The 54001-nt window shown below is 67.7% G+C and carries 58 protein-coding genes (1 of these 58 cut by a window edge); 34 read left to right on the forward strand and 24 right to left on the reverse strand.

All coding sequences use genetic code 11. The annotated features are described in order from the left end of the window. From VF194_RS10695 to meaB, 3 genes are all read right to left on the reverse strand, one after another. Window positions 1-496 carry the 5' portion of a fatty acid desaturase gene (locus VF194_RS10695; RefSeq protein ID WP_330890804.1) on the reverse strand. 419 nt of this gene lie to the left of the window's left edge, so only the first 496 of its 915 coding nucleotides appear in the window; it begins with the start codon at window positions 494-496; the stop codon falls past the left edge of the window. Window positions 497-577: 81 nt separating this feature from the next. Then, the gene (locus tag VF194_RS10700) at window positions 578-2536 is read right to left on the reverse strand and encodes a sensor histidine kinase (RefSeq protein WP_330890806.1); all 1959 of its coding nucleotides are present in this window, start codon (window positions 2534-2536) and stop codon (window positions 578-580) included. Between the two features lie 227 nt (window positions 2537-2763). Continuing rightward, window positions 2764-3777, reverse strand: coding sequence for a methylmalonyl Co-A mutase-associated GTPase MeaB (meaB, locus tag VF194_RS10705; protein WP_330890808.1), 1014 nt, complete (start codon window positions 3775-3777; stop codon window positions 2764-2766). Window positions 3778-3891: 114 nt separating this feature from the next. Here meaB and VF194_RS10710 point away from each other — a divergent pair, with 114 nt between their 5' ends. Both VF194_RS10710 and VF194_RS10715 read left to right on the forward strand, forming a co-directional pair. Continuing rightward, a complete protein-coding gene (locus VF194_RS10710; protein ID WP_330890810.1) occupies window positions 3892-4446 on the forward strand; it encodes a hypothetical protein in 555 nt (184 codons plus the stop codon). Window positions 4447-4530: 84 nt separating this feature from the next. Then, window positions 4531-5532, forward strand: coding sequence for a DUF3108 domain-containing protein (locus VF194_RS10715; RefSeq protein WP_330890812.1), 1002 nt, complete (start codon window positions 4531-4533; stop codon window positions 5530-5532). 41 nt (window positions 5533-5573) lie between these two features. On the opposite strand, the gene VF194_RS10720 is transcribed toward VF194_RS10715, so the two are convergent. Both VF194_RS10720 and VF194_RS10725 read right to left on the reverse strand, forming a co-directional pair. Continuing rightward, window positions 5574-6536: an FUSC family protein gene (locus VF194_RS10720; RefSeq protein WP_330890814.1), complete on the reverse strand. Its 963-nt coding sequence runs from the start codon at window positions 6534-6536 to the stop codon at window positions 5574-5576. Further along, window positions 6533-6970, reverse strand: a complete 438-nt coding sequence (locus tag VF194_RS10725; protein ID WP_330890816.1) for a MarR family winged helix-turn-helix transcriptional regulator — start codon at window positions 6968-6970, stop codon at window positions 6533-6535. The genes VF194_RS10720 and VF194_RS10725 overlap by 4 nt, the downstream gene beginning before the upstream one ends. Window positions 6971-7234: 264 nt before the next feature. Between VF194_RS10725 and ffh the strand changes: the two genes are divergently transcribed. The 5 genes from ffh to rplS are packed head-to-tail and all read left to right on the forward strand — an operon-like array spanning window position 7235 to window position 10773. Then, window positions 7235-8614, forward strand: a complete 1380-nt coding sequence (ffh, locus tag VF194_RS10730; RefSeq protein ID WP_330890818.1) for a signal recognition particle protein — start codon at window positions 7235-7237, stop codon at window positions 8612-8614. Window positions 8615-8651: 37 nt separating this feature from the next. After that, on the forward strand, window positions 8652-9023 hold the full coding sequence (rpsP, locus tag VF194_RS10735; RefSeq protein WP_330890820.1) for a 30S ribosomal protein S16: 372 nt from the start codon (window positions 8652-8654) through the stop codon (window positions 9021-9023). A gap of 6 nt (window positions 9024-9029) precedes the next feature. Continuing rightward, window positions 9030-9581, forward strand: a complete 552-nt coding sequence (gene rimM / locus VF194_RS10740) for a ribosome maturation factor RimM (RefSeq protein ID WP_330890822.1) — start codon at window positions 9030-9032, stop codon at window positions 9579-9581. Then, the gene (gene trmD, locus VF194_RS10745) at window positions 9578-10348 is read left to right on the forward strand and encodes a tRNA (guanosine(37)-N1)-methyltransferase TrmD (protein WP_330890823.1); all 771 of its coding nucleotides are present in this window, start codon (window positions 9578-9580) and stop codon (window positions 10346-10348) included. Before rimM ends, trmD begins: the two co-directional genes overlap by 4 nt. 41 nt (window positions 10349-10389) lie before the next feature. Then, window positions 10390-10773 (forward strand): 50S ribosomal protein L19, encoded by a 384-nt coding sequence (gene rplS / locus VF194_RS10750; RefSeq protein WP_330890825.1) that lies wholly within the window; start codon window positions 10390-10392, stop codon window positions 10771-10773. Between the two features lie 84 nt (window positions 10774-10857). Here the strand turns inward: rplS and VF194_RS10755 are convergent, their stop codons facing one another. The 3 genes from VF194_RS10755 to VF194_RS10765 all read right to left on the reverse strand — a co-directional run bounded on the left by VF194_RS10755 (window position 10858) and on the right by VF194_RS10765 (window position 13506). Next, window positions 10858-11541 carry a hemerythrin domain-containing protein gene (locus tag VF194_RS10755; RefSeq protein WP_330890827.1) on the reverse strand — a complete coding sequence of 228 codons (684 nt, stop codon included), beginning with the start codon at window positions 11539-11541 and terminating at the stop codon, window positions 10858-10860. 10 nt (window positions 11542-11551) lie between these two features. Beyond that, a complete protein-coding gene (locus tag VF194_RS10760) occupies window positions 11552-12811 on the reverse strand; it encodes a hypothetical protein (RefSeq protein ID WP_330890829.1) in 1260 nt (419 codons plus the stop codon). A gap of 203 nt (window positions 12812-13014) precedes the next feature. Further along, entirely contained in the window at window positions 13015-13506 is a 492-nt protein-coding gene (locus VF194_RS10765) for a helix-turn-helix domain-containing protein (protein WP_330890831.1), read from the reverse strand. Window positions 13507-13673: 167 nt separating this feature from the next. Here VF194_RS10765 and VF194_RS10770 point away from each other — a divergent pair, with 167 nt between their 5' ends. The 4 genes from VF194_RS10770 (at window position 13674) to VF194_RS10785 (ending at window position 16170) form a co-directional block, all read left to right on the forward strand. Further along, window positions 13674-14324, forward strand: coding sequence for a glutathione S-transferase family protein (locus tag VF194_RS10770; RefSeq protein ID WP_330890833.1), 651 nt, complete (start codon window positions 13674-13676; stop codon window positions 14322-14324). Window positions 14325-14412: 88 nt separating this feature from the next. Beyond that, the gene (locus VF194_RS10775; protein ID WP_330890835.1) at window positions 14413-14820 is read left to right on the forward strand and encodes a DoxX family protein; all 408 of its coding nucleotides are present in this window, start codon (window positions 14413-14415) and stop codon (window positions 14818-14820) included. A 153-nt stretch (window positions 14821-14973) separates the two neighbouring features. After that, window positions 14974-15480: a DoxX family protein gene (locus VF194_RS10780; protein ID WP_330890837.1), complete on the forward strand. Its 507-nt coding sequence runs from the start codon at window positions 14974-14976 to the stop codon at window positions 15478-15480. Window positions 15481-15705: 225 nt separating this feature from the next. Continuing rightward, a complete protein-coding gene (locus VF194_RS10785) occupies window positions 15706-16170 on the forward strand; it encodes a DoxX family protein (RefSeq protein WP_330890839.1) in 465 nt (154 codons plus the stop codon). Here the strand turns inward: VF194_RS10785 and gcvA are convergent. Beyond that, a complete protein-coding gene (gcvA, locus tag VF194_RS10790) occupies window positions 16167-17078 on the reverse strand; it encodes a transcriptional regulator GcvA (protein ID WP_330890841.1) in 912 nt (303 codons plus the stop codon). The genes VF194_RS10785 and gcvA overlap by 4 nt on opposite strands. Before the next feature lie 137 nt (window positions 17079-17215). Here gcvA and leuC point away from each other — a divergent pair, with 137 nt between their 5' ends. The 4 genes from leuC to VF194_RS10810 all read left to right on the forward strand — a co-directional run bounded on the left by leuC (window position 17216) and on the right by VF194_RS10810 (window position 21340). After that, entirely contained in the window at window positions 17216-18628 is a 1413-nt protein-coding gene (leuC, locus tag VF194_RS10795) for a 3-isopropylmalate dehydratase large subunit (protein WP_330890843.1), read from the forward strand. A gap of 18 nt (window positions 18629-18646) precedes the next feature. Beyond that, window positions 18647-19276 (forward strand): 3-isopropylmalate dehydratase small subunit, encoded by a 630-nt coding sequence (leuD, locus tag VF194_RS10800; RefSeq protein ID WP_330890844.1) that lies wholly within the window; start codon window positions 18647-18649, stop codon window positions 19274-19276. 139 nt (window positions 19277-19415) lie between these two features. Beyond that, window positions 19416-20528 carry a 3-isopropylmalate dehydrogenase gene (gene leuB / locus VF194_RS10805; protein ID WP_330890846.1) on the forward strand — a complete coding sequence of 371 codons (1113 nt, stop codon included), beginning with the start codon at window positions 19416-19418 and terminating at the stop codon, window positions 20526-20528. A 179-nt stretch (window positions 20529-20707) separates the two neighbouring features. Next, window positions 20708-21340: a glutathione S-transferase family protein gene (locus VF194_RS10810; protein ID WP_330890848.1), complete on the forward strand. Its 633-nt coding sequence runs from the start codon at window positions 20708-20710 to the stop codon at window positions 21338-21340. Here VF194_RS10810 and VF194_RS10815 read toward each other — a convergent pair whose 3' ends face one another. Continuing rightward, window positions 21341-21841, reverse strand: coding sequence for a 2'-5' RNA ligase family protein (locus tag VF194_RS10815; protein WP_330890849.1), 501 nt, complete (start codon window positions 21839-21841; stop codon window positions 21341-21343). It abuts the gene before it with no gap. Between the two features lie 53 nt (window positions 21842-21894). Between VF194_RS10815 and VF194_RS10820 the strand changes: the two genes are divergently transcribed. Then, window positions 21895-22533 carry a LysE family translocator gene (locus VF194_RS10820; RefSeq protein WP_330890851.1) on the forward strand — a complete coding sequence of 213 codons (639 nt, stop codon included), beginning with the start codon at window positions 21895-21897 and terminating at the stop codon, window positions 22531-22533. Here the strand turns inward: VF194_RS10820 and VF194_RS10825 are convergent. Together VF194_RS10825 and VF194_RS10830 are read right to left on the reverse strand one after the other, a co-directional pair. Then, window positions 22530-23135, reverse strand: a complete 606-nt coding sequence (locus VF194_RS10825) for a 2-hydroxychromene-2-carboxylate isomerase (protein ID WP_330890853.1) — start codon at window positions 23133-23135, stop codon at window positions 22530-22532. The genes VF194_RS10820 and VF194_RS10825 overlap by 4 nt on opposite strands. A gap of 11 nt (window positions 23136-23146) precedes the next feature. Then, window positions 23147-24067 carry a glutathione S-transferase family protein gene (locus VF194_RS10830; RefSeq protein WP_330890855.1) on the reverse strand — a complete coding sequence of 307 codons (921 nt, stop codon included), beginning with the start codon at window positions 24065-24067 and terminating at the stop codon, window positions 23147-23149. A 582-nt stretch (window positions 24068-24649) separates the two neighbouring features. On the opposite strand from VF194_RS10830, the gene VF194_RS10835 reads away from it, so the two are divergent. The 3 genes from VF194_RS10835 (at window position 24650) to VF194_RS10845 (ending at window position 26810) form a co-directional block, all read left to right on the forward strand. Then, a complete protein-coding gene (locus VF194_RS10835) occupies window positions 24650-25675 on the forward strand; it encodes an aspartate-semialdehyde dehydrogenase (RefSeq protein WP_330890857.1) in 1026 nt (341 codons plus the stop codon). Between the two features lie 107 nt (window positions 25676-25782). After that, window positions 25783-26298, forward strand: a complete 516-nt coding sequence (locus VF194_RS10840) for a hypothetical protein (protein WP_330890859.1) — start codon at window positions 25783-25785, stop codon at window positions 26296-26298. After that, window positions 26295-26810, forward strand: a complete 516-nt coding sequence (locus VF194_RS10845; RefSeq protein WP_330890861.1) for a PAS domain-containing protein — start codon at window positions 26295-26297, stop codon at window positions 26808-26810. The genes VF194_RS10840 and VF194_RS10845 overlap by 4 nt, the downstream gene beginning before the upstream one ends. A gap of 68 nt (window positions 26811-26878) precedes the next feature. Here VF194_RS10845 and pdxY read toward each other — a convergent pair whose 3' ends face one another. Next, window positions 26879-27733 (reverse strand): pyridoxal kinase, encoded by an 855-nt coding sequence (gene pdxY, locus VF194_RS10850; RefSeq protein WP_330890863.1) that lies wholly within the window; start codon window positions 27731-27733, stop codon window positions 26879-26881. A 145-nt stretch (window positions 27734-27878) separates the two neighbouring features. Here pdxY and VF194_RS10855 point away from each other — a divergent pair, with 145 nt between their 5' ends. The 8 genes from VF194_RS10855 to VF194_RS10890 all read left to right on the forward strand — a co-directional run bounded on the left by VF194_RS10855 (window position 27879) and on the right by VF194_RS10890 (window position 36628). Continuing rightward, window positions 27879-28772 carry a CoA ester lyase gene (locus tag VF194_RS10855; protein ID WP_330890865.1) on the forward strand — a complete coding sequence of 298 codons (894 nt, stop codon included), beginning with the start codon at window positions 27879-27881 and terminating at the stop codon, window positions 28770-28772. 129 nt (window positions 28773-28901) lie between these two features. Next, on the forward strand, window positions 28902-29957 hold the full coding sequence (locus tag VF194_RS10860) for a MaoC family dehydratase (RefSeq protein WP_330890867.1): 1056 nt from the start codon (window positions 28902-28904) through the stop codon (window positions 29955-29957). A gap of 238 nt (window positions 29958-30195) precedes the next feature. Further along, window positions 30196-31521 (forward strand): ammonium transporter, encoded by a 1326-nt coding sequence (locus VF194_RS10865; RefSeq protein ID WP_330890869.1) that lies wholly within the window; start codon window positions 30196-30198, stop codon window positions 31519-31521. Window positions 31522-31763: 242 nt separating this feature from the next. After that, window positions 31764-32150: a succinate dehydrogenase, cytochrome b556 subunit gene (gene sdhC, locus VF194_RS10870; protein ID WP_330890871.1), complete on the forward strand. Its 387-nt coding sequence runs from the start codon at window positions 31764-31766 to the stop codon at window positions 32148-32150. 10 nt (window positions 32151-32160) lie between these two features. Further along, a complete protein-coding gene (gene sdhD, locus VF194_RS10875) occupies window positions 32161-32556 on the forward strand; it encodes a succinate dehydrogenase, hydrophobic membrane anchor protein (protein WP_330890873.1) in 396 nt (131 codons plus the stop codon). Between the two features lie 4 nt (window positions 32557-32560). Further along, window positions 32561-34348: a succinate dehydrogenase flavoprotein subunit gene (sdhA, locus tag VF194_RS10880; protein WP_330890875.1), complete on the forward strand. Its 1788-nt coding sequence runs from the start codon at window positions 32561-32563 to the stop codon at window positions 34346-34348. Between the two features lie 27 nt (window positions 34349-34375). Next, on the forward strand, window positions 34376-35167 hold the full coding sequence (locus VF194_RS10885) for a succinate dehydrogenase iron-sulfur subunit (protein WP_330890877.1): 792 nt from the start codon (window positions 34376-34378) through the stop codon (window positions 35165-35167). 111 nt (window positions 35168-35278) lie between these two features. Next, window positions 35279-36628: a pentapeptide repeat-containing protein gene (locus VF194_RS10890; RefSeq protein ID WP_330890879.1), complete on the forward strand. Its 1350-nt coding sequence runs from the start codon at window positions 35279-35281 to the stop codon at window positions 36626-36628. 84 nt (window positions 36629-36712) lie between these two features. On the opposite strand, the gene zapE is transcribed toward VF194_RS10890, so the two are convergent. From zapE to VF194_RS10910, 4 genes are all read right to left on the reverse strand, one after another. Further along, entirely contained in the window at window positions 36713-37840 is a 1128-nt protein-coding gene (zapE, locus tag VF194_RS10895) for a cell division protein ZapE (protein ID WP_330890881.1), read from the reverse strand. 71 nt (window positions 37841-37911) lie between these two features. Continuing rightward, window positions 37912-39411 carry a CoA-acylating methylmalonate-semialdehyde dehydrogenase gene (locus VF194_RS10900; protein WP_330890883.1) on the reverse strand — a complete coding sequence of 500 codons (1500 nt, stop codon included), beginning with the start codon at window positions 39409-39411 and terminating at the stop codon, window positions 37912-37914. Window positions 39412-39557: 146 nt separating this feature from the next. Next, the gene (locus VF194_RS10905) at window positions 39558-39704 is read right to left on the reverse strand and encodes a hypothetical protein (protein ID WP_330890885.1); all 147 of its coding nucleotides are present in this window, start codon (window positions 39702-39704) and stop codon (window positions 39558-39560) included. Continuing rightward, complete coding sequence (locus VF194_RS10910; RefSeq protein ID WP_330890887.1) at window positions 39701-40666, reverse strand: nitronate monooxygenase; 966 nt, start codon at window positions 40664-40666, stop codon at window positions 39701-39703. The genes VF194_RS10905 and VF194_RS10910 overlap by 4 nt, the downstream gene beginning before the upstream one ends. 102 nt (window positions 40667-40768) lie before the next feature. Between VF194_RS10910 and VF194_RS10915 the strand changes: the two genes are divergently transcribed. Next, complete coding sequence (locus tag VF194_RS10915; RefSeq protein ID WP_330890889.1) at window positions 40769-41641, forward strand: LysR family transcriptional regulator; 873 nt, start codon at window positions 40769-40771, stop codon at window positions 41639-41641. A 99-nt stretch (window positions 41642-41740) separates the two neighbouring features. Here the strand turns inward: VF194_RS10915 and VF194_RS10920 are convergent, their stop codons facing one another. After that, window positions 41741-41929, reverse strand: coding sequence for a hypothetical protein (locus tag VF194_RS10920; RefSeq protein WP_330890890.1), 189 nt, complete (start codon window positions 41927-41929; stop codon window positions 41741-41743). Further along, a complete protein-coding gene (locus VF194_RS10925) occupies window positions 41926-42873 on the reverse strand; it encodes a hypothetical protein (protein WP_330890893.1) in 948 nt (315 codons plus the stop codon). Before VF194_RS10925 ends, VF194_RS10920 begins: the two co-directional genes overlap by 4 nt. Before the next feature lie 325 nt (window positions 42874-43198). Here VF194_RS10925 and VF194_RS10930 point away from each other — a divergent pair, with 325 nt between their 5' ends. From VF194_RS10930 to VF194_RS10940, 3 genes are all read left to right on the forward strand, one after another. Beyond that, a complete protein-coding gene (locus tag VF194_RS10930) occupies window positions 43199-44200 on the forward strand; it encodes a GlxA family transcriptional regulator (RefSeq protein WP_330890895.1) in 1002 nt (333 codons plus the stop codon). A 25-nt stretch (window positions 44201-44225) separates the two neighbouring features. Continuing rightward, window positions 44226-44924, forward strand: a complete 699-nt coding sequence (locus VF194_RS10935; protein WP_330890897.1) for a DJ-1/PfpI family protein — start codon at window positions 44226-44228, stop codon at window positions 44922-44924. A 140-nt stretch (window positions 44925-45064) separates the two neighbouring features. Beyond that, window positions 45065-45640, forward strand: coding sequence for a DUF4142 domain-containing protein (locus VF194_RS10940; protein WP_330890899.1), 576 nt, complete (start codon window positions 45065-45067; stop codon window positions 45638-45640). Window positions 45641-45727: 87 nt separating this feature from the next. On the opposite strand, the gene VF194_RS10945 is transcribed toward VF194_RS10940, so the two are convergent. The 5 genes from VF194_RS10945 to VF194_RS10965 form a co-directional block, all read right to left on the reverse strand. Beyond that, the gene (locus VF194_RS10945) at window positions 45728-47107 is read right to left on the reverse strand and encodes an NAD(P)H-dependent oxidoreductase (protein ID WP_330890901.1); all 1380 of its coding nucleotides are present in this window, start codon (window positions 47105-47107) and stop codon (window positions 45728-45730) included. Next, the gene (locus VF194_RS10950; protein ID WP_330890904.1) at window positions 47104-47904 is read right to left on the reverse strand and encodes a phytanoyl-CoA dioxygenase family protein; all 801 of its coding nucleotides are present in this window, start codon (window positions 47902-47904) and stop codon (window positions 47104-47106) included. The genes VF194_RS10945 and VF194_RS10950 overlap by 4 nt, the downstream gene beginning before the upstream one ends. Then, window positions 47867-48613, reverse strand: coding sequence for a GntR family transcriptional regulator (locus tag VF194_RS10955; RefSeq protein ID WP_330890905.1), 747 nt, complete (start codon window positions 48611-48613; stop codon window positions 47867-47869). Before VF194_RS10955 ends, VF194_RS10950 begins: the two co-directional genes overlap by 38 nt. Window positions 48614-48705: 92 nt before the next feature. Next, window positions 48706-49413, reverse strand: a complete 708-nt coding sequence (locus tag VF194_RS10960) for a CBS domain-containing protein (RefSeq protein WP_330890907.1) — start codon at window positions 49411-49413, stop codon at window positions 48706-48708. A gap of 70 nt (window positions 49414-49483) precedes the next feature. Then, window positions 49484-50317, reverse strand: a complete 834-nt coding sequence (locus tag VF194_RS10965) for a helix-turn-helix transcriptional regulator (RefSeq protein ID WP_330890909.1) — start codon at window positions 50315-50317, stop codon at window positions 49484-49486. 200 nt (window positions 50318-50517) lie between these two features. Between VF194_RS10965 and cysG the strand changes: the two genes are divergently transcribed. The 3 genes from cysG to VF194_RS10980 all read left to right on the forward strand — a co-directional run. After that, entirely contained in the window at window positions 50518-51933 is a 1416-nt protein-coding gene (cysG, locus tag VF194_RS10970) for a siroheme synthase CysG (protein ID WP_330890911.1), read from the forward strand. 23 nt (window positions 51934-51956) lie between these two features. Next, the gene (locus tag VF194_RS10975; protein WP_330890913.1) at window positions 51957-52346 is read left to right on the forward strand and encodes a DUF2849 domain-containing protein; all 390 of its coding nucleotides are present in this window, start codon (window positions 51957-51959) and stop codon (window positions 52344-52346) included. A gap of 16 nt (window positions 52347-52362) precedes the next feature. Then, window positions 52363-54001: nitrite/sulfite reductase (locus VF194_RS10980; protein WP_330890914.1), on the forward strand; the 1639-nt coding region annotated here is incomplete at its 3' end.

Genomic DNA, 54001 nt, shown 5'->3' on the forward strand with positions numbered 1-54001 from the left:
CGATATAGGGATAGGCCGAAAGATCGCCGCGCCAGGCATCGGCAATCACCTTGCAGCGGGCGCGCCAGTAATTGACCGCCAGCACGCGCAGGACGTAGCCGCGCGCATCCCGCGGCGCCGGCGGCGTCAGCTCGGGATCGCGCGCCGGATCCTGCGTGTGGCTGTGATGCGCCAGATGGAAGGCCGCGTAGAAATGCCAGTTCATCAGCGAGGGACAGCCGGCCAGCCAGCCGACGATCGCATTGGCGCGGCGGCTGGCGAAGGCGGTGGCGTGCATCGTTTCGTGCAGGGGCGCGAACAGCGCCGCCTGCACCAGGCCGAGCAGCAGCATGGCGGGCCAAAGCTGCCAGGGCGTCGCGGCAACCGCGACCAGGGCGCCGGCGAAGATGAGCAGGGCCAGATGGATGCCGATCCGCAGGGCGCCGCGCCAGTCGGAACGCTGCGAGAGCTGGCGCAGATCGGTGCCGGACAGAATGCGGGGCGAGGCGAGCGCCATGATCAGGACCTCCCGATCGCCTACTATCGGACGGATCGCCCGGCCATGCACGCCAAAATTCGGGCCGGTCGGGAAACGCGGTTACGCCACCCTGCCGATCTGGCTGCCGCGCAAGGCGGCAACGGCGCCGCTGCCCTCGCCCGGTCCGCCGGTGCCGTCGGCATCGCCGGCCGGCAGCGTCACCGTCACCGTGGTGCCGCGCCCCCGTTCGCTTTCGATGGCGACCGTGCCGCCATGCAGCTCGACGAGCTGGCGCACCAGGCTCAGGCCCAGCCCGACGCCGTCCTGGCGCCGCACCAGCGCGCCTTCGGCCTGCCAGAAGGGATCGAAGACGCTGGCAAGCTGCTCGCGGTCCATGCCGATGCCGGTATCCGACACCCGCAGCCGCAAGCCGCCATCGGCCAGCCGCTCGGCCTGCAGCGACACCGTGCCGCCCTCGACGCTGAACTTGATCGCATTGGACAGCAGGTTGACCACCACCTGCTTGAGCGTCTTGGCATCGACCAGCACGTCGTCGAGCTCGTCCGCCAGCGACAGATCGAGCCTGACCGGCTTGGCTTCGAGGCGGCTGCGCGCCTGGCGCACGGCGGAATCGATCACCACGCCGGCATCGATCGATTCGATGCGCAGCGCATAGCGGCCCGACTGCATGCGGGCCATGTCGAGAATGTCGTTGATCAGGTTGAGCAGGTGCCGGCCGCTGACCTGGATGTCGTTGGCGTATTCGACATAGCGCGACGCCAGCGGGCCATGCATCTGGGCGGTCAGGATATCGGCGAAGCCGATGATCGCATTGAGCGGCGTGCGCAGTTCGTGGCTCATGCTGGCGAGAAAGCCGGATTTCGCCCGGTTCGCCGCATTGGCGCGTTCGCTGGCGCGCTTGTATTCCTCGGTCAGCAGTTCGAGCTGCTTGGCATATTGCGCGATATCCTCCTGCGCCCGGCGGATTTCCATTTCCTTCTGCTTCAGCTCGGTGATGTCGAAGGTGACCACCAGCAGATGGTCCGGCTTGGCCCCGCCTTCCAGCCGGAGCGGCGTTTTCGACACCCACCATTGATGCGGCACGCCATCGGCCAGCGCCCGCGTGATCTCGGTGAACGGCATGACGCGGTCTTCCGCCAGCAGCAGCCGCTCCTTCGCTTCGCTCTCGTCGATGCCGCGGCCCGGCACCAGATCGGACAGCAGCCGCCCGCGCACATCCTGGTCGGGATAGCCGAATGCGTTGCGGGCGAAGCGGTTGACCATGACCAGGCGCAGGTCGCGGTCCTTGACATGGATGATGCAGGGTACCGCGTCGATCACCGTCTGCAGCAGATGGGTGAGCTTGGCGGCGGCGAGCTCGGCGCGCTTGCGGTCCTCGATCTCCTGCAGGATGCCGAGCACGCGGATGACCTTGCCGTCGACATCGCGCTGCGGCACGCCGGCCAGGGCATACCAGCGCCATACCCCGGCGGCGTCGCGGGTGCGCACCTCGATGCTGAAATGGCGCTTTTCGGCCAGCGCCGCGCGGAAAGCCTCGGCATAGACCGGATGATCGTCGGGATGCAGCCAGGGCAGCGCGTCGTCATAGGTCAGCGGCGTGGGATAGCCGACGCCGAGCGCCTCCTCGGCATTGCCCCACCAGGTGATCCGGCGGCTGACCGGATCGGAGAACCAGAAGGCGATGCGGCCGATGCGCTGGCATTCCAGCATGAACAGCCGCTGCGCCTCGACTTCGGCCTCGAGCTGGGTGCGGCGTTCGACATCGGCGTTCAGCGCCGCCACCGAGCCGACCCATTGCACGATGCCGATGCCGGCCAGGGCGAGGCCGCCGAGATCGAGCAGGCGCTGCAGCAGCGTCCATTGCGACGCATGGCCGGCCATGAGGCCGTGGCCGACCAGCCCCTCGATGACGCCGGCGGCGACCACCATCACCAGGCCGGACAGCAAGCGGCGGAAGCCCTGCCGGCTGGCGGGAATCCCGCGCCGCTGCCGCGCCAACAGCACCACGATCGCGCCCAGCACCAGGGCACGCAGCATGAAGAACCAGATTTCCCCCACGGGCAGCCAGACCTCCCGAAACCGGGCAGCACTATGGTGGGCGGATAGCGGTCCTGTCTACTCGCGACGCGGTTGCGGCTTAGCGGCAAACCCGAAGGTGAGCGAAAAATAACCGCCGCGATCGGCCCGACAACGCTCAGCGGTAGTGCGCCGGCGCGGCTGCAAACACTATGTGGGTAGCTGGCGCCTCGCTGCGAAGGGATCGCAGGTTGCGATGCCGAGCGCCATCACGCCGGGGGCGAGCGCCGCAGCAGGCCGAGCAGCTTGCCGGCGGCGGCGGTGGGGGTGATCCGGCCGGCGCCGACCGCCTGCTGCAGCCGTGGCAATGCCTCGGCAATTTCCGGGTCCTGGCGCAGCCAGTTCAGCAGGCCGTCCTGCAATTCGTGCATCAGCCAGCCTTCGGCCTGGGCGCGGCGCTGCGCCTGGAAGGCGCCGCTTTTCTCCAGGGCCGCGCGATAGCTTTCGATCGCCTGCCAGACGGCGTCGATGCCCTCGTTCAGCATCGCCGAGGCAAGCAGCACCCGCGGCTTCCATTCGGCATGCCGGGGCCGCATCAGCTGCAGGGCGGCGCGGTAATCGGCCTGGGCCAGCCTGGCCGGCTTGAGCAGGTCGCCATCGGCCTTGTTGATGACGACGAGATCGGCAAGCTCCATGATGCCGCGCTTGATGCCCTGCAGATCGTCGCCGCCGCCCGGCGCCAGCAGCAGCAGGAAGATGTCGACCATGCCGGCCACGGTGGTTTCGGACTGGCCGACGCCGACGGTTTCCACCAGCACCACATCGAAGCCGGCCGCCTCGACCAGCAGCATGGCCTCGCGCGTGCGCCGCGCCACGCCGCCCAGCGAGCCGCCCGAGGGCGTCGGCCGGATGAAGGCGTTCGGATCGCGCGCCAGCTTTTCCATGCGCGTCTTGTCGCCGAGGATCGAACCGCCCGACAGCGACGAGGACGGATCGACCGCCAGCACGGCGACCTTATGGCCCCGGGCGGTCAGCAGGCCGCCGAACCGCTCGATGAAGCTCGACTTGCCGACGCCCGGCGTGCCCGAGATGCCGATGCGGATCGACCTGCCGCTGGCCGGCAGGATCTGCTGCAGCAGGGCTTCCGCGGCGGCCTGATCCTGCGGATGCTGCGATTCCACCAGCGTGATGGCGCGCGCCAGCGCCCGGCGGTCGCCGGCCAGCAGGCGGTCGGCCAGGGCTTTGGCATGGGCGGCGGAATCGGCGGGGCGGCGGGCGGACATGGCCGGACCTTAGCGAAGCCCCCCCGCGCATCCAACCGTCATCGCCGGCAATCGTGCCGGCAGCCGCGACTGTGCGATTGACGCGGGGAGGCAGGATTCGTATTTCGTTGAGCCATGGCGAATCGGGCCGGCCGCCTTATCGGAGGGGAAGCGCCCCGCGCTCTGCTGAAGGCGCGGGCCGATCTGTCGCGCGCCGCCGCTTCCGCCCCCGCCGCTTCCGCCGCCGACGACGAGGCGGCCGCCGGCCAGTCAACCGAGGAGGCGGCCGCCCAGGCCGCGCCGGCCTCGGTCGATCCTGCCGGCTTCCCGGCGCGGCTGGACCTGATGCGGGCGCGGCTCGCCGAGGCGCGCGTGAATGCGGTTTCCGCCCTGTTATTCCTCGGCGATGCCCAGCAGGATTGCGACGCCTTGGCGGAAATCTGCCAAAGTCTCGACTGGCCGCTCACCAAGCGCGGAGTCGAGCTGCTCAGCGATGCCCTGCGGCGGGCGATCCCCTCGGATCTGCACCATCTCGATCTGATCCGGCTGCTGATCGATGCCCTCTACGCGCTCCGCCGGGCCGAGGCGCAGGCCGATAACGGCCAGGCGGACATGGCGCAGGCGGGGACCGAGCTGCTGCAGGGCCTGGCGGCCGCCATCCGGCGCGAATTGGGGGATGGCGCCGCCTGAGGCAGGAGCCCGCGGGTATGATCCGACGCCGGGTTCGCGCAGTTTTTCGGTTCTGCTTGGGCGATTTGGGCGTACAGTAGCGCCATGCGCGATTCGGCCCTGCTCTTTGCAGTGCGTCGCAAAGCCGCTTCCAATCTGGCTACCCGGACGACGCTGCGCCGGGCCTTTGCCGGGGCGGCAATCCTGGCGCTTGTCCCTGCCGCCGCGGCGCGGGCCGCCGACATCTCACATGCCGATATCTCCCACGCCGATGCCGCACAGGATGCAGAGCCCGCCGGGCGGCCGGTTATGCCGGTCACCAGCCTGGAGGTCACCTTCGGCGTCTATGCCCTGGGATCGAAGGGCTTCGAACTGGTGCTGTCGGCGCGGCGCGATGCGGATTCCCTGCGGATCGACACCAAGATGCATACCGCCGGCATGCTGGACTGGGTAATGCGCTTCGCCATGACCGGCCAGGCGGTGGCGCGGCTGGACGGCGATGCGGTGCGGCCCTTGCGCTACGCTGCCAACAGCGACGGCGGCTGGACCAAATACGCCACCCGCATGAGCTGGGATGCCGACGGGCAGCCGATCATCAACATGCTGCAGCCGCCGGTCGAAGACGACGACCGCGAGCCGGTGCCGGAGGCGCTGACCATCGGCACCAGCGATCCGACCAGCGCCACCATCGCCCGCGCGCTGCGCGGCGGCGCCACGCCGGCCTGCAGCGGCACGGATGCGATCTTCGACGGCCGCCGGCGCTACGACATGCATTACACGCCGCTCGGGCCGGATTGGGTGAAGCCGAACAACCGCAGCGCCTATAGCGGCCCGGCATTCAAATGCGAAGTCGCGATCGAGCCGATCGCCGGCTATACGCGCGAATACCTGGCCGAGCGCCGGCCGGAAGAAGAAACGCCGACCACCGTCTGGCTGGCGCAGCCGCCGGGCACCGATATCTGGATTCCGGTGCAGCTCGAAGGCGGCTTCCGGCTCGGCTCGGCGAGCGGCTGGATTTCAGCGGCGAAGATCAACGGCACGGACTGGCTCAAGCCGCTCGGCCTCATCAGACCCGAAATGCCCGACCGCGACCGCATGCTGCCCTAGGGCGCCCCGGCCGATTCCCTCATAAACCGCTTTGCAAACCGCTACCGGGCGGCGACGGCGCCCAGCCGGATCAGATCGCCGACCAGGGTCCTGAGCAGATAGATCAGGCCGTCCGCCTGCTCGGCCTGCAGCGCGGCGATCGCCTGCGCCAGGGCCGCCCGCAGCGCGGCGGCGTCCGGCTGACCGGCAGCGCCGCGCAAGGCGCGGCCTGTGCCCTCCGCCACGGCGTCGAACTGTATGGCGAAGGCGGCCAGCGTTTCGGCCAGGGCGGGCGAGAGATTGCGCTGGTCGAGCTCGCGGCGCAGGAAGCCGATATCGGCGTTCAGGTTGGCGATCAGCCTGGCCAGGGCGGCCTCGCCCTGCGGCGCCCGGCCGGCCGTCTCCATCAGGCTGCGCAGGTCGCGCCGGATGGCGTAGTCGAGCGCCTTGCGCTGCTTTTCCGGCAAGGCGCGCCGGCGCAGCATGTCGCAGGCGAGCCGGCCGATCTTGCCCAGCGCCGCGGCCGCATCGCGGCGCAGCACCGCGCCGGTGCGGCTGGGCAGCACGGCGATGGAGACCAGCGTGCCGATGACGACGCCGAGGCCGACCTCGCTGGTGCGCAGCAGGGCGGCCGCGATGGCGGTGCCTTGCCGGCTCGGCACCGAGAGCACGATGATCGCGGCGATCATGCCGGCGCGGAAGCTGGGATGATGGGTCGCCAGCAGCGCCAGCGGGATCAGCGTCGCCAGCAGAAGCACGCCCTCGGGCACCGCATAGAGGCGCGCCATCGCCGCCAGGCAGGCCAGCCCGGCGCCGAGCAGGGTTGCCGCCATGCGCTGCAGGCTGGCGCGCAAGGTGCCGCCGGTATCGAGCCGGGCGACGATGATCGTGGTCAGCGCCGCCGTGTAAGGCCCCGGCAGATGGATGAGATGGCCGAGCGCGAAGGCGGCGCAGGCGGCAACGATCATGCGCAGCGCCCCGCGGCCCTCATGCCACTGGCTCAGCCTGTCCAGGATCGCCGTCATTCCGGCCCGCCCTTGCTGGCGGCGAGCCGCAGCATCGGCCCGGCGGCCTGCTGCAGGATGGCGCGCTCCTCGGGCGACAGATGCCGCGCCATCGCATCCTCCAGCCAGGCCCGGCGCGCGCCGATGTCCCGCGCCAGCGCCTGGCGGCCCGCCCCGGTCAGTTCGATCAGCAGGGCGCGGCGGTCGGCCGGATCGCGCTCACGCCTGATGAAGCCGGCCTTGTCGAGCGCGGCGATCAGGCGGCTGAGCGATTGCGGCTCCAGTCCCTCCGCCTGGGCCAGCCGGGCCGCCGGCAGCGGGCCGTCCCGGTGCAGGGTCGCCAGCAGGCCCAGCCCGGAGAGGCTGAGATCCGTCCCGTCCGGCCTCGCGGCACGCAGCCGGCGCGCCAGCAGCAGGACGGCGCGGACGATCTGGGCCGGATCGGAAGCTGTCATAATGATACGCATAGCGTATTATTATGACAGGGGCAACCGGCCCGGCCGGGGATCCGCCGCACCGGTGGCTGCACCGGCAGCTGCACCGGCCTTGACTTGCCGGGCCGAAAACGGTTTATTCCGCCCGCTTTCCGGTTTTGGGAGCTGAAATCCGGTCCGAGGATCGCCGTCCGTCCGCGAGTGTCGCGCACGGGCGCCGCATCGTTTTGCGATCATATCGGCGCTGGGTCAGGCCCCGGGATCAGGAAAACGGAGCAAGGAAGCATGTTCGAGTCCCTAAGCGGCAAACTGGGCGAGGTTTTCGATCGGCTGCGCAAGCGCGGCGCGCTGACCGAGTCCGACGTCTCCGAGGCGCTGCGCGAAGTGCGCGTCGCGCTGCTGGAAGCCGATGTCGCGCTGCCGGTGGTGAAATCCTTCATCGACGGCGTGAAATCCAAGGCCGTCGGCCAGGACGTGCTGCGCTCGGTCACGCCGGGCCAGATGGTGATCAAGATCGTCCATGATTACCTGGTCGAGATGCTGGGCGGCGGCGCCGGCGAAAACGAAGCCGGCCTCGACCTCGCCGCCGTGCCGCCGGTGCCGGTGCTGATGGTCGGCCTGCAGGGCTCGGGCAAGACGACCTCGACGGCGAAGATCGCGCTGCGCCTGCAAAACAGGGAACGCAAGAAGGTGCTGATGGCGTCGCTCGACGTCTATCGCCCGGCCGCGCAGGAGCAGCTGCGCATCCTCGGCGAGCAGACCGGCGTGGCGACCTTGCCCGTGGTCGCCGGCCAGATGCCGGTCGACATCGCCAAGCGCGCCATGCAGGCCGCCAGGCTGGGCGGCTACGACGTGCTGATGCTGGATACCGCCGGCCGGCTGCATATCGACGAGCCGCTGATGCTGGAAGTCGCCGCCGTGCGCGACGCCGTGCAGCCGCATGAGACCATCCTGGTCGCCGATGCGCTGACCGGCCAGGACGCCGTCAACGTCGCCAAGAGCTTCAACGAACGCGTCGGCATCACCGGCATCATGCTGACCCGCGTCGACGGCGACGGCCGCGGCGGCGCGGCGCTGTCGATGCGCGCCGTCACCGGCAAGCCGATCAAGCTGATCGGCGTCGGCGAGAAGATGGACGCGCTGGAAGCCTTCCATCCCGAGCGCATCGCGCAGCGCATCCTCGGCATGGGCGACATCGTCTCGCTGGTCGAGAAGGCGGCCGAGACGATCGAGAAGGAGGAAGCCGAGCGGCTGGCCGCCCGCGTGCAGAAAGGCCAGTTCGATCTCGACGACATGGCCTCGCAGCTCAAGCAGCTGCGCAAGATGGGCGGCATGTCGGGCGTGATGAACCTGCTGCCGGGCGTAGGCAAGATCAAGCAGCAACTGGCCCAGGCCAATGTGGATGAGAGCATCCTCAAGCGCCAGGAGGCCATCATCGGCTCGATGACCAAGCACGAGCGCAAGAATCCCAAGCTGATCCATGCCTCGCGCAAGAAGCGCATCGCGGCAGGCTCGGGCACCTCGGTGCAGGACGTCAACAAGCTGCTCAAGCAGCATATGCAGATGGCCGACATGATGAAGCGCATGTCCAAGCTGGGGCAGAAGGGCTTCGCCCGCAGCCTCGGCGGCATGCTCGGTGGCGGCGGAATGCCGAAGTTTCAGTAATTCGCAAGGTTCAACTGGTTTTAGGAAAGGAAGATCGATGTCCCTGAAGATCCGCATGTCGCGCGGCGGCGCCAAGAAGCGCCCGTATTACCGTATCGTCGTGGCCGATTCGCGCAGCCCGCGCGACGGCCGCTTCATCGAGAAGGTCGGCTCCTACGATCCGATGCTGCCGAAGGGCTCGCAGCGCGTGCAGCTCGACGTCGACCGCATCAAGTACTGGCTGGACAGCGGCGCCACCCCGTCGGACCGCTGCGCCCGCTTCTTCGCCGATGCCGGCCTGATGAAGTGGCAGCACGGCAACAACCCGGTCAAGGGCAAGCCGAAGGCCAAGGCGCAGGAGCGCATGAAGGCCGCCGAGGAAGCCGCCAAGGCGGCCGCCGAAGCGCCGGCCGGCGGCGAGGCTGCCTGATAGGGCATGACGCGCAGGGTCATGCTGGGCGTCGTGATCGGCGCGCAGGGCATCCGCGGCGAGGTGAAGGTGAAGGCCTTCACCGCAGAGCCGGAAGCGATCGGCGATTACGGCCCGCTTCAGGATGCGCGCGGCGAACGACGCTTCGATCTGACCGTGCGGCGTTGGGTGAAAGGTGACGTGGTGACCGCTGCCATCGCAGGCGTGAGTGACCGCAACGCAGCCGAGGCGCTGAAAGGCACCGAGCTGTATGTGTCGCGCGACGCATTGCCGGAAGCGGAGGACGGCGAGTTCTACTACGCCGACCTGGTCGGCCTGACGGCAGTCACGCCGGCCGGCGCGGTACTGGGCAGCGTGGTGGCGGTGCATAATTTCGGCGCCGGCGACATGCTGGAAGTGAAGCCCGAAAGCGGCAAGTCGGTCATGGTGCCGTTTATTGACGATGCCGTGCCCGAGGTTGACCTTGCGGGCGGCAGGCTGCTGGTGGATCCCGCCTTCTGGCTCGGCGACGAGGGCCGGGGCGGCGGGCGCGGCGAGGACCGCGAGGTCGAAGAGTGAGTAAGGCTCCGGCCAGGCCGTGGACGGCGCGGGTATTGACCTTATACCCGGCGATGTTCCCCGGCCCGCTGGGGCAGAGTCTGGCCGGCCGGGCGCTGGCCGATGGCGTGTGGTCCCTGACGGCGGTGGACATCCGCGACTTTGCGCGCGATAAACACCGCACCGTGGACGACACGCCCTTCGGCGGCGGGCCCGGCATGGTGATGCGGCCCGATGTGCTGGCGGCGGCGATCGACTCCGTGATGGGAGGCGATGTGACGGGAGGCGATGCGGGACATGCCGACCCGGCCGCGAGGACGCAGCCGCTGGTGTATTTCTCGCCGCGCGGCCGGCGCCTGGATCAGGCGCTGGTGCACGAGGTGAAGGCGGCAGGCGGCGCGACGCTGATCTGCGGCCGGTTCGAAGGGGTGGACGAGCGCCTGCTTGAAGCGCGCCCCGTCGTCGAGGTCAGCCTCGGCGATTTCGTCCTCTCGGGCGGCGAGATCGCGGCCTTGGCGTTGCTCGACGCCGTGGTGCGGCTGCTGCCCGGGGTGATGGGTGCCGAAGAGTCCGGCACCGAAGAGAGTTTCGCGGAGGGTCTGCTGGAATATCCCCAGTATACCCGGCCGCAGATATGGGAAGGCCGTGGCGTGCCGGATGTGCTGCTGTCGGGCCACCATGAGAAGATCGCAGCCTGGCGGCGCGCAATGGCGGAGAAGGTCACCGCCGAACGCCGGCCGGATCTGTGGGAACAATACCGGCGGCGCAAGGGCGGCGGCGGAACGTGAAACGAGTTTGGACCTATTGAAGGACAGAAAGGCGGTTGGCCATGAATCTTTTGCAGCAGATCGAGAAGGAGCAGTCCGACGCTCTCGCCGCGGCGCGCGCCGTGCCGGATTTCGGCCCGGGCGACACGCTCAAGGTGAATGTGAAGGTCGTCGAAGGCGGCCGCGAGCGCGTGCAGGCCTATGAGGGCGTGTGCATCGCCCGCTCCAACCGCGGCCTGAACTCCTCCTTCACCGTGCGCAAGATCAGCTACGGCGAGGGCGTCGAGCGCATCTTCCCGCTCTATTCGCCGCGCATCGATTCCATCGTCGTGGTGCGCCGCGGCGATGTCCGCCGCGCCAAGCTGTATTACCTGCGCGGCCGGACCGGCAAGGCGGCCCGCATCACCGAGAAGCGCGAAGTCCAAAGCGCCGCCGACAAGGCGTAAGCCCGCGCCCGTTTTCTGAAATGCGGAACCGCCCGCCGGTCTTGCGATCGGCGGGCGGCTTTCTGTATCCGCTGCGGCGGCCGTTCAGGCCTTGCCCGTCATCTGGGCAAGCAGCTCGATCTTGCGCTGCATCAGCTTTTCGCCGAGCTCGCGCAGGTCCAGTTCGCTGTCCTGCAATTGCGGGAAAAGCTCGTTCTCTTCTTCCTTGACGTGGTGCTTGACGTATTCGCCCAGCACCTTGACCTTGGCGTCGTACAGCTCCTCGCCCGGCTTCATCGCCTCGATCTCGGCGATCAGCTGCTTGGCCGAGGCATGCTCGACGATGGCCTCGTCGACCAGATCGGATTCCACCGCCTCGGATTCCTCATGCGCGGCGGGATACAGCAGCTCTTCCTCGATCATGGCATGCACCGTGAGCATCAGGCAGATTTTGGCCGCGAGCTTGCCTTTCTCCGCCTTGCTGTCGAGCTGCTCGTATTGCTCGAAGAAGCTTTCGACCTCGCGGTGATCCTGCTTGAGCAGGGCCGTGGCGTCCGCCGGCACGGTCTGCTCGGCCACCATCTGGCTCATCTGCCGCGCGATTTTCTTCATCGCCGGCGTCACCGTCAGCCGGCCGCGCCGGCGCGCCGGCTTGCGCGGGGCGGCGGATTTGCGCCGCGTCGCGCTGCGCGAGGCGGCGGCCGGTTTGCGCCGCGTCGTGGCCGCGCGTTTCGTGCCGGCGCGGGCGGCGGTGCGGGATTTGCTTTTCGTCTGCGTCCGTCTGGCCATGGGATCCCTCCTAGGCGGCAAGTCGTTCGGCATATTGCGTCTTGGCGCCGTTGCGCTCGTCGTCGCGCCGCAGCCCCTCGGCCGGATTCGGCCCTTCCGATTCGAAACGGTAGTCGCGGCCGAGCCTGCTCTTGGCCGCGTCGATGACCTGCTCGCTCGGCACGCCGCCCTCGTTCACCTTCGCCTGATAGGCGAAATAGCGGTGATCGCGCGGCAGCTCCCCGATCGGCAGGAACCTGTCCTCGCTTGCCGTCAGATCGACCTGCGCGCCCAGCACCTGGCGCAGATAGGCCTTGTTGTCCTGGAACATCAGCGGCTCTGTCATGGCCTTGGGCAGCATCTCGGCGGGATCGCGGTTTTCCACCTGGCGCATCATCTCGCAGGCAAGGCGCAGATGCTCGATCTCCATGTTCAGATGCAGCTCGTAGAGCGCCTTCACCCGGGCATCCGGCTCCTGCTGCATGAACGACCAGTAGAGCCAGCATTCGTTGTATTCGTGCAGCACCAGGTTGGTCAGCCAGGAGGCGGTCGGATCGAGGATCGATTCGTAATGGCTGACATGCTGTTCCTCGATCTCGGCGATCTCGGCATACAGGCCGCGCGCCAGCGGCTCCTGCGGCCGGTTGCCGATGGTCATGTAGAAATTCATCGTCTGCTGCTCGGCCGCCATCACGGTCAGCGCGTTCAGGACCGATTGCGTCTCGGCCGCCAGCGCCGTCATCGGCCGGCGAATCTCGTCGCGCGGATCGCGGTGCTCGAATATGGTCGGCCGGCCCGGCGTGATCTCGGTCAGGCCGCCGACGATCTGCTCCGCCTTCTTGTCGCCTTCGGTCAGCGCCATCAGGTTGGCGTAGCGGTAGAGGTGGTCGAAATCCTCCAGCAGGCCGAATTCGTAGACCTGGCGCAGATAGGCGTCCGGCTCGTGCCGGGCGATCCAGGCGGTCAGGTCGACGGCGACCTGCTCGTAGCCGATGGTCACCTCCAGCGTGGTTTCGTCGCCCGGGATCAGCCAGTTGATCGCCTTCTGCTGCTGCGCTTCGGCGCGGCGCACCAGGGCGAGCTGCTGCTTGATCTGCGGATCGGCGGTATGGCGCGCCATGTTGTGCGAGAACCAGATCGCCTCCATCTCGGCGCCGTTCATCACGATGCCGCGGCACCGGCTGAACGGGTGCACGCTTTCCTTGTCGTAGGGCGCAACGTTCAGCTCGGACCAATTGCGGAACTGCCGTTCGATGGGAATGCCGCGCTCCTGTAGCGGATTGAATGTCATGGGGGCTCCTCCCGCGGTCGCCAAGATCGACAACGCATCCCGGCCTTCGGCAGTGATCGCTCGCCGACGGACGCGGCCTGATGAGCCCACAACGGCAGCGCCATTCGGTTGTTCCGCGCCGCGCTTGTTATTTTTGAAAGGTTCAAAGCAAGGCGCCGCGCGGACGGCGGCTGGAACGGCGATGGCGATGGCGAACCGAAAGATCAGTCGGCGGCGTCGGCCTGCAGCGCCGGGGCAGGCTGCAGCGGCGCGGGCGGCTGCGGCGCGGGCGGCTGCGGCGCAGGCTGCGCCAGGCCCGCCTTGGCCTGATGCGCGGCCACGTCCGGTCCCTTCTGCGCCGACCAGCGCGCCAGCGCATCCAGCACCGGGCGCAGCGACACGCCAAGCTCGGTCAGCCAGTATTCGACTTTCGGCGGCACCGCGGCATGCACGCGGCGGCCGACCAGACCGGCCGCTTCGAGCGCGCGCAACTGCTTGGTCAATTCCTTCTGGGTGATCAGCGGGATCGCGCGGGCCAGATCGCTGAAACGCAGCATCGGCCGGTTCCGGCTCTGCGCCAGCGAGAGCGTCAGGATGATCGGCACCGCCCATTTATTGGCGATCAGATCCAAGGTCGCGCCGATCATGCGGGCGCAAATCTCATGGCCGTCGGCGGTGAGATAGCGGCGGTAATCCAGATCGTTTCCGGTAGGCATGCGGTAAGTATAGAGGCTTTCGGTGCCTACTTGCAAAAGGATACTACGGCGTCATATGCCAGACGCGCGAAACATTGCGGCGGGCGAATCGGGACCGGGCAACCGGAATGCAGCCCGCCGCCGCAAGGTTTGGCCGTTTCGCATCATCAGGAGAGGGTCACCGAATCATGTCCAAGCTGGAATTCTATTTCACGCCCGGCGCCTGCTCGCTGGCGACTCACATCGCGCTGGAGGAAGCCGGGGCGAAGTTCGACGCGCAGCCGATTTCGCTGAAGAAGGGCCAGCAATACACGCCGGAATATCTCGCGCTCAATCCGAAGGGCAAGGTGCCGCTGCTCGTCATCGACGGCAGGCCGCTGACCGAGAATGTGGCGATCCTGAGCTGGCTGAACCGCACCTATCCGCAGGCCAAGCTGCTGCCGGCGGGCGATCCGATGCGCGAGGCCGAGGCCCTGTCCTTCATCGTGTGGTGCACCTCGGGAATCCATCCCGTGATGTCGCGCTTCTTCGGACCGCAGAAATTCTGCGACCTGCCGGACAGCGCCGACAACGTGAAGCATCTCGCCGCCGAGGCGACGGCGAAGAATTTCACCCTGGTCGAGAAGATGCTGGCCGGCAAGGATTGGCTGTTCGGCGACTGGTCGGTGGCCGACGGCTATATCTTCGTCTTCTGGCGCTGGGCCCAGGCGCTCAAGCTCGACACCGCGGCCTTCCCCAATTACGCCGCGCATGCCGAACGCATGCAGCAGCGCCCGGCGGTACAGCGGGCGCTGGAGCGCGAGAAGGAAAGCCAGGCGGCGCTGGACAAGGCCGCCTAAAAAGGCAAAGGCTTGTAGCTGCGGCCGGCGCGCGGCCGGCCGCGGCAATCGTACCTTCAATCAAAGCCATAACCATACGGGGGTAGCCATGGCATTCATCGAGAAGTTCGGACCGCTGATCGGTCGCATCCTCATCGCGCTGCTGTACATCAAGTCGGGCTGGGGCAAGCTGACCGGCTTCGAAGGCATCGTGAAGTACATCGCCAGCGCGGGCCTGCCGATGCCGTCGGTCGGCGCCGTCATCGCCATCCTGGTCGAATTGCCGGTGGCGATTGCGCTGGTGGTCGGCTTCAAGGCGCGCTATGCCGCACTGATCATGGCCGTGTTCACCCTGGCCGCCGCGATCCTGTTCCACAATTACTGGACGATGACGGATGCGGCGAAGGCCTATGCCAATATGCTGAACTTCTACAAGAACCTGTCGATCACCGGCGGTCTGCTGTTCATCGCCGCCTTCGGCCCCGGCGCCTACAGCGTCGACGGGCGCAAGGCCTGAACGCGTAAGCAAGCCACAATCGAAGGTGGCGCCGGAGGATGCCGGCGCCACCGGATTTCGTGCAAACGGCCACCGATTGATCACAGCCATTCGCTGGCGATTGCGCTCAGAATCCGGCACGCTCTGCGGCAGTCATTGCACGGAGCGCAGCGCATGCGGACGTTGTTCAAGGGCCCCTCGCGGGCGCTGATGGAGGCCTTTGGATCGCTGTTCAGCCGGATGCTGATCGCCGCCTTCTTCCTGCCTTTCGGAATCAAGCATATCAAGGATTATTCCGTTTCCGCGGGCTATGCCGCCGCGCGCCACCTGCCGATGCCGCATGTGCTGGTCGCCACCGCAATCTTCGCCGAAGCGGGTCTGGGATTTCTGCTGCTGATCGGCCTGCGCACCCGGCTGACCACCGCCGGGCTGTTTCTGTTCTGCGCCGTCTGGTCGGTGCTGTATCACAATTTCTGGGATGCGCCCTACGAACTCTATGCCGCCGAGCGGATCATGTTCTTCAAGAACATGGCGATCATGGGCGGCCTGCTGGTGATCGCCCTGCATGGACCGGGGCGCTTTTCCGCCGATGCGCTTCTCGCCCGCCGCCGCACATCGCCGGCGCGCGCCGCCGGCAGCGGCCAGGACAATGTCGCGACCATCCCCAACCGCGCTGCATAAGGGCCGCACTGCATAAGGGCCGCGCCGCATAAGGGCCGCGCCGCATAAGGGCCGCGCCCCGACAGACGCGTGGCGGGCAGCGGCATTCGGGCCCGCTTTGATCACAGCTTTCCTGCACGCCGATCCGCTATCAGCGGAACGTCCAGCGGTTTTCCGCTGTTGATCCGGCAGGGCCCGCACCTGCCGGGCCGCGCCAGGCCGCGTCTAGCCGGGAATGGGAGAACCGTGATCGAACGATTGACACCCTTGCTGGGCCGCATCCTGATCGCCTCGCTGTTCCTGTCGGACGGCATCATCAGGATCGGCCATTTCGAACTGACGGCGTCCGTGGTGGCCGATGAAGGCGTGCCCTGGCCGCAGCTTGCCGCGGCGATCGCCATCGTGATCGATCTGGCCGGCGCCGCCATGCTGGCCGCCGGCCTGTTCACCCGCTGGGCCGCCCTCGCCCTCGCGGCGGAGACCCTGATCGCGGCCTTTATCGTTCACGATTACTGGGCCGCGCCGCTGGCGCAGCGCCCGGTCGAGCAGATTCTGTTCTTCAAGGATATCGCCATCATCGGCGGCCTGGTGGCGGTGATCTGCTACGGCGCCGGGCCGCTGTCGCTGGACCGCGATCTGGCCGGGCGGCATCGCAAGCGGCAGGCGTCGCGGCTGCCGCAGCCGCCGCGCCGTTTCGCCGCCTCGGCCTAGGCCGTCTCGGCCTCGTGCCGGGAGACATCCTCGATCAGCCAGTCGCGCATCGCCTTGATCCGCGGCGCATCGGCCATGTGGGCGAGGCAGACGAACCAGTAGCCGTTGGTCAGCGGCAGCGGCGTGGTGTCGAACAGTTTCACCAGACGGCCGGCGGCGATTTCCTCGGCGACCAGTTGCGGGTCCATCACGGCAACCCCCATGCCCTGCACGGCGGCCTGGATGGCATAGGAGCGGGTTTCGAACATCGGGCCGATCGTCGGATCGATGCCGCCGACGCCGGCGGATTTCAGCCAGACGCGCCAGTCCTCGCGGCGGTTCTGCGAATGCAGCAGCTTCTGCCCCTTCAAATCGGCGGGCTTCCTGATCTCCGCGGCCAGCTTCGGCGACGCCACCGGCACCAGCGCCTCGGAAAACAGCCGGGTGGCGTTCAGGCCCGGCCAGTCGCCGTCGCCGTAGCGGATCGCGCAGTCGATGCCTTCGCGCTCCAGATCGGCCGGCTTGAGCGAGGTGGTGATGCGCACCTCGATATCAGGATACTGCTCCTGAAAGCGCGGCAGGCGCGGAATGAACCAGCGCATCGCGAAGGTCGACAGCATGGAGACGGTCAGGGTGCCTTCGCCGCGCCGCGCCTCCAGCTTGGACAGCGCCGAAGCCAGGTGATCGAAGCCTTCCTGCACGTCGGGCAGGATGAGCTGGCCTTCCGTCGACAGCACCAGGCCCTTCTTGGTGCGGTGGAACAAAGGCACGCCGAGCAGTTCCTCCAGCTGGCGGATCTGGTGGGAAATCGCCGAGAGGGTGACCGATAATTCCTCGGCGGCGGCGGTGAAATTGAGATGCCGGCCGGCGGCTTCGAAGGCTTTCAGGGCATTGAGCGGCAGCAGGCGGCGGCTGGGCAGGTGCGGCATGGAGATTCTTTTAAGCCGGCCGCGAATTTAAATCCACTGGAGCGGGCAAAATCGGCTCTGGACGCAGGCCCGGCAAAGCTGTTGAATCCGCCCCCTCCGGGGAAAACGCCCTTTTGGTTAGAACATAGAGACCAGCCATGACCGCGCCGCGCACGCTTTACGACAAAATCTGGGACAGCCACCTCGTCGACCTGGACGATCAGGGCAACGGCCTGCTCTATATCGACCTGCATCTGGTCCATGAAGTGACCTCGCCGCAGGCCTTCGCCGGACTGAAGGCCGCCGGCCGCAAGGTCCGCCGCCCCGACCGCACCGTGGCCGTGCCCGACCATAACGTGCCGACCACCCCGGACCGCGCCCAGTTCGTCTTCGAGGACGAGGAAGCGAAGATCCAGGTCGAGACGCTGGACCGCAACGCCAGGGAATTCGGCGTCCGCTATTACCCGATGAACGACATCAACCAGGGTATCGTGCATATCGTCGGGCCGGAACAGGGCTATACCCAGCCGGGCATGACCATCGTCTGCGGCGACAGCCATACCTCGACGCATGGCGCCTTCGGCAGCCTGGCCTTCGGCATCGGCACTTCGGAGGTCGAGCATGTGCTGGCGACCCAGACGCTGCCGCAGCGCAAAGCCAAGAACATGAAGATCGAGATCGACGGCCAGCTCGGCCCGGGCGTGACCGCCAAGGACATCATCCTCGCCGTCATCGGCAAGATCGGCACCGCCGGCGGCACCGGCTATGTGATGGAATATACCGGCAGCGCCATCCGCAACCTGTCGATGGAAGGCCGCATGACGGTCTGCAACATGTCGATCGAAGCCGGCGCCCGCGCCGGCCTGATCGCGCCGGACGAGAAGACCTTCGAATATCTGAAGGGCCGGCCGCATGCGCCCAAGGGCGCCGCCTGGGAGCAGGCCCTGGCCTGGTGGAAGACCCTGCCCTCCGATCCGGGCGCCAAATACGACATGGAAGTCTTCCTCAAGGCGGAAGACATCGCGCCGCATGTCACATGGGGCACCAGCCCGCAGGACGTGGCGCCGATCACCGGCGCAGTGCCCAATCCGGCCGAGATCAAGGACGAGCAGAAGCGCGCGGCGCTGGAACGCGCGCTCAACTACATGGGCCTGAAGCCGGGCGAGAAGCTGGACAGCGTGCCGATCCAGCGCGTCTTCATCGGCTCCTGCACCAATGGCCGCATCGAGGACCTGCGCGCCGCCGCCGCCATCGCCAAGGGCCGCAAGGTGGCCGCCGGCGTGCAGGCGATGGTGGTGCCGGGCTCCGGGCTGGTGAAGCATCAGGCCGAGGAAGAGGGCCTCGACAAGGTCTTCCTCGAGGCCGGCTTCGAATGGCGCGAGCCGGGCTGCTCGATGTGCCTGGCGATGAATGCCGACCGGCTGAAGCCGGAAGAGCGCTGCGCCTCGACCTCGAACCGCAATTTCGAGGGCCGCCAGGGGGCGCGCGGCCGCACCCACCTGATGAGCCCGGCGATGGCCGCCGCCGCCGCCGTCACCGGCAAGCTGGCCGACGTTCGCAAGTTCATCTGAGCGCGGGAGGAAGAGACAATGGAAAAGTTCACCACGCTGACCGCCGTCGCCGCGCCGCTGCCGATGATCAATGTCGATACCGACATGATCATCCCCAAGCAGTTCCTCAAGACCGTCGAGCGCACCGGCCTGGCCAAAGGCCTGTTCTTCGAATTGCGCCAGACGCCGGACGGCAAGCCGGTGCCGGACTTCTTCATGAACCAGCCGCAATACAAGGGCGCGCAGATCCTGGTCGCCGGCGACAATTTCGGCTGCGGCTCGTCGCGCGAGCATGCGCCCTGGGCGCTGCTGGATTACGGCATCCGCTGCGTGATCGCGCCGAGCTTCGCCGACATCTTCTACAACAACTGCTTCCAGAACGGCATTTTGCCGATCAAGCTGCCGCAGGAGGATGTCGACAAGCTGATGGACGACGCCAAGCGCGGCGCCAATGCGCGCATCACCGTCGATCTGGAACGCCAAGAGATCAAGGGCCCGGATGGCGGCACGATCAAGTTCGAGATCGACGCCTTCAAGAAGCATTGCCTGCTCAACGGGCTCGACAATATCGGGCTGACCCTGGAGAAGAAGCCGAAGATCGACAGCTTCGAAACCAGGCAGCGCGCCTCGCAGCCCTGGCTGTATGCCGAGGCGGGGCGGACGGCCTGATACTCAACCCCGCACCCGGTTCGTCACCCTCGGCGCAAGCCGAGGGTCCATTCCCACTACCCGCCAACGGGACCGTCGACTGGATGCCCGGGCTTCGCCCAAGCATGACGACGGAGGAAACCTAGAAGGACACGAGACAATGCCATCCAACCGTACCATGCTGATGCTGCCCGGCGACGGGATCGGCCCCGAGGTGATGGGCGAAGTGCGCCGCGTCATCGAATGGATGGACAAGCGCCGGCACGTCTCCTTCGACGTGAAGGAAGACCTCGTCGGCGGCGCCGCCTACGACAAGCACGGCACGCCGCTGCATGACAAGACGATGCAGACGGCGCTCGATTGCGGCGTGGTGCTGCTCGGCGCCGTGGGCGGCCCGAAATGGGACAGCCTGCCCTTCGAGAAGAAGCCCGAGCGCGGCCTGCTGCGCCTGCGCAAGGAGATGGACCTGTTCGCCAACCTGCGACCGGCGAAATGCTTCGATGCGCTGGTCGAGGCCAGCAGCCTGAAGCCGGAGCTGGTCAAGGGCCTGGACATCATGATCGTGCGCGAGCTGACCGGCGGCATCTATTTCGGCCAGCCGCGCGGCATCGAGACTTTGCCGAACGGCGAGCGCCGCGGCATCAACACGCAATCCTATACCACCGGCGAAATCCGCCGCGTCGCTGCCGTCGCCTTCGAGCTGGCGCAGAAGCGCCACAACAAGGTGACCTCGCTGGAAAAGGCCAATGTGATGGAATCCGGCGTGCTCTGGCGCGAGGAGGTCACCAAGCTGCATCAGGAGAAGTACAAGGACGTGCAGCTCGAGCATATGTATGCCGATAACGGCGCCATGCAGCTGGTGCGCAACCCGAAGCAGTTCGACGTGATGGTGACCGACAACCTGTTCGGCGACATCCTCTCGGACGAAGCGGCGATGCTGACCGGCTCGCTCGGCATGCTGCCCTCGGCTTCGATCGGCGCCGTCGACCCGGCCACCGGCCGCCGCATGGCGCTGTTCGAGCCGGTGCATGGCTCGGCTCCCGACATCGCCGGCAAGGGCATCGCCAATCCGCTGGCGACGATCCAGAGCTTCTCGATGGCCTTGCGCTATGCCTACGATCTCGGCGCCGATGCCGACCTGATCGATCAGGCGGCCGAAAACGTGCTCAAAAGCGGCGTGCGCACCGCCGATCTGGGCGGCGGCACCACCAAGGTCGGCACGTCCGGCATGGGCGATGCGCTGCTCAGGGAACTCGACAAGCTGGCGGCGTAAGAAGCCAGCCCGCGGCAACAGGAGCGCCGGCCTCGCAACAGGCCGGCGCTTTTTTTGTTTCCCGGCCGGCGGCGGCAGCCGGCAAACCGGTAAACTTTTGCGGCGCCACAGCAAAGGGCTTGTGCGGCGCAGCAAAATGGCGAAACTGCTGCGGCGTTACTGTCTGGGGAGACCGTCACATGATGAGGCTGATCGGCCGTAATCTGTCGCCGTATGCGCGGCGCGTCGCCATCGCCATGACCCTGCTCGATGTGCCGCATGAGCGCGAATACCTCTCGGTGACGGCCGATCCGCAGCGCGGCCTGGAGGTCAATCCGGTCGGCCGCGTGCCGGCGCTGCAGCTCGACGACGGCGATACGCTGATCGAGTCCGGCGCGATCCTGGATTACCTGATGGATCTGGTCGGACCCGCGAAAAGCCTGATCCCGCCGCATGGCAAGCCGCGGCGCGACTGCCTGCAGGTGATGGCGATCGCCTGCGGCGTCCTCGATAAGGCCGTCAATGCGATCTACGAGGTGCGGCGCCGCCCGGCCGAGAAAGTGCACGAACCCTGGCGGCAGCATCTGCTGACCCAGGTCGCCGGCGGCCTCGCCGCGCTGGAAGCGCGCGCCGCGGCCATCGCCGCGCCCGGCCAATGGCTGCTCGGCCAGCATATCAGCATGGCCGACGTCTCGCTCGGCGTGATGATGAGCTTTCTCGGCGTCATGCTGCCCGAAGCGGTGCCGGCGGGCCGCTATGCGGCGCTGGAAAATTTCCGGCAGCGCTGCGAAGCCCTGCCGGCTTTCCAGGCGCATCCGCTGGAGACACCCTGATCAGGCGGCCAGTTCGAATTTCGCCGCCGGCCTGATCGCGCCATGCTCGAGCCGCAGCAGTTCGAGCGCCGTCACCCGGCCCGAGAGCGGCGGACCGAAACTGGCGCCGATCTGCCGCTGCAGCGCCTTGGCGCAATAGACGGCGCCGAAGCGGGCGACGGTAAGATGCGGGCGGTAATCGGCAAGCGCATGACCGAGCCGCCGGTGCAGCGCGGCGAATTGCGGCGCGCTCGCCGCATCGGCCAGCAGCACGTTCAGATGGGCATATTTCGGCTGGAACGGGTCCGCCATCCGCTCCAGCCGGTCGAAAGCCGCCGCGAAAGCCGGCGTTGCGGCCGCCGCCGCCGCCAGCTCGGCCGCGAAGGCGGCCTGGTCGGCGATGGCGCGCGGAAACGCCAGGGTCACATGCGGCCCGACGCGATCCTGCAGCGGATCATGCGCCGCGCGGATCGCCGCCAGCCAGGCGGCAGCGGCCGCATCGAAATCAGGGATCGCAATCACCGCCAGCATCGCTTTAAGCTTAGCGGAGCGATGCCCTCACTGCGAGCCGCCCGATGACCGCCTCCCTCCTGATCGCCGCCGCGCTGGCCGGCGCGGCCTATGTCATCACGCCGGGCCCGGCCTTCCTGGCCCTGCTCGGCATCGGCGCCGGCCAGGGCCGCAGGGCGGGATTGCTGTTCCTGAGCGGCCATCTGCTCGGCGATACCGCCTGGGCGAGCCTGTCGCTCGTCGCCATCATCGGCTCGGCCAGCCTGGGCACGCTGGTCTTCGACATCCTCGGCCTGGTCTGCGGCGCCTATCTGCTGCTGCTCGGCTGGCGCGCCCTGCGGGCCATGCGCCGGAGCGATGGCGGCCTGAGCAGCGCCGCAGAAAAGCCGCTGCGGCGCGGCCTCGCCTTCGGCCTCACCAACCCGAAGGCCTATCCCGTCTCGGTCGCCATGTTCACCGCCCTGCTCGCCTCGCATGCGGCGGAGCTGGACTGGAGCAGCCTGCCGCCGCTCCTGGCCGCCGCCTTCCTCGGCTTTCTCGGCGCCGACGCCGTGCTGCTCTGGGTGATCGGCGCCGCCCCGGTGCGCCGGCTTTACCGCCGCCACGAACTCTGGATCACGCGGCTCAGCGGAGCGATCTTCATCGGCTTCGGCCTGCAGGCTTTGTGGCATGCCGCGCCGGGCCTGCTGGCGCGCCGCGCCTAGCTCCGCCTGAGCGCTTCTCGCACCAGCGGCAGGCGGTCGTTGCCGAAATACATGTCGGTATCGTTGACGAAGATGGTGGGCGAGCCGAAGCCGCCGCGGGCGATCACCTCGTCGGTATTGGCCTTGAGCCGGGCCTTGATGGCCGGATCGTTGACGGCTTGCGCCATGCGCGCGGCATCGAGGCCGGCGCGCGCGGCGGCCTCGGCCAGCACGTCCTCCCGGCTGATATCCTTGTCCTCGCCCCAGTAAAGCTCGAACAGCGCCTTGGCCAAAGCGAGCTGCCTGCCCTGCTCCTCCGCCCATAGCAGGGCGCGCAGGCCTTTCACCGAATTGACCGGGAAGACGCTGGGCGGGAACTTGATCCCGATGCCGGCGAGCCGCGCCCAGTCCTGCATGTCTTTCAGCGCATAGGCCGCCTTGGCCGGCACCGGGTTGTCGCGCTGCTGGTAGACGCTCGGATTGACGCTGTTGAACACGCCGCCGACCAGAAAGGGCCGGTAGGCGATCTCGGCGCCCTCTTCGCGCGCCAGCGGCTGGATGTTGGTGAAGGCGAGATAGGTCCAGGGCGAAGAGACGTCGTAGAAGAATTCGAGCTTTTTCATCGCCTGCCCCGTCATGCCTTGGCCGGCACCAGGATGAAGCCGGCGCGCGGGAAATGCACATGCACCTCGCCGACCTCGGGCGCGCTGCGCCTGATGGTCACGCTCTGCGCATCCAGCGCCACCAGCTCGCCCACCGTCGGATCGCGGCCGGTATCGTCCGGCGTGACGCTGACCATCGCCCCGGCGGTAAGGCCGAGCGCATTGGGCATGACGGTGCCGCGCACGGGCGCCGGCTGCGCCGCCCTGGCCGCGGCGACGGCGGCCTTGGCGTCGAGATCGCTCCGCTCGCCATGGCCGAACGCCTTCATGCGGTCGGCCCAGGCATTCAGCCCGGCGTAATCGGCCAGCGCATCGGACCTGGCGCGCTCGCGCACGAACCAGACGCAGTGATAGACGGCGAGATCGGCCAAGCTCGGCGCATCGCCGAACAGGAACGCGCGATTATCCGCCAGCGCATCCTCGATCCAGCCCAGATGCGCCCGCAGCGGCCCCTGCATGACGGCGGCCTGCTGCTTGAGCCTGGCGCGGTCGATATTGCGGCCGGAGAATTTCGAGCGGTCCTCGAGGAAGGCGTCCGGCAGCTTGTCGCCGAAAGCGCCGAAGGCGATCGCCACCGCAGCGCCGAAAAGCTGATGGTCGGCCCAGAAGGCGACGCCTTCCGCCAGGCCCCGCGCCAGGCCGGGATAGAATGTCGGCGTCGGATGGCGGCGCTCCAGTTCGCGCAGGATCAGCTGCGTGTCGCAAAATATGTCGGCGCCGATCTGCAGCACCGGCGTCTTGCGGTAGCCGCCGGTCAGCGGCATCAGGTCGGGCTTGGGCATCACCGGCGGAATGTCGACCGACTGCCAGGCCAGCTTCTTGATGCCGAAGGCGATGCGCACCTTCTCGGAAAAGGGCGAGGTGGCGTAATGGTGCAGGATGATGCCGCTCATCGTGTGTCCTCCCAGACGGTCCCGCCGCAGAGTAAGGGCGCTGTCGCAACGTCAGGCAAGAGCCCGGGTTGGCGCCCGGGCGAGGCCCCGGCGAGGACCCGGCGAGGACCCGGGCGGGCCATTGCGGGCCGGTCTGAACCGGAGCGGACCATGGCGGACCGCCATGCATCGTTATGAACCGTTATGAACCATTCCTTCCCGTTTTGAACCGTCTTGCACCATTCCGCCCCGTTTCGTCTTATCCGGTCTTGTTCCGGCCTATCCGCGCTTCATCCCCGCCGCGGCCTTGGACACCCCAAACCGCACGGCGCGCAAGGAACATATTGGGTATATAGGAATATAAGTCAATACCCGCGCGCGGCCCAGCCGGGCAGGTCTTGGTCGCCCCGGGAGGTCATGGCGGCGGAGCGCAGGGCGGCAGGCCAGCCCCGGCCGCGACAATTCCGCGCTTGATTAGCGGGAAAAGCGGGCCTAATTTCCGCCCGTCCGCCGGGTGCCGACCTGCCGGACAGCAACATAACCCTGTGTTTTTCCGAGATCCGCCGGGTGCCGACCTGCCGGATGAGAGAAAGAAGGTAAGACATGGCCTATAAGGTCGCCGTCGTCGGCGCCACCGGTGTGGTGGGCCGCGAAATGCTCAACATCCTCCACGAGCGCAATTTCCCCGTTTCCGAGGTCGTTCCGCTGGCTTCCCGCCGCAGCATCGGCAAGGACGCCCATTTCGGCGACAGGAAGATCAAGGTGAAGGCGCTCGACGATTACGACTTCAAGGGCGTCGATATCGCGCTGTTCTCGGCCGGCGGCGCCACCTCGAAGGAATGGGCGCCGAAGGTCGCCGCCGCCGGCGCGGTGGTGATCGACAATTCCAGCCAGTGGCGCATGGACCCGGACGTGCCGCTGATCGTGCCGGAGGTCAATGTCGAGGCCCTGGCCGGCTATACCAAAAAGGGCATCATCGCCAATCCGAACTGCTCGACCGCGCAGCTCGTCGTCGCGCTCAAGCCGCTGCACGAGCGCGCCACGATCAAGCGCGTCGTGGTCTCGACCTACCAGTCGGTCTCCGGCGCCGGCAATGACGGCGTCGTCGAGCTGGAGCGCCAGACCAAGGCGATCCTGGTCGCCGATCCGGTCGAGAAGCAGAAATTCCCCAAGCAGATCGCCTTCAACGTCATTCCTCACATCGACGTCTTCATGGAAGACGGCTACACGAAGGAGGAATGGAAGATGACGGCCGAGACCAAGAAGATACTCGACCCGAAGATCAAGCTGACCGCGACCTGCGTGCGCGTGCCGGTCTTCATCGGCCATTCGGAAGCGGTCAACATCGAGTTCGAGCAGCCGCTTTCGGCCGAAGAGGCGCGCGACATCCTGTCGACGGCGCCCGGCGTGCAGGTGCTGGACCGCCGCGAGCCGGGCGGCTACATCACGCCGCTGGAATGCGCCGGCGATTACGCCACCTTCGTGTCGCGAATCAGGGAAGACATCACGGTCGAGAACGGCCTCGCGCTCTGGGTCGTGTCGGACAATCTGCGTAAAGGTGCGGCGCTCAATGCCGTTCAGATTGCCGAAGCCCTGGCGGCCCGCCACTTGAAGAAGCAGGCCGCCTAGGAACGTCTACTTTCGATGCCCGATTGACGGGCGCCGCCTGGCGGCGCCCGTTTTTTGTCTGCCGTTGCCGTTGCAGTCGCCGCGGCGTTTCGGCGAAATGCGTTACGATGACGCCCTTTACGCTTCCCGCGAATGTGCATGCCCTGATCCGGGAAGCCTACGATTATTGGCAGCGTATACATCCCGCCGCCGGCCCGCCCGAACGCCTGCCTGGCCGCCAGCATATCGATCCGCTCGACATCGCGCCGCCACTGCTGCCGCATGTCTGGCTGGTCGACGTCCTGCGCGATGCCGCGGCCGAGCCGGCCCTGCGCTTCCGCTATCGCCTGGTCGGCTCGGCGGTCGACCGCGGCAGCGGCCGCACGCTGACCGGCCGCTGGCTGGACGAGGTCAATGCCGGATTTTTCCGCGACCCGCTGCTTTGCGGCCCGTATCTTTCGGTCGCATCGACCCGCCAGCCGGATTACCGCGTCGGCACGCCGCTCTTTGCGCATGCCCAGCAATGGAGCTGGCTCGAACGGCTCATGATGCCCCTGGCGCAGAATGGCCAGGACGTGGATATGCTATTCTGCTGTACCGTCTTCTATGACGTCGAGGGGAAGGTCATGGGATCGAGGCTGTGATCGAAGCTGCGGCAGGCTTTGCCATAACCGCCGATGCGCATCCGGTCATGCATGCCGGGCTCGGCTACTGGCGTTCGCTATGGCCGGGGCCGCAATCGCTGCCCGGACGCCAGCATGTCGATCCGCTCAACATGCCGCGGCTGCTGCCCTATGCCTGGCTGCTGGAGGTCCATGCGCCGCCGCCCGGCGGGACGCTGCCGCGCTTCCGCTTCCGCCTGCTCGGCAGCCATGTCGATCTCGGCTTCGGCGCCCCGAAGACCGGCCGCTGGCTGCATGAGATCGAGCCGTCCTTCAACAGCAATCCCGAAATGCACCGGGCCTTCCTCGACTGCGCGTATGAGGCAAAGCCGGCGCATCGCCGGGGCAAGCCGCGCTTTCGTTTCAACAAGGACGCCGCCGAGCTGGAGCGCATGATGCTGCCGCTGGCCAGCGACGGCCGGCGGATCGACATGCTGCTGGGCTTCACCGTCTTCTACGACAGCCGCGGCAGCGAATTGCAGACGGCGCTGTAGCGCTCATCCGTCAGGCCCGGCGCCTTCGTCCTGAACCTCCGCTTCCGCAAGGGCGGCGACGGCTCAAGTCACCGCACGCGTTCGATATCCGGCAGGCAGGTCGGATTGTGCAATTCCTCCTGCGCCGCCGCCATGCGCATCTCCACCGAGCGGTGCTCCTGCGCATCGCGCAGCAGGCCATAGGTGCCCGCCATGGCGAACAGCAGCGCCTTCTTCGGCGTGCGGCCCTTCAGCAGCCGCGCCAGGAACAGCGCGGCGAACACGTCGCCGGCGCCCTTGGGCAGCAGATCGCCCAGGTCCGGTACGCCGCAGAGCCAGGCGCCCTGATCGTTGACCAGCAGGGCTTCCAGCATGCCGCTGCCGCCGTCGCGCCGGCGCAGCGTCGTGGCGATCACCGTCTTCGGGCCCTGCGCGCGCAACGCATCGCAGGCGGCCAGGGCGGAGGGCAGATCCTCCACCTTGCGGCCGAGCAGGAATTCCAGTTCGAAGCCGTTCGGCGTGGCGATGTCGGCCTTCGGCACGAGCTGGTCGCGGATGAAGGGCGGCAGCGCCGCATCGACATACAGCCCGCAATCGCTGTCGCCCATCACCGGATCGCAAAGCAGCAGCGCATCGGGATTGGCCGCCTTGGCCGCCAGGGCCGCCCGTGCCGCCGCCTCGGCGGTTTTCGGATTGCCCAGCCAGCCGAGCAGGATGGCGTCGATCTGCCGCCATTCCGGCCGGGTCTGCAGCGCCATCATCCAGGCATCCATCTCAGCCGGCTCGGTCGCGCGCATCGCCGGCGGGCCGTAGGAGGGATTGAAGGCTAGGATGGCGGTCGGCACCGCCCAGGTCTCGACGCCCTGGCGCTGCAAGGCAAAGGCGCCGGCATTGTTGCCGACATGGCCGAAGATCACCTGGCTCTGGATGGCAAGTACGCGCATGGCGATGGATTCCGTTCCTTGACCGTGGGCGAATGAATCGCGGAGCGCAATTCGCCCCGGGGAAACTTGCCACGCTCCCGACCCCGTTTATAGTGGCGCGACCTCATCTTTTCGCAATTGCAGCATCACAGTTCGAGGTGATCCGATGACCGCCGAAACCGCCGCCAAGACCGCCCGGCCGCGCCGCAGCGTGCTGTACATGCCCGGCTCGAATGCCCGCGCCCTGGAAAAGGCCAAAAGCCTGGCGGCGGATGCGCTGATTCTCGATCTGGAGGACGCCGTCGCGCCCGACATGAAGGCGGCGGCGCGCGAGCAGGTCTGCCGGGCCGTCAAGGCCGGCGGCTATGGCCGCCGCGAGCTGATCGTCCGCGTCAACGGCCTGGAGACGCCCTGGGGCGTCGAGGATGTCGCCGCCGCGGCGCAGGCCGGCCCCGACGCCGTGCTGCTGCCGAAGGTGGAAAGCGCCGCCCAGGTGCAGCAGGCGGAAAAGCTGCTCGGGCAGCATGGCGCGCCGGAGCGAACGCGCATCTGGTGCATGATGGAAACGCCGAAAGGCATCCTGCATGCCGAGGAGATCGCCGCCGCGTCCGCCCGCCTCGGCGTGCTGGTGATGGGCACCTCGGATCTGGTGAAGGACCTCAACGCGCAGCATACGCCGCTGCGCCTGCCGGTGATCACGGCGCTCGGCCTCTGCCTGCTGGCGGCGCGCGCCTACGGGCTCGGCATTCTCGACGGCGTCTATCTCGACCTCGACGACGAGGCCGGCTTCGAGGCGGCCTGCCGCCAGGGTCTGGAACTCGGCTTCGACGGCAAGACGCTGATCCATCCCAAGCAGCTCGATGCCGCCAACCGCGTCTTCGCGCCGACGCCCGAACAGGTGGCGCAGGCGCATAAGATCATCGCCGCCTTCGACGAGGCCGCGCGGCAGGGCAAGGCCGTGGTGCTGGTGGACGGCAAGCTGGTCGAGAACCTGCATGTCGAGCAGGCGAAAAAGCTGGCGGCCCTGGCCGCGGCGATCGAGGCGATGCAGGCGACGTAGAGCTTGGCGAAGAATCGCCCCCCCCTTGGGCGAGCCCCGAGGGGTCCATAGGACGGTTCCGTCGCGCGGATAATCGGAACGGATGCCCGGGCTTGGCCCAGGCATGACGGGGAAAACGGGCCAGAGAGCATGACCACCAAGACCAATCCGGGCAATTTCTTCGAGGATTTCCGGCTGGAGCAGGAAATCCGCCATGCCACGCCGCGCACGGTGAGCGCGGGCGATGCCGCGCTGTATACGGCGCTGTACGGTTCGCGCTTCGCGGTGCAGTCGGCGGACAGCTTCGCCCGCCAGCTCGGCTTGCCGGCGGCGCCGCTCGACGACCTGCTGGCCTTCCATATCGTCTTCGGCAAGACCGTGCCGGATGTCTCGCTGAACGCCGTCGCCAATCTCGGCTATGCCGAATGCCGCTGGCTCAGGCCGGTCTATCCCGGCGACAGCCTGCACAGCGTCTCGCGCGTCATCGGCCTGAAGGAGAATTCGAACCGCAAAACCGGCGTCGTCTATGTGCGAAGCACCGGCTATCGCGGCAGCGAAGCGGTGCTGGATTACGTGCGCTGGGTGATGGTGAAGAAGCGCGACGAAAGCGCCGCCATCCGGCAGGAGCATGTGCCGCAGCTTGCCGGCCGCGTCGCGCCCGAACAGCTGCAGGTGCCGGCGGGCCTCGATTTCGCGCATTACGACTGGGGCCTGGCGGGCAGCCCGCATGCCTGGGAGGATTACGCCGCCGGCGAGAAGATCGATCATGTCGACGGCATGACCATCGAGGAGGCCGAGCATATGCTCGCCACCCGCCTGTATCAGAACACCGCCAAGGTGCATTTCGACCAGTTCCGCCAGGGCCGCGAGAAGCTCGGCCGCCGGCTGATCTATGGCGGCCATATCATCAGCCTGGCGCGCGCGCTGTCGTTCAACGGCCTCGCCAACGCGGCTTTCATTGCCGCGATCAATGGCGGCCGCCATGTCAATCCGACCTTGGCCGGCCATACCGTCTATGCCTGGTCGGAGGTGCTGGAGAAGGCCGAACTGCCGGGCCGCAAGGATGTCGGCGCGCTGCGCCTGCGCACGCTCGCCCTGAAGGATCAGCCGGCGGCCGGCTTCCCCGACAAGGACGCCGCCGGCAAATACCCCGATTGCGTGGTGCTGGACCTGGATTACTGGGTGCTGATGCCGCGCCAAAGCTAGGCGTAAGCCGGCGATCTCCCGCCCACAATTTAGGCAAAAGGCGATTCTTTCGGCATAGAATTGCCGCTTTGGACGGCAAAGTTCCGGCGCCGGCCAGTCACCCCCTGGTTTATCAAGCGGTTCCGCGCCGCGCCGCTGGCATGGCGCGTGCTTGGGCAGCCTGCCTGTTTCGCCGGCGTTTCGCCCGCCGTCCGAAACAGCGCCCGACATAACGATCTTGCACAGGGTGGGTGTCCCGATGATCGCTTCCTTTGCGCGCCGCGCCGCGGCGCCGCTTGCCGCTGTTTTGCTGTTCGCCGGTTCGGCCATCGCCAGCCCGGCCTTCGCCGCCGAGGCCGGACCGCTGGACGGCCCCGGCACCGCCTGGCTGCTGACCGCCACCGCCCTGGTGCTGTTCATGACGCTGCCCGGGCTGGCGCTGTTCTATGCCGGACTGGTGCGGGCGCGGAATGCGCTCAGCGTGCTGATGCATTGCGTGCTGATCGCCGCGCTCGCCTCGGTGCTCTGGCTCGCCGCCGGCTACAGCCTCGCCTTCACCGATGGCGGCGATGTCCAGGCCGTGATCGGCGGCCTGGGCCGCGCCTTCCTCGCCGGCGTCACCGCCGAGACGCTGCGCGACGGCCTGCCCGAAGCGGTCTTTTTCATGTTCCAGCTCACCTTCGCGGTGATCACGCCGGCGCTGATCGTCGGCGCCTATCCCGAGCGGGTGAAATTCTCCGCCGTCGTGTGGTTCTCCGGCCTGTGGCTGTTCCTGGTCTACGTTCCGATCTGCCACTGGATCTGGGGCAATGGCTGGCTGGCGCAGCAGGGCGTGATCGATTTCGCCGGCGGCCTGGTGGTGCATGTCACGGCGGGCATGGCCGCCGTCATCGCCGCGCTGATGGTCGGCAAAAGGCGCGACTTCCCGCACGAGCCGATGCTGCCGCACAGTCCCGGCATGACCGCGACCGGCGCCGGCATGCTCTGGGTCGGCTGGTACGGCTTCAACGCCGGCTCGGCGCTCGCCGCCAACGGCAGCGCCGGCATGGCCATGATCGCCACCCATATGTCGGCGGCGGGCGGCGCGCTGACCTGGATGGCGATCGAATGGCTGCGCCATGGCCGCCCGTCGCTGGTCGGCATCGTCACCGGGCTGATCGCCGGGCTGGCCACCATCACGCCGGCCGCCGGCGTGGCCGGACCGGCCGGGGGCCTTCTGGCCGGCATCTGCGGCAGCCTCATCTGCTTCAGCATCACCACGCTGATGAAACAGCGCCTCAGGCTGGACGATTCGCTCGACGTCTTCGCCGTGCATGGCATCGGCGGCGCGCTCGGCATCGTCCTCGTCGCCGTGATCGGCCAGCCCGGCCTGGGCGGCACCGGCTTCGGCGCCGGCGTCTCCGCCGCAGCCCAGCTCGGCAGCCAGCTGCTCGGCCTCGGCGCCACCGCCGCCTGGGCCGGCCTGATGAGCTGGATCATCCTGGCCGGCCTGAAGGCCACGCTCGGCCTGCGCGTCAGCCAGGAGCAGGAATTCGAAGGGCTCGACATCACCGTGCACGGCGAACGCGCCTACGACCTGCGCTGAGCGGCGGCGCAATCGCCGCCAGAACCGCCACACCTGCCGCAGCAGCGCCGCGGCAGGTGTTTCGCTTTCTTGACGTAATTTCAAATCTGCCCTTTCGGGGCGGGATTCGCCTTGCGTGGGCGCGGCTTAGGCCGGTAAAAACAGAGTTGCCCAATTGTTGACTAAGCGGCCTGTCGGACTAGTATCGGCCCGCTTTCGGGAGCCGCCCTCCTGCGGTGCCCGCCCCCACTCGAAGGCACATCATGGCGCACGTCGAACGACCGCTCTCTCCGCATCTGCAAATCTACCGCTGGCCGATCACCATGGTCCTGTCGATCCTGCACCGGATCACCGGTATCGGCCTGGGCCTGGGCACGCTGCTGCTCACCTGGTGGCTGGCCGCCGCCGCCGCCGGACCGGACTATTACGCCTTCGTGCATGGCGTGATCGCCTCCTGGCTCGGCCGGCTGATCCTGTTCGGCTTCACCTGGGCGCTGTTCCTGCATCTGTGCAACGGCATCCGCCATCTCTTCTGGGATATGGGCTACGGCTACCGGATCCCGGTCGCCAACCGTACCGCCCGCTGGGCGCTGATCGCCTCCGTTCTGCTCACCCTGCTGGCCTGGATTCTGGCCTACGCGCTGCGCTGAGGAGCCCGTCATGTCCAAGCCGCTCAACACCATGAAAACCCCGCTCAAGCGCGTCCGCGGCCTCGGTTCGGCCAAGGACGGCACGCAGCATTTCTGGATCCAGCGCATCACCGCCGTGGCGCTGATTCCGCTCGCCCTGCTGATGACCGGCACCGTCATCCGGCTGGCCGGCGCCGATCACGCCACCGTCGCCGCCGCCTTCCACAATCCGCTGATCGCCATCATCGCCCTGCTCGCCATCCTGGCGGCGTTCTGGCATCTCAAGCTCGGCGCGCAGGTCATCATCGAGGATTACATCCATGCCGAGGGCGCCAAGCTCGCAACCCTGCTGGCGGTGACCTTCGCCATCTTCGTGGTCGGCGGCATCGCCGCGATCTCGGTGCTCAAGCTGTTTTTCGGAGCCTGATCCAATGCCTGCTAGCTATCCGATCAACGACCATTTCTACGATGTCGTCGTCGTCGGCGCCGGCGGCGCCGGCCTGCGCGCCACCATGGGCATGGCGGCGGCCGGCCTGAAAACCGCCTGCATCTCCAAGGTGTTCCCGACCCGCAGCCACACCGTCGCCGCGCAGGGCGGCATCTCGGCCTCGCTCGGCAACATGGGCGAGGACGACTGGCGCTGGCATATGTACGACACCGTCAAGGGCTCCGACTGGCTCGGCGATCAGGACGCGATCGAATACATGTGCCGCGAGGCGGTGCCGGCGGTGATCGAGCTGGAGCATTTCGGCGTGCCGTTCTCGCGCACCGAGGAAGGCAAGATCTACCAGCGCGCCTTCGGCGGCATGACCAAGCATTTCGGCAAGGAGCCGGCCCAGCGCACCTGCGCCGCCGCCGACCGCACCGGCCATGCCATCCTGCACACGCTGTACCAGCAGTCGCTGAAATACGACACCGAGTTCTTCATCGAGTATTTCGCCCTCGACCTGATCATGGACGAGGAAGGCGCCTGCCGCGGCGTGATGGCCTGGAACCTGTCGGACGGCACCATCCACCGCTTCCGCGCCCAGATGGTGGTGCTGGCGACCGGCGGCTATGGCCGCGCCTATTTCTCCTGCACCTCGGCGCATACCTGCACGGGCGATGGCGGCGGCATGGTGCTGCGCGCCGGCCTGCCGCTGCAGGACATGGAATTCGTGCAGTTCCATCCGACCGGCATCTACGGCGCCGGCTGCCTGATCACCGAGGGCGCCCGCGGCGAGGGCGGCTATCTGGTCAATTCCGAAGGCGAGCGCTTCATGGAACGCTATGCGCCGTCGGCCAAGGACCTCGCCTCGCGCGACGTGGTCAGCCGCGCCATGACCATGGAAATCCGCGAAGGCCGCGGCGTGGGCAAGAACAAGGACCACATCTACCTGCACCTGGATCATCTCGATCCGAAGATCCTGCACGAGCGCCTGCCCGGCATCTCGGAAAGCGCCAAGATCTTCGCCGGCGTCGACGTCACCAAGCAGCCGATCCCGGTGCTGCCGACCGTGCACTACAACATGGGCGGCATCCCGACCAACTATCACGGCGAAGTCGTCACCCTGAAGGACGGCAACCCGGACCATGTCGTGCCCGGCCTGATGGCGGTCGGCGAAGCGGCCTGCGTGTCGGTGCACGGCGCCAACCGCCTGGGCTCGAACTCGCTGATCGACCTCGTCGTCTTCGGCCGCGCCGCCGCCATCCGCGCGGCGCAGATCGTCGAGAAGAACGGCAAGCACAAGGACATGCCCAAGGCCGGCGAGGAAGCGCTGGCCCGGCTGGACCAGTTCCGCCATGCCAAGGGCGGCAGCCCGACGGCGCGGATCCGCGACAGGATGCAGCGCACCATGCAGACCAACTGCGCGGTGTACCGCACCGGCGAGGTGCTGAAGGAAGGCGTCAAGCTGATCGACGAGGTCTACCAGATGATGCCGGACGTCGCCGTCAGCGACCGTTCGCTGATCTGGAACTCGGATCTGGTCGAGACGCTGGAACTCGACAATCTGATCCGCCAGGCGGTGGTGACCATGCATGGCGCCGAGAACCGCAAGGAAAGCCGCGGCGCCCATGCGCGCGAGGATTTCGCCGAGCGCGACGATGCCAACTGGATGAAGCACACGCTGTCCTGGATGGACAGCAAGGGCAAGGTCACGCTGGATTACCGCCCGGTGCATACCCACACGCTTACTAACGATATCGCGTATATCGAGCCCAAGAAGCGCGTCTACTAAGGTCGAGCCGACGAGGATCGCAACACCATGGTCGCTTTTTCGCTGCCGAAGAATTCCAAGATCACCGAAGGCAAGACCTTCGCCCTGCCGCCGGCCCAGGCCGGCGAGCAGCGCCGCACCAAGACCTTCCGCATCTACCGCTGGAGCCAGGACGACGGCCAGAATCCGCGGGTCGATTCCTACGAGATCGACCTCAACGATTGCGGCCCGATGGTTCTGGACGCGCTGATCAAGATCAAGAACGAAATCGACCCGACGCTGACCTTCCGCCGCTCCTGCCGCGAGGGCATCTGCGGCTCCTGCGCCATGAATATCGACGGCGGCAATACGCTGGCCTGCACCAAGGCGATCGAGGACATCAAGGAGGATGTGAAGATCTACCCGCTGCCGCATATGCCGGTGGTCAAGGACCTGGTGCCGGACCTGACCAACTTCTATGCCCAATACGCCTCGATCCAGCCCTGGATGAAGACCCAGAGCCCGGCCCCGGCGCGCGAGCGCAAGCAGTCGCCGGAGGAGCGCGCCAAGCTGGACGGCCTCTACGAGTGCATCCTGTGCGCCTGCTGCTCGACGGCCTGCCCGAGCTACTGGTGGAATTCCGAGCGCTATCTCGGCCCGGCCATCCTGCTGCAGGCCTATCGCTGGATCGCCGACAGCCGCGACGAGATGACCGGCGAGCGGCTCGACAACCTGGAAGATCCCTTCCGGCTGTATCGCTGCCATACCATCATGAACTGCGCCCAGACCTGCCCGAAGGGACTGAACCCGGCCCAGGCCATCGGCGAGATCAAGAAGCTGATGGTCGAGCGGCGCGGCTGATATTTGCGGGAGTGACAAAAGTCACAGAATCTGACAGTGGCACGGCGGGGCTGACCCAAGTACACTGCGCTGTCGATTCTGGTTCTTTCCACTCCACAGCCGCAGGGCGGTATGGGCGATTTTTCCCGCGGGGCACCCGCGCACCTGACGAAAGTAAGCGCGGAAAAGCTGCGCGACGTCCTGCGCGAGCATGAAGCCCATCTGGCCGGCAAGGCCGATGCCCAGCCGGCCGCCTTGGCTTTCACCGACCTGTCCGACGCCGACCTGACCGGCGTCAATCTCACCCTGGCCGACCTGACCGGGGCGCGGCTGCACCGCGCCCGCCTCGACGGCGCCAGGCTGTCGATGTCGAAATGCGGCGGTTCGGATTTCCGCAATGCCAGCCTTGGCGGCGCCGACCTGCGCTGGGCCGATCTGCGCGGCGCCTGCCTGCGCGCCGCCGGCCTGAACGACGCCAACATGGCCGAATCGAACGGCGCCGAAGCGCTCGCTCCCGTCTACGACGCCGATGGCCGGCTGTCGGATAGCGGCCCGACCAAGCGCGCCATCGACCTGTCGGGCGCCTCGGCGCAGCGCGCCGACCTGTCCGGCGCGCAACTGCCCAAGGCTTTCGCCCTGCATGCCGATTTCGCCGATGCCAATCTCGGCGACAGCAACCTGTCCGGCGCCGATCTGCGCAAGGCGCAGATGACCTCGGCCCGGCTGGAAGGCGCCGATCTGAAAGGCTCCGACTTCTCCGGCGCCACCCTGACCGGCGCCAGCCTGTCGGGCGCGCTGGTCGAAGGCGCCAATTTCGCCGGCGCCGATCTGCGCGGCGCCATCCTGGAAGCCGAAATGCGCGCCCGGCCGGAACTGGCGGCGGCGATCTTCGCCGCGGCCTCGCGCCATGCGCCGGAAGACCTTTCCGAGGTGCTGCGCCTGCATGATCTCTGGGTCCATTCCGAAGGCCGCCAGGGCCAGCGCGCGGATCTGAGCGATTTCGACTTCTCCGGCCGCGACCTGCACGGCATCAACCTGATGGGCGCCCTGCTCGAACGCGCCTGCTTCGCGCGGACGCGGCTGGCCAATGCCAATCTCGCCCTGGCGCGGCTCAATTTCGCCGACCTGCGCGGCGCCGAACTCACCAAGGCGAATCTGCGCGGCGCCAGCCTGTCGCGCGCGACGCTCGATGCCGCCGATCTCAGCCATGCCAATCTGGCGGCGATCAAGGACGATGCACCGAATACGCGCGCCGCCCGCACCAATCTGGGCGCCGCCAAGCTGAAGAAGGCGAACCTCGCCAATGCCAATCTGACCGGCGCCAGCCTGGTCGCCGCCGATCTGCGCGATGCCGACCTGCGGCAGGCCAATCTGACCGGCGCCGACCTGACCGATGGCCGCTTCGAGGGCGCCAATCTGCTCGGCGCGCAGCTCGAAGGCGCCCGGCTCGACCGCGCGCGGGATCTGCTGCTGCCGAATTGACGCACAGCGTCGTCTCCGGACGTGATCCGCTGGATGCCCGGGCCAAGCCCGGGCATGACATCCGGGCATGACGATTGCGAGTGCCTAAGGGCTGTGCTCCAGCGCGCGGTAATCCTCGCTCTGCATCTCATTGAGCCTTGAGACGCAGCGCTGGAATTCGAAGGCGCCGTCGCCTTCCGGATAAAGCCGCTCCGGCGCGGCTTCGGCGGCGGCGATCAGCTTCACCTTCGCCTCGTAAAGCGCATCGATCAGGGTGACGAACCGCTTGGCCTCGTTGCGCTTGTCGGGGCCGAGCCGCGGGATGCCGCTCAGCACCAGCGTATGATAGGTCCTGGCGATCGCCAGATAATCGGCCGGGCCGAGCGGCTGTTCGCACAGATCGGCGAAGGCGAACCGCGCCACGCCGCGCGCCTGGGCCGGCACGGCGACCTTGCGGCCCAGCACGTCGAGCGCGGCCGGCGCGCCGGGCGCATCGTCGGTCAGCAAGGCGAAGACGCGGTCCAGCGCGGCATCGGCGGCCAGGCCCAGCGGCGCGAACCAGACCTGCTCGCGGCTTAAGCGCTGCAGGCGGTAATCGCGCGAGGCGGCGAGATGCAGCACATCCAGCTTGTCCTTGAACAGCGCGATGAAGGGCAGGAACAACTGCCGGTTCAGGCCGCCCTGATAGAGGTCGTCCGGCGCGCGATTCGAGGTCGCCACCACGACGACGCCGCGGTTGAACAGCTTCTCGAACAGGCGGCCGAGGATCATCGCGTCGGCGACGTCGGTCACCTGAATCTCGTCGAAGCACAGGAGCCAGGCCTCGCGCGCGATCGCCTTGGCCACCGGGCGGATCGGATCGTCGCCGCCCTTCTTCCGCTCCGGATCGTCCTCGGGCAGCTGGCGATAGCGGAAGATTGCGGCATGCACCTCCTGCATGAAGGCATGGAAATGCACGCGGCGCTTCTTCTCGACGGGCGTCGCGGCGAAGAACAGGTCCATCAGCATGGATTTGCCGCGGCCGACTTCGCCGTAGATGTACAGGCCCTGCGGCGCCGGCTCGCGCTTGCGGCCGAAGCTGAGGCGCTGCAGCCAGCCATCCTCGCTGCCCGGCTGATAATGCGCCAGCCGCCGGCTGAGCAATTCGAGCTTTTCGACGGCGAGTTCCTGCGCCGGATCGCCGGTCAGTTCGCCGGCGGCGACTTTGCTGCGGTAAAGGTCCTGGACATTCATGCGGAGGCTTCAAAAAAACGCGACGGGCGGCAGGCTAGCCCGCCGCCCGTTCCAAGGCAAAGCGCCGACGCCTATTTCAGCGTCGGGATGTTGAACTCGGCGCCGGCACGGATGCCGGTCGGCCAGCGCGCCGTCACCGTCTTGATCTTGGTGTAGAAGCGCACGCCTTCCGGACCATGCTGGTTGGTGTCGCCGAAGGCCGACTTCTTCCAGCCGCCGAAGGTATGGAACGCGACCGGCACCGGGATCGGCACATTGATGCCGACCATGCCGACCTGCACCCGGGCCGCGAAGTCGCGCGCCGCATCGCCGTCGCGGGTGAAGATCGCCACGCCGTTGCCGAATTCATGCTCGGTCGGCAGCCTGGCCGCTTCGTCGAAGCTTTCGGTGCGCACGACGCTGAGCACGGGCCCGAAAATCTCCTCCTTGTAGATGCGCATGTTCGGCTTGACGTTGTCGAACAGGCAGCCGCCCATGAAATAGCCGTTCTCGTAGCCCTGCAGCTTCAGGCTGCGGCCGTCCACCACCAGCTTGGCGCCTTCCTCGACACCGAGATCGACATAGCTCTTGACCTTGGCAAGATGCTCCTTGGTCACCAGCGGACCCATCTCGCTGTCCTTGTCGGTGCTGGGGCCGACCTTCAGCGCCCGCACGCGCGGCGCCAGGGCTTCGACCAGCTTGTCGGCCGTGCCCTTGCCGACGGGAACCGCCACCGAAACCGCCATGCAGCGCTCGCCGGCCGAGCCGTAGCCGGCGCCGATCAGCGCATCCACCGCCTGATCCATGTCGGCGTCCGGCATGACGATCATGTGGTTCTTGGCGCCGCCCATCGCCTGCACGCGCTTGCCGTGCGCCGCCGCCGTTGCATAGACATACTGTGCGATCGGCGTCGAGCCGACGAAGCTGACCGCCTGGATGCGCGGATCAGCCAGCAGCGTATCGACCGCTTCCTTGTCGCCGATCACGCAGTTCAGCACGCCCGGAGGCGCGCCGGCCTCCAGCATCAGTTCGGCGAGCCGCAGCGGACAGCTCGGATCCTTCTCGCTCGGCTTCAGCACGAAGGTGTTGCCGCAGGCGATCGCCACGGCGAACATCCACATCGGCACCATGGCCGGGAAGTTGAACGGCGTGATGCCGGCGACCACGCCGAGCGGCTGGCGCATCGAATAGACGTCGATGCCGCGCGAGACGCCGTCGGAATACTCGCCCTTCTGCAGATGCGGGATGCCGCAGGCGAATTCGACCACCTCCAGGCCGCGCTGCAGCGAGCCCTTGGCATCGGAGAACACCTTGCCGTGCTCGTTCGAGATCAGCAGCGCGATCTCGTCGGCATGCTTCTCGCACAGCTCCTTGAACTTGAACATCACGCGGGCGCGCGCCAGCGGCGAGGTGGCGCTCCAGGCCTCGAAAGCCTTCTGGCTGTCGGCGATCGCGGCCTCGACCTCGGCCTTGCTGGCCAGCGGCGCCCTGGCGCCGACCTCGCCGGTGCTCGGATTATGAACGTCGAGGAAACGGCCCGATTTTCCGGGCAGCTTCTTGCCGCCGATGAAATGATGCAGTTCTTTCGCCATGTTTCACTCCCTGGAACGCCGGAAAAATACCGAGGCCGGCCCTGTTTCATACCGGATGGCTGACTTTACCGGGGGGGCCGCCGATGACAAGGGGCGGCCGCCGCAATTCCCGCCAGCCTTGCCGCACGAATACAGCAGAACGCCGATCATAGCTGCGGCAGCGCCGCCTTCGCCTGCGCCATCATGCGGCTGACGATCGCCGCCGCCAGGGCCGGCTTCGCGGCCTCGCCCGCCATCGGCGCCAGCAGCACGGGATGCGCAATGCCGAGGCGCCGGCAGAAATCGTTGCTCACGATGCGATCCTCTTCAATGCGGCTTCCGCCTGCTGCGCCATCGTCTCGACGATCGCGGCGGCCGGCTCGATGCTGCGGATGATGCCCGCGGCTTCGCCGAACCACACGCCGGTATTGTCCGGATCGCCGGCCGTGAAGGCCTGGCGATAGCGCGGTCCCTCGACGGCCGCGGCCCGCTCCAGCTCGTCCTCGCGGCCGTGCCAGCGCTGCGTGAAGGCGTTGCGGCAAACTCGCGCGGTGAAGCCGCGCGGCCAGGGAATCTGGCGGGCGATGTCGACCACCGTCGTCCTGATCGTCTCGTCGCCGCTTGCCGCGATGGCCGCTTCGTGATGGCGACGATGCACCAGGGCCTCGGCGGAGGCCCAGAAGCGCGTGCCGACCAGGGCGCCCTCGGCGCCCAGCGCCAGCGCGGCGGCAAGTCCCCGGCCATCGGCGATGCCGCCGGCGGCGACCAGGATGGCGTCTGGCGCATGGGCGGCGATCAGGTCGGCCGCTTCCGGCACGAAGGACAGCGTGCCGCGCAGCGCGCCGTGGCCGCCCGCCTCCGCGCCCTGGGCGACGATGATGTCGGCTTTGACATCGATCGCATCCCAGACATGGTCGATATTCTGGCACTGGCAGATCAGCAGCGCGCCGGCGGCGCGGATTTCGTCGACGAAAGGCCGCGGATCGCCGAAGGACAGCATCACCGCCACGGGCCTGCGCTTGAGGGCATCGGTCAGCAGCGGCGGGGATTTGCGCAGCGACCAGGTGATGAAACCGACGCCGATGCGCTGGCCGGCGGCGATATCGAACTGCTGGTCGAGCCAGCTCGCATCGCCATAGCCGCCGCCGATCAGTCCCAATCCGCCCGCCGCGCTGACGGCCGATGCCAGAGCGCCGCCGGCGACCAGATGCATGGGTGCCGAGATGACGGGATGGCGGATGCCGAGACGGCGGGTCAGGGCGGTCGTCAGTGCCATGGGAGCCTCCTTGCGAATTCCGCCTGATAGGCTAGCCCCTTCCATGATATCGTCGGAAGCGAAATCCAACGATATAAACCATCTCAAACAGAGATATCTGCCATGGAACTCTCCGATCTGTCCTATTTCGCCGCCGTCGCCCGCTGCGGCAGCATCAGCCGGGCGGCGCAGCAGCTCAACACGGTGCAGTCCAACGTCACCACCCGGATCAAGCTGCTGGAAGAGCGGCTGGGGACGGCCTTGTTCAACCGCCATAGCCGCGGCATGCGGCTGACCGCGGCGGGCCAGCGGCTGCTGCCCTATGCCGGCCAGATGATCGCCCTGGCCGCCGAAGCCCGGCAGGCGGTGAAGCAGGACGGCGCGGTGGGCGGCGCGCTGGCGATCGGCACGATGGAGACGACGGCGGCCGTGCGCCTGCCCGCTTTGCTGGCGCGCTTTCATGCCGGCTGTCCCGATGTGCAGCTCGATATCGGCACCGGCACGACCGCGGCGCTGCTGGACAGGGTGCTGGAGCGCAGCATCGACGGCGCCTTCGTCGCCGCCCCGGTCGAGCATCCGGACCTGATCGCCGTGCCGCTGGTGGAAGAGGAACTGGTGCTGGTGATGGCGCAATCCTGGCCCGATCTGGCCGCCTACCGCGCTGCCCATCCGGCCCCGACCGCGGTGGTGTTCCGCGCCGGCTGTTCGTATCGCCAGCGGCTGGAGCAGTATTTCTCCAGCCTCGGCTGGATGCCGTTCCGGCGCCTGGAATTCGGCACGCTGGAAGGCATTCTCGGCTGCGTCAGCGCCAATGTCGGCATCACGCTGCTGCCGCGCGCCGCCGTTGAAAAGAGCACGCTCCGGCCGGCGGTGCGGATCCAGCCGATCCCGCCCGAGCAGGGCCGGGTGCAGACCCTGTTCGTGCGCCGCCGCGATGGACATGACAGCGCCGCGCTGCGCGCCTTCATCGGCTGCTTCGGCGACGCGGTCGCATGATCGTGACGCCAGCCGCAGCGATCAGCATGCCGCGCATCGATCGGGTCATGCTCGGCCTGGCCGGCCAGAGCGTTTGGCAGAGCCAGGCCCGGCCGCCGGCTAGGGCTGTCGCTGCTGCTGGCTGACGAACAGGCCGAGCGGCGAGCCGATATCGGCTTTCGGCGCCAGGCCGGCGCCGGGGCCTTGAACCAGCGACGGGCCGCCGCCGCTTCCCGGCTTGTCCCGCGCGGCATTCTGCGCCACCGACAGCTCCCCGCCCGACACCAGCGCGCGGCCGGGCACGGTCATGCCGCGGCCGCCATCGAGTTCGACGACGGTGACGCCAACCAGCGGCGCCGTTCCCAGTCTGCCGGCCGATGTGGCGCTGGACTGGGCGGCCGGCGCCGTCGCCAGGCCCAGGCCGCGAACGCTGATCCCGCCCGGCTTCGGCCTGCCCATGGCTGCCGCGGCTGGAACCGCGGTGGCCGGAACGGCAGGCGCGAGCGGCGCATTCGCGACGACGCCGACGGCTCCGACATCCGGGCCGCCGCCCAGACCGGCGGCCGCGTCGGCCGTCCCCGTTCCTGCCGCGCCGGACGATGCCGCACCATTCGATGCCGCGCCACTCGATGCCGCAGCCGACCCGCCGCCACCTGAGCCGCTGGCCGAGGTTCCACTGGCTGCGCCACCCACGCCGCCGGCGGCAGCAGCAGCCGCACCGGCGGCAGCAGCGGCCGCACCGGCGGCAGCCCCAGCGGCAGCGCCGGCAGCTCCTGCAGCAGCTCCGGCCGCGGCACCGGCAGCACTGGCCGCAGCACCGGCTGCAGCACCGGCAGCACTGGCGGCAGCGCCGGCAGCACTGGCGGCAGCGCCGGCAGCGGCGCCAGCCGCACCGCCTGCGCCACCCGCACCACCGCTTCCTGCCCCGCCACCGCCCGATCCACCTCCGCCTGCGCCTGCGCCACCACCTGCACCGGCTCCGCCAGAACCGCCTCCGCCAGAACCGGCACCACCACCTCCTGCTCCGCCAGCACCGCCACCGGCCCCAGCGCCACCAGCACCGCCTCCTGCGCCACCGCTTCCTGCCCCGGCTCCGCCGCCCGATCCACCTCCGCCTGCACCGCCAGAACCACCGCCACCGGAGCCAGCACCGCCACCGCCTCCAGCCCCACCACCGCCTGCACCGCCGCCGGAACCGGCACCGCCACCCCCGCCGGCGCCTCCGCCGCCGCCTCTGGCAAAGGCGATGTCATGCAGCGGCGTCGCCAGGGTGAACGCGCAGATTGCGAACAGGCTGGGCACAAGCAGGCGCAGATTGGCAGGCACGATGACTCCCTCCGCCGTAAGTTGCTGACGGCAGGTGCATCGCGCTGAAAGCTGGGGGGCAGCAGGCTATCGGAAGGCGGCGCGCCGATGCGATCTGCCATGGGGAAAGCAACCGGCGGCCAGGATGCTTGTTCCACGATTTCGCCAGATTCTGCGCCGCCATCCGCGCCCGGTGTTCCGCCGCCCCTGTTTGGCAGAATCCGTTGGCTGTTTGTCATTCCTGCCAGATACGCGCCATGCCAGAATGACGACATGAGCAAGAGCGAACCGCGCCATATCGTGATCCTGACCTTTCCCGACGGCCTGCTGCTCGATGCGGCCGGGCCGCTGGAGGCTTTCGACGCCGCCGACCGGCTGAGCGCCGAGCCGGCGAACGGCCGGCCGGGGAACGCCTATCGCGTGCACCTTGCCTCCGTCGCGGGCGGAATGCTGCGCATGTCGAACGGCGTGCCGGTGATGACCGAGAAGCTGGACGCGCGCCTGATCGCCCGGACCGACACCCTGCTGGTGGCCGGCGGACCCGGCGCGCGCGCCGCGATCGGCGATCCGCAGGTGCATCGCCTGCTGCGGCAGGCGGCGGCGAAGGTGCGCCGGTTCGGCTCGGTCTGCACCGGCAACTTTCCGCTCGCCGGCGCCGGCCTGCTGGACGGCAAGCGCGCCACCGGCCATTGGCGCAGCTGCGGCTGGCTGGCCAAGCGTTTCCCGAAAATCCGTTTCACGCCCGACGCGATCTATGTGCGCGACGGCCATCTGTGGACTTCCGCCGGCGTGACCGCCGGCATCGACCTGGCTCTGGCGCTGATCGAAGCCGATCACGGCGGCCAACTGGCGCTGGATGTCGCCAAGTCGCTGGTGGTCTATGCCCGGCGCGCCGGCGGCCAGTCGCAATTCTCGACGCTGCTGGCCGGCCAGAGCGTGGCGGATGCGAAGCTGGCGCAGCTCGGCAATCTGATCCGGCAGCGATTGAAGGAGAACTGGACGGTCGAACGCCTGGCCGATGCGGTCGGCATGTCGCCGCGCAGCTTCGCCCGCCGCTTTGCCGAAAGCTTCGGCACCACGCCGGCGCAGTATGTCGCCCGTTTGCGCCTGGAGGCGGCGCGCGCCGCGCTCGAGCAGACGCGCCAGCCGCTCAAGCAGATTGCCCGGCAATGCGGTTTCGGCTCGGACGAAACCCTGCGCCGGCGCTTCCATCAATCCTTCCGCGTCGCGCCGGCCGACTACCGGCGCCGCTTCGGCCGCCAGAAAACCGCCTGATCGAAACCATTCGAGGAGCCTCGCCATGCAGATCGGCCTGTTGCTGTTTCCCGCCCTGACCCAGCTCGACCTGACCGGTCCCTACGAGGTCTTCGCCCGCCTGCCCGGCGCCGATGTGCATCTGGTGTGGAAGACGCTGGAGCCGGTGCATTGCGATCGCGGCATGGCGATCCTGCCCTCGACCACTTTCGCCGAAGCGCCGCAATTCGACGTGATCTGCGTTCCCGGCGGGCCGGGCCAGATCGCACTGATGGAAGATCGCGAGACGCTGGATTTCCTGCGCCGCCAGGCCGGGCGGGCCAAGTGGATCACCTCGGTCTGCACCGGGGCGCTGGTGCTCGGCGCCGCCGGGCTGCTGGAAGGCTATCGCGCCACCACGCACTGGGCCTCGCATGAGCAGCTTGCCGCATTCGGCGCCATCCCGGTGCGGGAACGCTGGGTGATCGACCGCAACCGCGCCAGCGGCGGCGGCGTGACCGCCGGCATCGATTTCGCCCTCGCCCTGGTGGCGCGGATGGCCGGCGAAACGGCGGCGAAGGCGATCCAGCTCGGCATCGAATACGATCCGGCGCCGCCGTTTCAGGCCGGATCGCCCGAGGGCGCCGGCGCGGAAATCGTCGCACAATTGCGGTCGGCGATGGCGGCAATGCTGGAAAAGCGCCGCCAAGCGACCGAAGCGGCGGCGCGGAACCTGGCGGAAATGCGGCGGGCGGAACGGCGATAAACCAGCGGAACCTCTTGGCCGCCACGGCGTTGGACCTCATCCCGTCTCGCAGCGGGCCCCCTCTCGCAGCGGGCCCGTTTCGCAACCGACGCAATGTGCAACCGACTGTGCAATCCGACCGTGCAATGGAGGGTCAAGAAATGAAGACGACGATAACGACCGCCGCCATCGCCACCATCCTGTTCGCGGCCGCCGGCGCCGCGCCGGCGCTGGCGCAGAATGTGTCCACGCCGCCGGCCTATCACGGAAAACTGTGGGCGCCGGTGATGCCGACGACGGCGCAGGGCTATCTCGCACAGGCCGGGCAGACCGACCTGTTCGAGATCGAAGCCGGCCGCATCGCCGCGCGGCGCGCGCAAAAGCCGGAAATCAAGGCGTTCGGCCAGGAGATGGTCGACAACCATATGCGGGCGACGCATCGCATGGCCAGCTATGCCGAGAAGGCGAATGTCGCCGTCCAGCCGGCCGTTCTGGATGCCCGGCATCAGCAGATGCTGAACGAATTGGAGACGGTGTCGACCTCGGCCTTCGATCAGACTTACGTCAACATGCAGACCTACGGCCATGAAGAGGCGCTGCGCCTGCATCAGAATTATGCGCAGAACGGCGACAACCAGACCCTGCGCCTCGCCGCGGCGGACATGGTGCCGATGATCGAGGAACACCGCGACCAGCTGCATGGGTTGTCGCCGCAGGTTCTCCGCTATCAGCCGTAAGCCTGCCGGCCGACGGCACGGGCGCGGCGGCGCGATCATGTGCGCCGCCGCTTAAGTCTGACCTATTGAGCCTGACCTACTCCGCTGCTACTCGGCGGCGCGCGCCGCTTCTTTCCCTGCAGGATCCGGCGGCATGAAGGCCTGCTCCATCCGCCGTCGGAAGGCGATGGCGTCATCGGTTGCGTCATAGGCGACGTCGCTCCAGCGCACCGGCCGGCCGGCCTTGACCGGCTGCCTGAGCGTGACGTTATGCGCCAGCCCGATCGGCAGGCCGCCCAGGCGCAGCGAGTCCGCCGCCGGCATCAGCTTGCCCCAGACCGTATAGCCGCCCTCGCCGTCCAGCTTCTCGCCGGCGGCAAGATCGCGCTTGGCCGTCGCGACGACATCGCCGCGGAAGCCGCGCGGGCAGCCGGTCGGCTCGCCGCGCAAGGCGGCGGACAGCACCGAGATCGACAATTCCAGGCCGATCAGGTGATAGGGCTTGTACATCGCGCTGTAACGGCCGCTGTCGTCGGTCCTGAGGCCGTATTCGGCAAAGCAGCGTTTCACATAATCGTTCGGCGCCTCGAAGGCGACATAGACGCCCCAGCGCAGATCGCGGAAGACCGGCCGCCCGTCGCGCTCCAGCGAGGAGATCACTTCCACCTGGCCCTTGTGATGCAGATGGCCGCCCGCCACCGCCGGCCGCATCACCATCGGCAGATCGTCGACGCCGCAGGGCGGGAAGGCGAGCCCATCCGGCGCCGGGGTCAGATCGCAGGCATTGGCCACCGCCGCCATCTCGATGCCGGATTTGGTGCCGTCGAGGAAGGAGTTGAACATCTGCGCGTTGAAGTCGCCGTTCGCCACCTGCTCGTCGGTGAAGCCGTAATGCTGCCAGACTGTCTGCGGCGTCGCCGCGTGATAGACCGGCAGATACTTGGTGCCCTTGCCGGCGGCGATCACGTCGAAGCCGGTGGCGCGCGCCCAATCGACCATCTCGGCGATCAGGGCCGGCTGATCGCCATAGGCCAGCGAATAGACGATGCCGGCCTGTTCGGCCTGCTGCGCGAGCAGCGGCCCGGCCAGGGCATCGGCCTCGACATTGACCATGACGATATGGCGACCATGCGCGCAGGCCATGAGCGCATGGCGGATGCCGGCGGCCGGGCTGCCGGTGGCGTCGATCACCACTTCCATGCCATCGGCCTTGATCAGGGCCTCGGCGCTGTCGGTGACATGGGTGGCGCCGCTTTTCAGCGCTTCGGCGAAACTTCCGGCGCCGATCTGCTCGGGCAGCCAGCCGGCGCGGCCGAGCGAGGCTTTGGCCCGCTCCGGCGCCAGATCGGCGACGCCGTAGAGATGCAGGCCGTTCAGGCGCCGTGCCTGGGCGAGAAACATTGTGCCGAACTTGCCGGCGCCGATCAGGCCGACGCGGACAGGCTTGCCGGCGGCGGCGCGTTTCTGCAGCAGCGCGAAGAGGTTCATTGCGCCGCCTCGCGGCTTTCGCGCGCCAGTTCCAGCAGGCAGTCGTCGTCAAGCGGCTCGATCGGCGTGAAATCGCGATGCGCGATCCATTCCGGCCGGGTCGGCTTGCGGATATGGTTCGAGACCGCGCACAACGTCAGATAGACGATCTTGCGCGGAAAAGGCGTGATGTTGCCGGCCGAGCCATGCACCAGGTTGCCGTGGAACATCAGCACCGTGCCGGGCTTGCCGGTCGGCGCGACGATGCCGCCCTGATCGACCAGCTTGGCGACGGTGTCCTTGTCGAGCGTCCAGAGCGGATAGGAGGTCGTCTCCAGGTCGTGGCCGGCATCGAGGACGCCGTGGCGATGGCTTTTCGGGATGAACATGAGCGGCCCGTTGATCGGCATCACCTCGTCGAGGAAGACCGAAATGTTCATCGCCCGCGGCTCGGGCATGCCGTCGTCGCGCGCCCAGGTGCCGTAATCCTGGTGCCATTGCCATACCTCGCCGTCGAAGGCGGCTTTGGCGTTGACCTTGTACTGATGCATGTAGAGCTGTTCGCCGAAGACCTGCTCGACCGGCCCGATCAGGCGCGGATGCCGGCCGAGCCGGCGGAAGGCTTCGTTATAGGTATGGGCGGCAAAGGCCGTGCGCGGCGCGCCGGACTTCTCGCGCCAGATCTCCTGGCGCTGCAAACGATAGATCTCTTCCGCCTCGCGGCGCAGCAATTCGACTTCCTCGGCGGAGAAGCAGTCCGGGATGATCAGGTATCCCAGGTCATGAAACTCGGCGATCTGCTGCTGACTCAACTTCATGGCGGTTTCCTCCGGTTGGCGTCCTGTCGTCGGCTTCTTCTGTCTGTGTCTGGGCCGCCGCCTGCAGCTGCGCGGCCAGTTCCGTCGCCGCCTGCCCGGCATGCCTGCGCGACAGACGCTCGGCTTCGTCGCAAGCGCCGGCGGCAACGGCGGCCAGAATCGCGGCATGCTCGTCCCAGACGCGCGCCGGCCGGTCGCCGCGCCGCAGCACGCCGCCCATGGCGCGGCGGATATGCTGCCAATGCAGGCTGGCCGATTCCTCGATCAGCGGATTGCCGGACAATTCATAGAGAAAGCGATGGAAGGCGATATCGGCGGCGATCATCGCCTGCATGGCACCGTCCGAGACGGCCTTGCGTCCGGCCGCGATCAGCTCCGGGCCTTCGGCGGCGGCGCGCTGCGCATTCGTCTCGGCGGCGCAGCGGGCGGCCAGGCCGTCGAGCACGCCGCGCACGGCATAGACGCGACGGACCTCTTCGGCATCGAGCGGCGCGACGATCAGGCTGCGGCGGCCGGTCTCGCGCAGGAAGCCCTGCTTGCGCAGCAGCAGCAGCGCCTGGGTCACCGGCTGGCGCGAGACGGCAAGGCGGGCGGCGAGGTCTTCCTGGATGATGCGGCTGCCCGGCGCGAGCTGGCCGCTGCAGATCGCATCGAGGATCGCATCGTAGGCCTGCTGGGCCAGACCGGGATGGAGCGACAGATGCCGCATGGTTTCGACTCCCTATCTTGTATACAGAATACAAGGGGAGAGCCGAGGGTCAAATCACAATCGCCGCAACCCCGGCGGGATCGGATGACGTCTTACCGCGCGGCCTCGATATAGAGGCCTGACATCGGTTCGATCCAGATGAGGTGATCCTGCACGGCCTTGACGCCCGGCGTGTTCTCGGCGAGGACGCGCAGGGCCTGCCGCTCGCGTTCGTCGAAGATCGTGCCCCAGAGATGGACGGTGCCGTCGCGTACCACGACATTGACCGAGCCCTTCGGCGCCCAGGGCTGCGCCTTCATGTCCGCCATGATGCGATCGCGGATCGCCGCGTCGCCCGCCTGCGTCGGCCGCGCCTCGCCGAGGATGCCGGCGAAGGCATGCAGCAGATTGGCGCGGCTGACGATGCCGACCACCTGCCCGCCACGCAGAATCGGCACCCGCTTGATGCGGTTCTTCTCCATCAGCTCGACCAGATCCTCGACCGGCGTGTCTTCCGTGGCGCTGACGACATCCGTCGTCATGACATCGGCCACGGTGCGCGCGTGGCTTTGCACATATTCGTCCGCCAGGCGGCCGGGGCTGAGCAGCAATTCCAGCCAATGCGGATGCCGCCGCTCGGTGCCGATCTCGCTGCGGCGCAGCAGGTCGCCCTCGGTGACGATGCCGACCAGGGCGCCGGTCTTGTCGATCACCGGCAGGCCGCTGATCCGTTTCTGCAGCATGGTGCGGATCGCCTGGCCGAGCGTGGCCTCGGCAGCAATCGTCTCGACGCGCGTCGTCATGATATCGGCCGCCTGCATGGCATCCTCCTGGGGGCATGTCGAATGCAGGCAGTGTCGATCAGCAGGCGGAGAATGACATTGATCTTTATCAAACCGCGGCGGCGGGTTCCACCGACCGGCGCAGCAGGGCTTCGCTGGCCGCATCGGCCGGCAGGAAGCTTTCGATGCGCAGATTCTGCAAGGTGACATCCTGCGGCGTGCCGAAGCTGGCGATCATGGTGATCAGGTTCAGCGCGATGCCATCCTTGACGATCTTCAGGCCGACCACCGGCCGCGGCTCGCTGTCCCAGTCGAGGCTGCGCCACAGCGCATCGACATCGGGATAGGTTCGCACTTCCGCCAGCAGCGAAGCCGCGGCCGGGCTGGCCAGGGCCTCGCGCTGCAGCTGATGCAGCATGGCGCCGGCCACCTCGCGCCAGTTCGCGATGAAGGGCCGCGCGCCCTGCGGATGCAGCGGCAGCTTGATCAGATTGACCGGCTGGCGCAGCGCCGCCGCCGCGGAACCGAGCAGGAAGGCGATCATCGCCTCGGCCGCCTTGTTGGCGATCTGCATGGTCCAGGTTCCGTCCACCACGACGGCCGGAAAGGGCTCATGCTGCTTCAGCAGCAGTTGCAGGGCATGGCGCGCCTCGGCCAGCCGCGGCTCGTCGAGCCGGCTTTCGCGGTAGGCGGCGGCGAAGCCGGCGGCATGCAGCAGCCGGTTGCGTTCGCGCAGGGGAAGATCGAGCAATTCACCCAGATGCAGCACCATCTGCCGGCTCGGCCGGGCCCGGCCGGATTCGAGAAAGCTGACATGGCGCTGCGAAACGCCGCCATGCTCCGCCAGTTCGAGCTGGCTCAAGCCCCGCCGGCGGCGCCATTGCCGCATCAGCGTGCCGAAGCTGGCGACGGCCTGGTCCGGTGCTGCCGCGATGTCCATCATGCCGAGGCCTCCTTCCTTCCCGGGAATTTTCCCGGCTTAGCAGAGGCTTGCCAACTACCTGCCGGGTAATGAAAAGCCGCTAATTTAACTACTTTCATATGTGTATTATTATTAAATATCATGATTGTGAGTATAAATCTGTTGACTCTAATAATTGACTGTTAAATATGAACTCCCACACAACGTGCGGGGCGTTCGCCATGCATAGCTTCCCAGGCTTCCTCCTTCTGCAGAACCGGCCGGTCCTCGTCGTCGGCGGCGGGGCGTTTGCGGCCCGCAAGATCCGCCTGCTGCTGAAGGCCGGCGCGGCCGTCACCGTCGCCGCCCCGCAGGTCAACGCTGAAATCGCCGGCCGCGCGGCCGCGGGCCAGGTCCAGCACCGGGCCGTTTCCTTCTCCCCCGCCCTGCTGAACGGTATGCGGCTGGTGGTCAGCGCGGCCGGCGATGCCATAGACGAGGCCGTCGCCGCGGCGGCGCGCGAGCGCGGCATCTGGGTGAATGTCGTCGACCGCGCCGACCTGTCGGATTTCATCGTCCCCGCCATCGTCGAGCGCGGCGACATCACCATCGGCATCGGCTCGAACGGCAAGGCGCCGCTGCTGCTCGGCCGCATCCGCGCCCAGATCGAAACGCTGCTGCCATCCCGCCTGGGCGATCTTGCCGCCCTCGCCGGCGAATGCCGCGCGACGGTGAGCCGCATCCTGCCCGATGCAGCCCAGCGCCGGCATTTCTGGGAGCGCATCTTCGACGGCGCGGCCGCAAGCAGAATCCTCGCCGGCGACAAGCCGGCGGCGCGGGCGGCCCTGCTGGCCGAATTGAATGCGCCGCAGCCGCAGCGGCAGGGCGTCGTGCATATCGTCGGCGCCGGCCCGGGCGATCCCGATCTGCTGACCATCGCCGCGCTGCGCATCCTGCAGGACGCCGATATCGTTCTGCATGACGATCTCGTCGCGCCGGCGATCCTGGATCGCCTGCGCCGCGATGCCGAGCGGGTCTGCGTCGGCAAGCGCAAGGGCCGGCACAGCTTCAGCCAGGCCGCCATCAACGCCCTGATGGCCGAACAGGCGGCCTCGGGCCGCCGCGTGGTGCGGCTGAAAGCCGGCGATCCCTTCATCTTCGGCCGCGGCGGCGAAGAGGCGGCGTATCTGCAGGCCCGCGGCATCGCGGTGCATGTCGTACCCGGCATCACGGCGGCATTGGGCTGCGCGGCCGCCGCCGGCATCCCGCTGACCCATCGCGACCTGTCGCATGGCGTCACGCTGGTCAGCGGCCATCTGCAAGACGATGAGGACGACGCCCTGTTCTGGGCCGAGCGCGCCAGGCAGGGCGAAACGGTCGTCGTCTATATGGGCGCCAGCCAGGCCGCCGCGATCCGCGCGCGGCTTCTGCAGGCCGGCGCGGCCGCCACGCTGCCGGTGGCGCTGATCGAAAACGGCACGCGGCCCGATCAGGTCGTTTCCGCCGGCACGCTGGACGATCTGCCCGCGCTGGCGGCGCGGCACGGCCAGAGCGAAACCGAACCGGGCCCGGTGCTGCTGGTGATCGGCAAGGTCGCGGCCATGGCGAGGGCGAAGGCGACGAGGGCGATGCCGCAGCTTACGCGCCGCCGGGCATAGCGGATACAGGGAGAGAGAGCATCATGGCCAAGGCACCGAAGCTCAACAGCCAGCCGCAGATCGTCACCGCCAATCATCTGGCGAGCGGCGATGTCGTCTACCTCAGCGCTGCGCGCAGCTGGACGCGCGAGATCGGCGAAGCGGCGATCGCGCCGAATGCGGAAGCCGCCGCGCCTTTGCTCGCCTTCGCCGAGGCCGAGGCGAAGCGGAATGTCGTCGTCGCGCCGTATCTGATCCCGGTCGATGCCAGCGTCTCGCCGCCGCAGCCGGTCCAGTTCCGCGAGCGCATCCGCGCGCGGGGCCCGACGACAGTGGGTCCGACGATGGTGGGCTCGACGATGGTGGGCTCGACGATGGTGGATTCCATACCGGCGGGCGCGACCGCGGCCGGCTGGACCATCAGAGCCGCCTGAAGCCGAGGAGGCAGCCATGTATCAGTATGACGAGTTCGACCAGCAGATCGTCGAGGAGCGCGTCGCCCAGTTCCGCGACCAGGTGGCGCGGCGCATCGCCGGCGAGCTGAGCGAGGACGAGTTCAAGCCGCTGCGCCTGCAGAACGGCCTGTATCTGCAGCTGCATGCCTATATGCTGCGCATCGCCATTCCCTACGGTACGCTGTCATCGAAGAAGCTGCGTCAGCTGGCGCATATCGCCTGCACCTATGACCGCGGCGTCGGCCATTTCACCACGCGGCAGAATATCCAGTTCAACTGGATCAAGCTGGAACAGGCGCCGGATGCCCTGGCCGATCTGGCCAAGGTGCAGATGCATTCGATCCAGACCAGCGGCAACTGCATCCGCAACACCACCACCGATCAGTTCGCCGGCGCCGCCGCCGACGAGATCGAGGATCCGCGCATCTGGTGCGAGATCATCCGCCAATGGTCGAGCTTCCATCCGGAATTCTCCTTCCTGCCGCGCAAGTTCAAGATCGCCGTCACCGGCTCGCCGAACGACCGCGCCGCCGTGCGCATCCACGATATCGGCCTGCGCATGCTGAAGAACGCCGCCGGCGAGGTCGGCTTCGAGGTGATCGTGGGCGGCGGGCTGGGCCGCTCGCCCTTCATCGGCAAGACGATCCGCGACTTCCTGCCCAGGCAGCACCTGCTGAGCTATCTGGAAGCGATCCTGCGCGTCTACAACCAGTTCGGCCGGCGCGACAATCTGTTCAAGTCGCGCATCAAGATCCTGGTGCATGAGATCGGCATCGCGGCGATGCGCGAGAAGGTCGAGGCCGAGTTCGCCGCCATCAAGGACGGCGCGCTGTCGCTGCCGCAGGAGGTGGTCGATGCGATCGCCGCGCGCTTCGTGCCGCCGGCATTCGAGCCGCTTGCCGGCGGCATCGCGCCGGAATACGCCCAGGCCTTCCGCAACGATTTCGAGTTCGGCCTCTGGGCGCGGCGCAACACCAACAAGCACAAGCAGCCGGGCTATAGCATCGTCACCATCTCGCTGAAGAAGGAAGGCGAGCCGCCGGGCGACGTCTCGGCCGAGCAGATGCGGGCGATCGCCGACATCGCCGAGCGCTATTCCTTCGGCGAGGTGCGCGTCACCCATGAGCAGAATCTCGTGCTGCCGCATGTCAAGCAGGCCGATCTGCCGGCGGTGTACAGGGCGTTGAAGGCCTACGACCTCGCGACGCCGAATATCGGACTGGCATCCGACATCATCGCCTGCCCGGGCCTGGATTACTGCTCGCTGGCCAATGCCCGTTCGATCCCCGTGGCGCAGCAGATCGCGTTGCGCTTCAAGAACTGGGAACGCGCGCATGACATCGGAGAGCTGAAGATCAAGATTTCCGGCTGCATCAATGCCTGCGGCCACCATCATGCCGGCCATATCGGCATTCTGGGCGTCGACAAGAAAGGCGTCGAATTCTACCAGATCATCCTGGGCGGCTCGGGCGCGGAAGATGCCAGCGTCGGCCAGATCATGGGCCCGGGCTTTGGCGAACATGAAATCGCCGGCGCGGTGGAGCGGGTGGTCGATGTCTATCTGCGCGAACGCAAGAAGGATGAGCGCTTTCTGGACACCTATCGCCGCATCGGCATGACCAAGTTCAAGGAAG

The sequence above is a fragment of the Ferrovibrio sp. genome (genome assembly GCF_036381655.1).
Classification (GTDB): Bacteria; Pseudomonadota; Alphaproteobacteria; order Ferrovibrionales; family Ferrovibrionaceae; genus Ferrovibrio.

Coding starts and splice junctions, on each gene's coding strand:
- leuC (WP_330890843.1), top strand. CDS start 17,216: ATGACCGCGCCGCGCACGCTTTACGACAAAATCTGGGACAGCCACCTC.
- leuD (WP_330890844.1), top strand. CDS start 18,647: ATGGAAAAGTTCACCACGCTGACCGCCGTCGCCGCGCCGCTGCCGATG.
- VF194_RS10780 (WP_330890837.1), top strand. CDS start 14,974: ATGCGGACGTTGTTCAAGGGCCCCTCGCGGGCGCTGATGGAGGCCTTT.
- VF194_RS10965 (WP_330890909.1), bottom strand. CDS start 50,317: ATGATGGACATCGCGGCAGCACCGGACCAGGCCGTCGCCAGCTTCGGC.
- VF194_RS10725 (WP_330890816.1), bottom strand. CDS start 6,970: ATGACAGCTTCCGATCCGGCCCAGATCGTCCGCGCCGTCCTGCTGCTG.
- VF194_RS10935 (WP_330890897.1), top strand. CDS start 44,226: ATGCAGATCGGCCTGTTGCTGTTTCCCGCCCTGACCCAGCTCGACCTG.
- VF194_RS10855 (WP_330890865.1), top strand. CDS start 27,879: ATGACCGCCGAAACCGCCGCCAAGACCGCCCGGCCGCGCCGCAGCGTG.
- rplS (WP_330890825.1), top strand. CDS start 10,390: ATGAATCTTTTGCAGCAGATCGAGAAGGAGCAGTCCGACGCTCTCGCC.
- sdhC (WP_330890871.1), top strand. CDS start 31,764: ATGGCGCACGTCGAACGACCGCTCTCTCCGCATCTGCAAATCTACCGC.
- VF194_RS10925 (WP_330890893.1), bottom strand. CDS start 42,873: ATGACATCGCCTTTGCCAGAGGCGGCGGCGGAGGCGCCGGCGGGGGTG.
- VF194_RS10710 (WP_330890810.1), top strand. CDS start 3,892: ATGGCGAATCGGGCCGGCCGCCTTATCGGAGGGGAAGCGCCCCGCGCT.
- VF194_RS10930 (WP_330890895.1), top strand. CDS start 43,199: ATGAGCAAGAGCGAACCGCGCCATATCGTGATCCTGACCTTTCCCGAC.
- VF194_RS10835 (WP_330890857.1), top strand. CDS start 24,650: ATGGCCTATAAGGTCGCCGTCGTCGGCGCCACCGGTGTGGTGGGCCGC.
- VF194_RS10720 (WP_330890814.1), bottom strand. CDS start 6,536: ATGACGGCGATCCTGGACAGGCTGAGCCAGTGGCATGAGGGCCGCGGG.
- VF194_RS10765 (WP_330890831.1), bottom strand. CDS start 13,506: ATGCCTACCGGAAACGATCTGGATTACCGCCGCTATCTCACCGCCGAC.
- VF194_RS10955 (WP_330890905.1), bottom strand. CDS start 48,613: ATGCGGCATCTGTCGCTCCATCCCGGTCTGGCCCAGCAGGCCTACGAT.
- VF194_RS10860 (WP_330890867.1), top strand. CDS start 28,902: ATGACCACCAAGACCAATCCGGGCAATTTCTTCGAGGATTTCCGGCTG.
- sdhA (WP_330890875.1), top strand. CDS start 32,561: ATGCCTGCTAGCTATCCGATCAACGACCATTTCTACGATGTCGTCGTC.
- VF194_RS10945 (WP_330890901.1), bottom strand. CDS start 47,107: ATGAACCTCTTCGCGCTGCTGCAGAAACGCGCCGCCGCCGGCAAGCCT.
- rimM (WP_330890822.1), top strand. CDS start 9,030: ATGACGCGCAGGGTCATGCTGGGCGTCGTGATCGGCGCGCAGGGCATC.
- VF194_RS10830 (WP_330890855.1), bottom strand. CDS start 24,067: ATGAGCGGCATCATCCTGCACCATTACGCCACCTCGCCCTTTTCCGAG.
- VF194_RS10715 (WP_330890812.1), top strand. CDS start 4,531: ATGCGCGATTCGGCCCTGCTCTTTGCAGTGCGTCGCAAAGCCGCTTCC.
- VF194_RS10900 (WP_330890883.1), bottom strand. CDS start 39,411: ATGGCGAAAGAACTGCATCATTTCATCGGCGGCAAGAAGCTGCCCGGA.
- sdhD (WP_330890873.1), top strand. CDS start 32,161: ATGTCCAAGCCGCTCAACACCATGAAAACCCCGCTCAAGCGCGTCCGC.
- VF194_RS10915 (WP_330890889.1), top strand. CDS start 40,769: ATGGAACTCTCCGATCTGTCCTATTTCGCCGCCGTCGCCCGCTGCGGC.
- ffh (WP_330890818.1), top strand. CDS start 7,235: ATGTTCGAGTCCCTAAGCGGCAAACTGGGCGAGGTTTTCGATCGGCTG.
- VF194_RS10810 (WP_330890848.1), top strand. CDS start 20,708: ATGATGAGGCTGATCGGCCGTAATCTGTCGCCGTATGCGCGGCGCGTC.
- VF194_RS10920 (WP_330890890.1), bottom strand. CDS start 41,929: ATGACCGTGCCCGGCCGCGCGCTGGTGTCGGGCGGGGAGCTGTCGGTG.
- rpsP (WP_330890820.1), top strand. CDS start 8,652: ATGTCCCTGAAGATCCGCATGTCGCGCGGCGGCGCCAAGAAGCGCCCG.
- VF194_RS10770 (WP_330890833.1), top strand. CDS start 13,674: ATGTCCAAGCTGGAATTCTATTTCACGCCCGGCGCCTGCTCGCTGGCG.
- VF194_RS10820 (WP_330890851.1), top strand. CDS start 21,895: ATGACCGCCTCCCTCCTGATCGCCGCCGCGCTGGCCGGCGCGGCCTAT.
- zapE (WP_330890881.1), bottom strand. CDS start 37,840: ATGAATGTCCAGGACCTTTACCGCAGCAAAGTCGCCGCCGGCGAACTG.
- VF194_RS10940 (WP_330890899.1), top strand. CDS start 45,065: ATGAAGACGACGATAACGACCGCCGCCATCGCCACCATCCTGTTCGCG.
- VF194_RS10840 (WP_330890859.1), top strand. CDS start 25,783: ATGACGCCCTTTACGCTTCCCGCGAATGTGCATGCCCTGATCCGGGAA.
- VF194_RS10865 (WP_330890869.1), top strand. CDS start 30,196: ATGATCGCTTCCTTTGCGCGCCGCGCCGCGGCGCCGCTTGCCGCTGTT.
- pdxY (WP_330890863.1), bottom strand. CDS start 27,733: ATGCGCGTACTTGCCATCCAGAGCCAGGTGATCTTCGGCCATGTCGGC.
- VF194_RS10950 (WP_330890904.1), bottom strand. CDS start 47,904: ATGAAGTTGAGTCAGCAGCAGATCGCCGAGTTTCATGACCTGGGATAC.
- leuB (WP_330890846.1), top strand. CDS start 19,416: ATGCCATCCAACCGTACCATGCTGATGCTGCCCGGCGACGGGATCGGC.
- VF194_RS10760 (WP_330890829.1), bottom strand. CDS start 12,811: ATGACATTCAATCCGCTACAGGAGCGCGGCATTCCCATCGAACGGCAG.
- VF194_RS10960 (WP_330890907.1), bottom strand. CDS start 49,413: ATGCAGGCGGCCGATATCATGACGACGCGCGTCGAGACGATTGCTGCC.
- meaB (WP_330890808.1), bottom strand. CDS start 3,777: ATGTCCGCCCGCCGCCCCGCCGATTCCGCCGCCCATGCCAAAGCCCTG.
- VF194_RS10975 (WP_330890913.1), top strand. CDS start 51,957: ATGGCCAAGGCACCGAAGCTCAACAGCCAGCCGCAGATCGTCACCGCC.
- cysG (WP_330890911.1), top strand. CDS start 50,518: ATGCATAGCTTCCCAGGCTTCCTCCTTCTGCAGAACCGGCCGGTCCTC.
- VF194_RS10825 (WP_330890853.1), bottom strand. CDS start 23,135: ATGAAAAAGCTCGAATTCTTCTACGACGTCTCTTCGCCCTGGACCTAT.
- VF194_RS10910 (WP_330890887.1), bottom strand. CDS start 40,666: ATGGCACTGACGACCGCCCTGACCCGCCGTCTCGGCATCCGCCATCCC.
- VF194_RS10775 (WP_330890835.1), top strand. CDS start 14,413: ATGGCATTCATCGAGAAGTTCGGACCGCTGATCGGTCGCATCCTCATC.
- gcvA (WP_330890841.1), bottom strand. CDS start 17,078: ATGCCGCACCTGCCCAGCCGCCGCCTGCTGCCGCTCAATGCCCTGAAA.
- VF194_RS10755 (WP_330890827.1), bottom strand. CDS start 11,541: ATGGCCAGACGGACGCAGACGAAAAGCAAATCCCGCACCGCCGCCCGC.
- VF194_RS10890 (WP_330890879.1), top strand. CDS start 35,279: ATGGGCGATTTTTCCCGCGGGGCACCCGCGCACCTGACGAAAGTAAGC.
- VF194_RS10885 (WP_330890877.1), top strand. CDS start 34,376: ATGGTCGCTTTTTCGCTGCCGAAGAATTCCAAGATCACCGAAGGCAAG.